The sequence below is a fragment of the Collinsella sp. An2 genome, from assembly GCF_002160065.1.
In the GTDB taxonomy this organism is placed as follows: Bacteria; Actinomycetota; Coriobacteriia; order Coriobacteriales; family Coriobacteriaceae; genus Limicola.
The window spans coordinates 114,699-172,369 of sequence record NZ_NFJW01000004.1; the positions used below are offsets into that span (position 1 = coordinate 114,699).

Below are 57,671 nucleotides of genomic sequence, written 5' to 3' on the forward strand. Positions count from 1 at the left end.
GGGCGCCAACGCGGGCGTGCTACGCGGTGCCCCGTCTCGGCGCAGCTTGTTGACGCGTCGGTCGTAGGTGAGGATGCCGTTGAGCTCGTCCTCCACGTCGGAGAGCTGGGTGTATACAGAGCCTGCCAGTCCTTCGCGCGCCAGGAGGTCCACCTGTGCCAGCTCGCGCTCCACTGCCTTGCGCCATGCTTCGATAGATGGGTAGTTGCCGTAGCCGTATCCAATAGGCGATGCGCTGTGGCCCGGAACCAGCTGGGTGAGTCCGCCGAATTCCGAGAGCACGAAGGCGCGGCCTTCGGTGTCGCGGACGGCGGTAAGCGGTCGGAAGTAGTTGTGGTGCGAGAGGTAGTCGCCGCACCGCTGGTCGTACCAGCCGCTTGTAGCGTCGATGGGTCGTGTGGGGTCAAGCTTGCGCACCATTGTGCACGCCCGCCGCGCATCAAATTGGCCCCAGCCCTCGTTGAAAAGCACCCAGGTCACGATCGAGGGGTGCCCGGCAAGCAGCCGAATCACCTCGCGGCAGCTCGCCGTCCACTCGTCGCAATAGGCCGCATCGTCGGACGAGAGGGCGGCGCGGTGGCGGGGCGTGTCGTCTCGGAAGCGGTTCCACGATGCCTGGAAGAGCGTCGGCTTGCGGCTGGTGTGCCAGGGGCTATAGGCACCGCCGCCCGAAACGGCGTCTTGCCATACCAGCATGCCCAGGCGATCGCAGTGGTAGTACCACCGTCGGTTCTCAATCTTGATGTGCTTGCGCAGCATGTTGAAGCCGGCTGCGCGCATCGAGGCGATGTCGTGCACGAGGGCCTCGTCGGCGGGCGCGGTCATGAGGCCGTCAGGCCAATAGCCCTGGTCAAGCACCCCTTTGATGGTCAGCGGCTCGCCGTTCAGGAAAAAACGAGGGATACCGTCGGCGTCCTTCTGGATGGCGATCGTCCGGAAAGCGCAGTAGCTGCGCGCCGTATCGATTGCGGCGGCGCCTGCGCGGGGCAGCAGCTCGGCGCGCACATCGTAGAGGCACGGGTCGTCGGGCGACCACAGGCGAGGGCTGTCGACGTGAAGCGTGCCAAAGACGTGATACCTGCGCGGCCGGGTGCTAGGCATGGTGCCACGGAGCGTGTCGAATGAATCCTCAATATGAAGGAAGTTTTCGGCGGGGGAGGATGCCTCGTCCGAGAGGGCTGCAAGCGGCAACGTGCCCTGCGCGATGGCGGTCCTGTCGGGCGTCTGCAGGGTGAGGCGCAGCGCAGCGTCCTGCTCGTCTAGGGCGTCGCGCGTCGCATCGATGACCGTCGCATCAACCGTAAGCGTGCCGTCGGCGGCACCTTGGAGCGTGAGCGCCGAGATGTGGGCGGCTGGGACGACCTCAAGCCAGACGCTTTGCCATATGCCGCTTTGCGCGGTGTACCAGATGCCGCCCGGATGGAGTCGCTGCTTGCCGCGGAGCTGCGTTCCGGCGTCTGAGGGGTCGTAGACGCAGACCGCAAGCGTAGCGATGCGGGCGGCGGCGTTGTACGTAGCCGAATCTGCGCCGGCAGGGGCGGCCGATACGCCGGCAGGGAACTCGGCAGCCTCGGTGATGTCGATGTCGAACGGCAGATAGCCGCCCTGGTGTGTGGCGACGAGCCGGTCGTTTACGTAGACGGCGCAGATCCAGTCGACAGCCTCCAGGTGGAGGATGAACCGTTCGCCTGGCGTGGTTTCTGGCAGCTCGACGTCGCGGCGATACCACAGAAGCTCGTTGGGTCTAAGTTGACGCTTCACACCGGAAAGCGGCGCCTCAGGCGAGAAGGGGACCAGAATGCGCCCGTCCCACGCATGCGGTTGCGCTGCTTGCGATACGGTCTTTATCGCTTCAGAGGCAGGTAGGGGCGCCGAGGTGTCGTCTGCCTCCGGGGTGTTTGAGCGTCTCGATATCGGAACGATGGCGTAGTCCCACCAGCCGTTGAGCATGGTGTAGTCTGCGCGCTGCAGCGTGGGGCATGGATGCTCGGGCAACACGCGCCCGGGGTCAAGGGCATCGCCCCAGGGGGTCGTGAGCGGAATGAGCTCATCGCGCTCATGTGCCTTTGCACTTTTTAATACTCGTATGAGATCGAGCATGTCGCACCGCCTTGCGTCGACGCCATTGCATTCCCATCATGCTAGGGCAAATGGGCCGGCTGCGACAGGGGATGGGCCGGGGCCGCGTTGCGCAAGGGTTCGCAACGCGGCCCACGTACTGCCTTGGGCCTGTGTTTTGGCCTAGCGCCTGCGAAGGCGGGCCGCTATGGCAGCGCCTGTGAAGGCGAGGACGGACCCGAGGACGGCGACGAATGCGGACAGGTGCGAGCCGTCTCCCGTCTGGGCGAGCGTGCCGCCGGCGGGATGCGCGGCGTTGCCGCCGCTTGCCGCCGCGTCGTCGACATCCGGAGTTGTGCCCGTGCCTTGGTTGTTGGTGCTGCCCGCGGGGTCGCCTGCGCCGTCGCCATTCGGGCCGTTGGTTGAGCTTCCGCTGCCGTCGCCGTCAGGCGTATCCGGCTGACCTTCGGACCCATCGCCGGGCTCACCGTCCGTGCTGCCGCCCGGTTTGCCGCCCTCGGGCTCGTTGCCCGTGTTGCCTCCCGGCTGTCCATCCTCGGGTTCGTCGTCGGAATCCTTACCGGGGTCGGTGGAGGGTTGGTCGCTGTCGCCTGGCACGCTCTCGTCTTCTGTGTCGTCAGGTGTGCCGTTTACGTCGCCATCTGGGCTGCCAGGGCCTTCATCCGAGCCGCTGCCAGCGCCCGTGTCGTCGTCGCCACCAGCGTCGTCGCCGGGCTCGCCGTCACTGCCGTTGTCGCCACTGCCAGAACCATCGCCATCTCCTGAGCCGTCGCTGTCGCCAGCATCCGAGCCGTCGTTGCCCCCGCCACTTACCGAGTCGTCATCCTCGTTGTCGGATCCAGGCTCTTCGCCAGCGCCCGCGTCGCCGTCGCCCGACCCGCTTCCGCCCGCGTCGCCGTCATCGTTATCGGAGCCATCTTCACCATCTCCCGTCTCCGGAGTCTCGGCGTCTTCGCCTTCATCCGGCAGCTCGCTGTCAACGCCGTCGATGCGTCCCAGATTGCTGGGATTTAGCTCCACGTCGTACGCAACGACGCGGTAGGACGTCAGGTCGTCGGCGCCTCCGTTTCCGTCGCGTTCACCGTCCTCAACCATCTCATCAACAGCCACCGAGAACGACCCCGTGCGCGAGAAGCCAACCAGTTTATTGCCTCGATAGAGCTCGTAGGCAGTCGTGGAGCGCCCGAGCTCGTCGGTCGCCATCTGCGCTGTGATGTGCACCGTTCCCGCTTCGACCTGTGCCGTCACCTGGGGTGTCACGGCCTCTGTATACGCGCCCGCCCCGTTGATGACGGCGGCGTCGGTATCCAGCGAGAAGTACTGCACTTTGCGGGGCATGGTGGGGTACTGCGCGCAATAGGCAAGCACCTCGGGCGCGAGGTCGCGCTGGCCCATGTCGTACAGGTATGCCGCGAAGTCGTAGCCCGTGCCCATGGTGAACGCCATGGCGATGCGATTGTAGCGGCGCACCGTATCGTCCGAAATGCCCGTGGTCGTCTGTTCGATGGCCCGCACGGCCTCGGCATCTCCTCTCAGCACGCGCATGCTTGCGCCATACGCGCCAAAACGCTGCACGTCGGAGGCCGTTGCGGGCGTATAGGGGCTTGCGTCGAAGTCATAGTCCGCGTAGTTCCAGGTATTAAAGAAGTGCAGGCCGTTCCACCAGGCCATAAGGTGCGTCCAAATGTAGGTCTCCCAGTCGCCTCCGTTGTACCAATCGGGCGTATAGGTAGGGTCTGCGGCCATGCGTGCGAGCTCGTTGTCCCAGCGGCGCGTCGCGGCAAGCGCGTTCACGTGGTAGTAGGCATCGGGCGAGAAGGCCACGCCGCGGGCGTTGGCGTCGGCGATGCCTCCGTGGCGCGACCCGGCGAGCGAATACAGGTTGTTGGTCTCCTCTGCGACCGAGATCACCGCGTTGTCCAAGCAGTGGCCGTACTCGTGCGACATGCCCCACCCATACATGGATTCACCGGAAAGAAACGAGGCCGCATCGCTTTCGGGCATGTGGAAGTAGCGCTCGAAGGCATACATGGTCGAGGGCGACCAAACGGTGCTCGTGAACGCTGTATGCACGCGCATGGGGGAGACGGCGTTGGGGCCGGATTGCTCGCGGGGGTCAAAGCCGTCGTATGCCCAGAAGAACTCCAGCCGCTGCTGGATAGCGTCGTTTGAGCGCTCGATATAGGCGATGGCGTCATCGCGCGAAGCAATGCCATCGTAGGCGGCGGCAAGCGCGGTCGCGCTGATGGAGAACTGCGCGTGGCCCTCGTCGCCCATCTGCAGAAGCGTCATGTCGGCGGCCTCGCCTGCATGTGCCTTGCTAGCGTAGTCGCGCAGCTCCTGGACAAAGCCCCAAAACGCCTCAGGTTTCGTGGGGTCGTGCTCGTAGAACGGATGGACGCCCAGGCTGTTTCCCACCACAGGTGCCGTTCCGGCCTCGATGACGTCGGCGCTTTCCAGCCGTGCGCGTGCCGGGTTGTCCTGAGCGTCGTTGCGCAGAAAGACCATGTAGCCGTAGCGGCTTTCGGTGAGGTCGACCGTGATGCGATTGAGGCCCGATGCAAGCTGAGACTTCTGGTGAAGGTTGAGCGACGTGTAGCTGTTTGAGTCGGTGCGCCCCGCCTGTCGCCAGGCAAGCGAGAGCTTGCTGGGGTCGGCGGCCTCCACGTACAGATTCAGGTCGTGCACCATGCCGGGCTTGAGGTAGTAGCCCGTGACATCGAGGTTGTCGAACGAGAAGACCTGCTGCGTGCGCTGTTTTTCCTCGGCGGGGGAGCCCAGCTGCGAGACGGACATCACCGAGTCCTCAATCGCGTCTCGGTTATCGGCAAGGTAGGTCGCATAGCGCTCCAACCGGTCAAGCTGTGCCAACCGCACCTCGTATTCGGGGGTGGGGGCGTTGGCGAAGTGCTCCTCAATGCGCTCGCGCATGGTCATAAAGACGCCGTCTACAAGCAGCTCGTCGCGCAGGGTGAGGCCCAGGTCGTCGGCAAAGGGCTCGTCAAGCCACGCAAAGACCTCGCTTGCAGCGTGGGCAAGCACGGCGATACGCTCGGGGTTATCCGGGTCGATGATGGCCGATACGGCCGCAACGGGGTCGGTGTCACTCAGCACCGAGAGACGCCCGATTGTGGCGCGCGCAACATCGCTGGAAGCGCACCGAGCAACCTCGCGCCCCTCTCCCCGGCGGTCCATGAGCACGATATTGAGAGGGTCTGTAATCGAGTGCCGTGCCAGGACGCTTTCGAAAACGAGTGTTGAGTTGTCGTGCAGGTATACGCGCTCGCCGTTCTCGAGGCGCGCCTGGTCGCCCAGGGTAAGCGTCGCCTGCGCATCGACCATGATGCCACAGGGGGTTTGCATGGAGTTCGCCCCAATGGCGCCTCCGGTGAATGCAAAGGAGCCGCCGGCAAGAACGTGCACCACGCCGTCGTTCGAGACGTTCGACGAGTTGCCCGATATGGTGCCACCAGTCATGCGGATGGTGCCTTTAGCCCAGACCATGGACTGCGAGTAGCTCGCGCGGTTGTTCTTAATGCTGCCTTCTCGCAGTTCAAAGGTGCTGCCTGCCTCAACGGCGACGGCGGTGTTGCGCATGGAGAACCCGTCGCGGATTTCGCCGCCGTCTAAAACAAAGGTGCCCGAGCGCACGTAGACGGCGCCCCAGGGCTTCCAGGAGCAATGGGCCCGCGCAATTGCTGTACCGGCGCGCATGGCGAAGGATGATTGGTCATACAGGGTCACGATTGCTTCGTCCGAGTCGGTATCGGTGCCGTCCAGCGTGAGCGCGCCGCCTGTCGACTCGAGTACAAGCGACGATCCTCCTCGGAGCCTGAACATGCCTGCGGCCTTGCCGTTTACCTGGGCAAAGGTGTCTGCTCGTGCGATGGTGCACTGGTCTGTTGCGCGCAGGGTGACCGCGCGTCCGCCATCGAGCTCGATTGGCTCGTTGATAAGCTGGTCGCTCGACACCTCGATGACTTCTCCGTTTTGCGCGGTGGCAAAGGCTTCAGCAAGGGTGGCGAAGCCCAGCTGCTCCCCATCGCGCACGATGGTGACCGTGTGGGTTATGACGGAATCCGCGCCTTCTTCAGAGGTGCCGGTGTTTGCGTTATCGGCGTTTTCAGTGGGATCGATGGTGTGCGCCTTTCCAGATGAGTGGGCGCCTTCTGGGATGTCGGCATCTGCTACCGGCTCTGATTCTGGGGCCATGGCGTCTACAAGCGCAGTATCGCTCTCGAAGATGGCGTTGGAGTCAGGTAACGTTTCCGTTGCCGATGCACTGTCGGTTGCAAGGGCGCTTTCGAGCGAGGCGTGTGCTGAAAGCCCGGCAGAGATTGATGGATGTTTGGCAGCGTCGATGCTCGCAGGGGCAAGGCTCACGGCGAGCAGGCCACCAAGGATGGCCGGTGCGATTCTGTTATGGGGCATGGTGTTTCCTTTCGCATCTCACGCTCCGTCGGGAACGTGGCCGCGCTGCGGATTTTGAGCGCGGGAGGCAGTAGCTGTCTAGGTGCGGTGTCGGTTATACCCCGCTGACAAATCGTCAATAGCGGATCATAGTCCGAATTCATACGTTCTGCAAAATCCTATCGAGCAGATAGGGAGAACTGCTGTTGCCGTAGATGCGTCAATGGGGTCCAGGCGAGCTGCCAAACGTGAGCGTGGGGCCGCGTCATGCACACTCGTTTCGGAAAAGGGCGTCCGATTCGGGAACCCTCGAGTAGCCGAGATATTTCTTCAAAGAAATCGCAGGTCAGAGCATCGCACTTTTTGGGTTACTCGGCGATTTCGGAAATGGACGCCCTTTTCCGAAACGACTGTTTTGAGACTGCTCGGATCGAGGACAAAATCCTGTAGGAAACGGCCTACATCGGTAAGGCTAAAGCTGCATACGAATATCAGGTCGCTCAAAACGCCGTCCTTAACACGCAAAGAGGCCTTTGAGCACCCCAGGACCCGGTCTGAGCTGACAGAGAATGGTTGCACATGGCTAACTAATATGTAATATATTTAGTAGCAATTATGGTTGAACTGCAGGCATGCGTTGACGCGGCCGCGCAGATGCGCAATCGGCGGTAGGGCGGGCCTGCGGCACAGCGATACCGATAGGAGAGGCCTCATGCCAGAGGTACGCATATGTAAGAAGTGCTCGGGCATCAAGCCGGGTGACCTGAAGGGCATCGTTAAGAAGAAAGATCGCCGCTGCGGATGTTTCGGGGCCTGTGCCAAGAAGCATCCCGAGCTCAAGGGGAAGTGCTACGTACGGGTGGGGAAGCGCCTGGTCGTTGCCGACTCAAAAAAGGAGTTGCTGGCCACCTTGGCAGAAGGGCTGTAGGCCGTAGCAGCGGCGCGCCGAGAATGCGGGTGCCGACTAGCCCCTCTGAGGGTGTGACGTAAGGTGCCATCCGCCACAGTAAGAGCACTTGTAGCAGCTGAGTCCGCGCCTGCCGTGAGCGGCGCAAGCATCTATAGCCGCCAGGGCATCCGCCCTGCTGTCGTAGCGCTTCTTCAATCCGCACGCCTTTTCATAGTGTGCTTCTTCCCGGCGGGCATCGAGTTCGTTTAGCCCACGGCGTCCGGCAGAGAAAAGCGCATCGAGGTCTCCCACATCGTGCATGAATTCGCTGCGCTGCCGTGCTCGTGCCTGGGGTTTTCTGCTGGTCACCGTGTCGCCGTCCCATTCGTGCGTCTATTACCGTCGTACTCTCAAGACTCATTATGCGGTGGAAGCACGCACGCTCGCAATCCCGCATCCGAGCCCTGCCCGCACGACGTGGCATACTGCACTGCAGGAGGTTACGTAATGAGGCAACTTCGCAAACGCATTTCGCTCGTGGCGGCGCTTGCTGCGGCGCTTATCCTGGCGGGCTGCTCGCAGCTGACGTCGGTCGTCGACCAGGTGACGGGCGGCCTTGTCCAACACGAGTATCCCGCCGAGGTATCCGAGGCGCTCGCGGTCCAGGGGGATGCCGTCCAAGACGTTGGGGACGGTTCCCCGTCGTTTACCGACGAAGAGATCGCCTATGCCTGGGAGCACCTGGACTATGAATCGTACAGTCCGCTCGACGCGCTGGGCCGCTGCGGCGCGGCGACGGCGTGCGCGGGGGCCGAGACCATGCCTGCCCCTGGGGAGGAGCGCGAATCCATCAGCGACATCCATCCGTCAGGCTGGCACAGCGTGAGCTACGACTGCGTGGAGGGCGGCAGCCTCTACAATCGCACGCACCTGATCGCCTGGATGCTCGCTGCCGAAAACGCCAACGAGCGCAACCTCGTCACGGGCACGCGCTTTATGAACGCCCAGCTTATGCTGCCGTTCGAGGAAGAGGTTGCGCGCTATATCGACGATACCGGCAACCATGTGCTGTATCGTGTGACGCCAGTGTTCGAGGGCTCAGAGCTTGTCTGCCGGGCCGTGCAGATCGAGGCTCGCTCGCTCGAGGACGACGGCGCCGGCGTCTCGTTCAACGTGTTGTGCCGCAACGTTCAGCCCGGTATCGAGCTCGACTATGCCACGGGCGATAGCTGGGAAGAAGGCACGTCATCTTGGACAGACAGCTGGGACGAGGACGCGTCGCACTGGTCCGACGACCTCGATTGGGAAGAGCTGCTCTCGGCGCTCTAGCGCGTTAGTAGCGTCCGCGCAGCGAGTACCAGCCGTGCGACTCGTCGACCTCAAGCGGCACGCCGAACAGCTCGCTCATGGTGTCGCTGCGCAGCAGTTCCTCCTTGGGGCCATCGGCAAAGATGGTCGCCTCCTTGATGAGGAGCACACGCTTGATGTCGGGGATGATGTCCTCGGGATAGTGGGTCACCAGCACCACCGAGCGGCCTTCGCTTGCAAGCATGCGCATGGTATCGCGCACGTGGTACATGCCCTCGGGATCAAGGCCCGTGCAGGGCTCGTCAAAGATCAGGACCGAGGGGTCGCTCATGAGTTCGCGGGCTACGAGCGCGCGGCGCACCTGCCCGGTCGAGAGGGTCATGACGTCGCGGTCGGCGATATCGGCGATGCCCAGCCGCTCGAGCGCATCCATGCCCTTCTCGCGCACCTCGGGCGTCATGTCGACATGGCGCGGCAAGCCCAGCGTGCCAAACATGCCGCCGCACACGATGTCGATGACAGGAAGATGCACGCGCACCTGGTCGTGCATGGTGGCGCTCACAATGCCCAGGCTGCGCTTGATATCCGAGAGCTCCGGGCGCGCGGACCCGCGAAAGCGCACGGGCGGCTCTTCGCGCCACAGCGGGAAGACCTCGCGTGTGAGCAGCTGGATGAAGGTCGACTTGCCGGCGCCGTTGGGGCCAAGCAGTGCCACATGCTCGCCCTCGGCAAGGTCGAAGCGGGGCACGTCGAGGATTGTCTTGCCGCCGCGCACCACGCGCGCATCGCGCAGCGAGAACAGCGGGGCCTGTTCGGCTCCTGTCGGCTCGTCTTCGCTTTGTCGCTCCTCGATTGCCATCGCGTTCAGCCTTCTCCCTGTATCGTCGGTTCGTGCGAATATGCTACGCTACTTTACTACACCAAAGCGGATAACGTGAGCAAAGGAAGTGTGCTATGCCCGAGATGCTAACGCTCGATGCGTTCGAACAGGCCTCAGAGAAGGTCAAGGAAGTCACCCAGAAGACCGAGCTCATCGAGAGCGCCCATTTTAGCCAGTCTACGGGCAATCGTGTGTTCTTCAAGCCCGAAAACATGCAGCGCACGGGCGCCTACAAGGTGCGTGGCGCCTACTACAAGATCTCGACGCTCACGCCCGAGGAGCTCTCGCACGGCCTTATCACGGCGAGCGCCGGCAACCACGCCCAGGGTGTGGCGTATGCGGCGACGCGCGCGGGCGCGAAGTCGGTCGTGGTCATGCCTACGACCACGCCGCTCATCAAGGTCGAGCGCACGAAGGGCTACGGCGCCGAGGTCGTGCTTTACGGCGACGTGTATGACGAGTCGTGCGACTACGCCATGAAGCTCGCCGAGGAACAGGGATACACGTTCATCCATCCCTTCAACGACCCGGTGGTCGCCACGGGCCAGGGCACAATCGCCATGGAGATTGTGCAGGAGCTGCCGCTTGTCGACACCATTCTCGTGCCGGTCGGCGGCGGCGGGCTCGCGTGCGGCGTGTCGACCTTCGCGAAGCTCTACAACCCCAAAATCAAGGTCATCGGCGTGGAGCCCGAGGGTGCGGCGTCGCTCACGCGGGCGCTCGAGGCGGGGCATCCGGTGAAGATCGATTCGGCAAACACCATCGCCGACGGCACCGCGGTGCTCGAGGTGGGCGACAAAGTCTTCCCGTACCTCCAGCAGAACCTTGACGACGTCATCACCGTGCCGGACGAGGAGCTCATCGTGTCGTTCCTCGACATGGTCGAGAACCATAAGATGATCGTCGAGAACTCGGGGCTGCTCACCGTCGCCGCGCTCAAGCATCTGCCTGCCAAGAACAAGCGCGTCGTGTCGATTCTCTCCGGCGGCAACATGGATGTCATCACCATGAGCTCCGTGGTGCAGCACGGCCTTATCGCGCGCGACCGCATCTTCACGGTGAGCGTTCTGTTACCCGACCGCCCGGGCATGCTCGTCAAGGTGGCCAGCGCCATCGCCGAGCAGAACGGCAACGTCATCAAGCTCGAGCACAACCAGTTTGTCTCCACCAACCGCAACGCTGCCGTGGAGCTTCGGGTGACGATCGAGGCCTATGGCACCGCGCACAAGGAGCAGATCATGGACGCCCTGCGCACGGCTGGTTTTGACCCGCAGCTGAGCCAGACGATGCTGTAGTCGGATCGTCCCAGCCGCCCGTCGGGTGAATCGGTGCTTTCGCCGAGAAAAGTGTTTCCTGCATATTTCGTCCTTGCTACCGATCGATGAACGGAGGATACTCCTGACTCAGCAAATGCGATGACAGGGCGAGTATCGGCCGGGCCATCCCACAGCGAGCAGGCGGCAGAGCTTCTTGGGCGCGAGTGCGCCCTCCAGGAGCAGTGAGAACCTGCGGTGGACGGTCGAGAACATACCCTCGAGCAGTGCGGCCGAACGCGTGCGTGGCCATGGGCGATCCCCATGCGACCGCGGGCGCCAACGTCGCGCCGGAGCCTCCGTGATAGGCATCGGGCAGCACGCCTGCCGTCTCGCATTTCATATCGAGGAAGCGCGAGAGGAAGCGAGGGCGTATATGCAGCTGCGAAGCGATGCCATCAAGAAGGGACTGGCGCGGGCGCCGCACCGAAGCCTGCTCAAGGCCGACGGGCTTACCGACGAGGAGCTCGACCGGCCGCTCGTGGCGGTCGTATCCGCCCAGAACGAGGTCATTCCCGGCCATATCCATCTTCAGCAGATCGCCGACGCCGTGAAGGCGGGCGTTCGCATGGCCGGCGGCACGCCGCTCCAGGTGAACACCATCGGCGTCTGCGACGGCATCGCCATGAATCACGAGGGCATGCGCTACAGCCTCACGAGCCGCGAGGTCATCGCCGACAGCGTCGAGTGCGTCATCCAGGGCCATCAGTTCGACGCCATGGTGCTCATTCCCTCCTGCGACAAGATCGTGCCCGGCATGCTTATCGCCGCCGCTCGCTTGAACATCCCCACCATGCTCGTTTCCGGCGGTCCCATGCTCGCCGGGCGCGATAAGTGCGGCAACCAGACCGACCTCAACAGCCTCTTTGACGCCGTGGGCCAGGTTACCGCCGGCACCATGACGACGGAGGAGTGCGCTTGGCTCGAGAACACCGCATGCCCCACCTGCGGCAGTTGCTCGGGCATGTTCACCGCCAACTCCATCTGCTGCCTGGCCGAGGCGCTCGGCCTCGCGCTTCCCGGCAACGGCACCGTGCCGGCCGTCTACTCCGAGCGCATTCGTCTGGCCAAGCAGACCGGTATGCAGGTGATGGACCTGGTCAAGAAGAACATCACGGCGCTGGACATCCTCACGCCCGCCGCCATCCACAACGGCATGGTGCTCGACATGGCCTTCGGTGGCTCCACCAACACCATGCTGCACCTCACGGCCATCGCGCACGCCGCCGGCTGCCCCATCACGATGGACGACTGGGACCGCGTCTCCGACGAGACCCCCAATATCGTGCGCATCGCGCCGGCGGGTCCGCTCCATATCGAGGACCTGAACGCCGTGGGCGGCATCCCCGCCATCATCGGCGTGCTGGGGCGTGCCGGCCTGCTGGACGAGACGGCCTGCACCTGCCACGGCTGCATGAAGGACTGGATTGCCCAGTGCCCGCCTGCCGACGGCGAGATCGTGCGTACGGTCGAAAACGCCTACTCGCCGGTGGGCGGACTCAAGGTCATGCACGGCAACCTGGCGCCCGACCGCGCGGTCGTGAAGCGCAGCGCCGTCGCTCCCGACATGATGCAGCATTCCGGCCCCGCCCGCGTCTTCGAGAGCGAGGAGGAGGCCTGCGAGGCCATCTTCGGCGGCAAGATCAACCCTGGCGACGTGGTAGTCATTCGCTATGAGGGCCCGGCCGGCGGTCCCGGCATGCGCGAGATGCTCACGCCCACGTCGGCTATCTGTGGCATGGGGCTCGACCACTCCGTCGCGCTCATCACCGACGGCCGCTTCTCCGGCGCGAGCAAGGGCCCCTGCATCGGGCACGTGAGTCCCGAGGCTGCGGCGGGCGGCCCCATCGCGCTTGTGCAGGAAGGCGACATCATCGATATCGACATCGAGGCGGGAACGCTTGACGTGCGCCTGACGGACGAGGAGCTCGAGCGCCGCCGTGCCGCCTGGCAGCCGCCGGCGCCCAAGTACACCACGGGTGTTCTTTCCCGCTATGCGAAGCTCGTTACCAGTGCCGATAAGGGGGCGTATCTCTCATGACCGATACCACTCAGGCCACAGGCCAGGCGTCGCCGCTCGCCGGCAGCCCACGCACGCCCGACATGCCCGACGACATCCGCCAGCACATCTGCTCGAGCGCGGTTTCTGCCGCGACGGGCTCGGGTACCACTCGCGCCGAGCGTCTGGCGCTGAAGGAGCTCGCCATTAGCGGCAAGCCCTTCGGCCCCGGCAGCAAGACCGAGCACGAGGGCGAGACCATGACGGGCGCACAGGCCATCATCGCGAGCCTCGAGGCCGAGGGGGTCGACGTCATCTTCGGCTACCCCGGCGGCCAGGCCATCAAGATCTACGACGCGCTCTATGACTCCAAGAGCATCCACCATGTGCTCGCGCGCCATGAGCAGGGCGCCGTGCACGAGGCCGACGGCTATGCCCGCGCCACCGGCAAGGTGGGCGTGGTGCTGGTGACGAGCGGCCCGGGCGCCACCAACACGGTGACGGGCATCGCCACGGCCTACATGGACTCGGTGCCTCTCGTGGTCATCACGGGCCAGGTCACGCGCGGCGTCATCGGCACCGACGCGTTCCAGGAGGCCGACATCGTGGGCATCACCATGCCCGTGGTGAAGCACAGCTTCCTGCTGCAGAGCAACGACGACCTCACGCGTACGTTCCGCGAGGCCTTCTACATCGCCTCGACCGGCCGCCCGGGCCCGGTGCTGATCGACGTGCCGTCCGACCTCGCCGGCGCCGAGATGGTCTTCCACTATCCTGACCAGGTGGACATTCCCAGCTATCGTCCCACCTACAAGGGCAACGCCAAGCAGGTGCGCCAGGCCGTCGAGCTCATTCGCACAAGCGAGCGCCCGGTGCTCATGGTGGGCGGTGGCGTTGTCTCCAGCCATGCGTGCGACGAGATCGTCGAGCTCTCCGAGAAGATGCAGATTCCCGTGGTCACGACGCTGCTCGGCAAGGCGGCCATGCCCTGCTCGAACCCGCTTAACCTGGGTCCCGTCGGCATGCACGGTTCCAAATACGCCAATATGGCCCTTACCGAGTGCGACCTCATCATCGCCGTGGGCGCGCGCTTCTCGGACCGCGTGACCGGCAAGCTCTCGGAGTTCGCTCCGCACGCGAAGGTCATCCACATCGACATCGACCCCGCCGAGATCGGAAAGGTCCGCGACCCGCAGGTGCCCATCGTGGGCGATGCGCGCAACGTCGTGGCGGCCATCAACGCGCGTCTCGACAAGGTGGAGGCACAGCCGGCGAGCCTGGCGTGGGTGCAGCAGTGCTTCGAATGGCGTGAGCGCTGGCCGTTCTACACTACCGATTTCGCTGACTATCCCGACCGCATCGCTCCCGAGGTGGTGCTCGAGCGTCTTTCCAACAGGCTCGACCCGCACAACAGCGTGGTCACGACCGAGGTCGGCCAGCATCAGATGTGGGCGCATCAGCATATTCATCGCGAGGAGTCGCGCACGTTCATCTCAAGCGGCGGCCTGGGCACCATGGGCTTCGGCTTCCCGGCAGCCATTGGCGCCAAGATCGGCCGGCCCGACGCGCAGGTGGTCTGCATCGCCGGCGATGGCTCGATTCAGATGAACATCCAGGAGATGGCCACGGCCATCGGCAACGGCGTGGCGGTGAAGGTCCTGCTCATCGATAACAACGCGCTGGGCATGGTGCACCAGTGGCAGCGCCTGTTCTATCACGAGCGCTACTCCTGCACCGAGTTCACGGCGAACCCCGATTTCGTGAAGCTCGCCGAGGCGTACGGCTGGGGCGCCGAGCGCATTACCCATCCCGACCAGATCGACGAGGCGCTCGACCGCATGCTTGCCTACGACGGCCCGTATCTCTTGGACGTCATCATCCCGACGGCGCAGACGGTCTATCCCATGGTTGCACCCGGCGCCGCCCTCGATGACATCATCGGCGCCATCGACGTGACGCTGGGCGGTGTGCGCGTGACGGAGAAGGGCATGAGCCCCGCCGGCTCCATGGGCGGTACCGTGGCCGAGCCGCTGCCGCTCAATGCGAAGACGGACGGAGCCTCGCGCGTGGCGGGTGCGACGAAGGTTTCCTCGGCAGACGCCGAGATGGGAGCCGAGGCCAAGCCTGCAGACGTGAGCGATGCGAAGGGAGGCGAGTGAGATGAAGTACATCCTCTCTGTGCTCGTCGAGAACAAGCCGGGCGTGCTCTCGCGCGTCACCGGACTCATCAGCCGCCGTGGTTTTAACATCGATTCCCTCACCGTGGCGCCCACCGAGGACGTCACCATGAGTCGCATGACCATCATCGTCAACGCCGACGAGATCGCCTATGAGCAGCTTACCAAGCAGCTGCATAAGCTGGTCTCGGTGTATAAGATCTCGGACCTCACCGAGGAGGACGCCATCGAGCGCGAGCTTGTGCTGTTCAAGGTGCTTGCCCAGCCCGATAAGCGCCACGAGATCATCGAGATCGCGAACATCTTCCGCGCGAACATCGTCGACGTGGGCAAGAACTCGCTGACTGTGGAGGCCACGGGCACGCAGAGCAAGCTCGACGCGCTCGAAGACCTCTTCCGCGGCTACGGCATCCGTCAGCTCACGCGCACGGGCAAGATCGCCATGTCGCGCGGGGCGCGGGATTCGTAGCTCCGTCGTTCTGACGAACGACGGAACGGGTCGACGCTGCGCGGGCACCTGGCGGCCGATTCGGCTCTCATTCGTCGGTCGCGTACCGAAGTACGCGTCGCTCCTCTTTCGGGGCAATCTGCTCCGTCTTCCCGCCGCTCGCTGACGTTGCTCAACCTTATAGGCCGTTCGTTGCTGCAACATTCGTTTCGATTCACTCGCAGCCGCATCCACTTGATACGGCTCGCCATCCAAGGTAACACCAGCCACGACGTAAAGGAGAAACAACATGGCTGTTACGATTTACTATGAGCAGGACTGCGATCCGAAAGTCATCCAGGGCAAGAAGATCGCCATCATCGGCTACGGTTCGCAGGGCCATGCCCATGCGCTGAACCTGCTCGATTCCGGCTGTGACGTGCGCGTCGGCCTGCGCGAGGGTTCGAGCTCCTGGGCCAAGGCCGAGGAAGCCGGCCTCAAGGTGACCACGATGGACCAGGCCGCCGAGGAAGCCGACGTCATCATGATCCTCACCCCCGACGAGACCCAGCCCAAGGTCTATGAGGAGCACATCAAGGACCACCTCAAGCCCGGCGACACCCTGGCCTTCGCCCATGGCTTCAACATTCACTTCGGCTACATCGTGCCGCCCGAGGACGTCAACGTCATCATGTGCGCGCCCAAGGGCCCGGGCCACATCGTCCGTCGTCAGTACACCGAGGGCTCCGGCGTGCCCGACCTGGCGTGCGTGCAGCAGGATGCCACCGGCGACGCTTGGGACATCGTCCTGTCGTACTGCTGGGGTGTTGGCGGAGCGCGCTCCGGCATCATCAAGGCCACCTTCAAGGAGGAGACCGAGGAGGATCTGTTCGGCGAGCAGGCTGTGCTCTGCGGCGGCCTCGTCGAGCTTGTCAAGGCTGGCTTCGAGACCCTGACCGAGGCCGGTTATCCGCCCGAGCTCGCCTACTTCGAGTGCTATCACGAGATGAAGATGATCGTCGACCTCATGTACGAGAGCGGCATCCACTTCATGAACTACTCCATCTCCAACACGGCTGAGTACGGCGAGTACTACGCCGGCCCGAAGGTCATCAACGAGCAGAGCCGCGAGGCCATGAAGCAGATCCTGGCCCGCATCCAGGACGGCAGCTTCGCCCAGGAGTTCGTCGACGACTGTAACAACGGCCACAAGTGGCTCTTCGAGCAGCGCGAGAAGATCAACGAGCACGAGATCGAGAAGGTCGGCGAGAAGATCCGCTCCATGTTCTCCTGGATCAAGAAATAGGTTGACTGATCCCTGCGGCCTCCCCAGGTATCGCACCTCGGCCTTCAGGACTTCGAGCGTAGCGCGAAAGCCTATGCTCCTTCGTTATTCTGGTCGACCTGCGGCATCTGGGAGGGCCGCACGAGCGTGCTGCAGCATGTCACCTTGTCGTTCATTCGTCGGTCGCCTTCGAAAGGCGGCTCCTCGTTTACGGCAATCTGGCATGCTACGGAAGGCCGTCTTCATGGTTGATTGAGTGGCAGCCTTGGATGCTTATGGCGGCATGACCAACACGGTCTATGCCGCTTTCCTTTGCGGCAATCTGGCGTGTTTGGGGCGTGTCGCCTCTATGCTGGCGTTGGCGAAGGGTGCGCTCGGATCGCTTGGTCAAAGGAGGGTCCTCCTGGGCAAGGCGGGTCTGCAAGGTGTGAGCCGATGGTCAAAGTTGCCGCCTGCTGGGCATGGAAAGTGCGTCGGGGGAGTCTCGGTGGTCAATTCGTGCGCGTGCTGGGCAACAACCTGCGTTTTTTTCGCATGTTGCTGCTCATCAAGCGGCGCGTGCATACCCAGGAGAGGACCATATCGACCGGTAGTGCGCCTTCAGCGAGAAACGCGTGCCCAGAGCGCGGAATTTATGACCAGCCGCATCCCCGTCCGGGGATGCTCGTGCCCAGAGCGCAGTCAAAGTGACCAGGTGTAGGTGCCCGGCGAAATACCCCTGCCCAGGGGAAGCTACATTTGACCAACAGCGAGGGCAGTCGTAGAGCAATCAGCAGCGGAGGGTCTGCGCTGTAGGTGTGTCCGGGATGGCATTCGATGCGACTGCACGTCATACTTGCTGGTGGGCAGACATTGGACGTAGCTGTACCTGCCGGGCCCGTGCCCTCTGGACAGGCATTGGACGTGGCCGTACCCGTCAGGCCCGTACCAACCCGGCCCGCACTCTCGCATTGTCCGCATGAACAGGATGGATGGAATAGTGAGCAAATTCTGGCTATCGATCCAGGCAAACGTGCGTGCCGTTCTTCGGCGGGCGTCGCGTTTGGGCATCGCGGCGGCTCTTGTCGCCTGCGCCGGCTTTGCCCTCGCCATACCTCTGACAGGATGCAACGACGGCCCGCACAACGGCCAGGGTCAGGACAACGCCGCGGGCACCGTCGTCTTTCAGGAGCGGACCTCGCCTAACGAGGCCTATGTGAGCAGCGAGGACGACGTTGTCTACTACGATATCGTCGTCTTGCAGGACGCCGACACGCATGTGGTGACGGTTTCGTGCACGTCGAACTCGGCGTTTTTCGATCCGCTGAGCTATACGGTGGACTGCGACCAGGCAATTACGCAGGACGACGTCACGGTAAGGTGGACCACCGCCATGGGAGGCTCAGAGCCCTCCGAGAAAGACCAACTTGTGGTGGCACACATCGCCATCGCGCAGGATGGCCAGGTAATCGACGAGCATGTGGTCAACTTCACAAGCGGCGTTGTCGACATCTTGGCCAATGCGCTCGGTTAATTCCCCAATAGCTAGCTCATAAGTAGTAGGGCGACTGCCTCCCACATGCCATCGCCCTTGTTGCTGTTCCCTATGCGGGTAGCTTGCAGACGTCGACCCAGATGCAGGGTTGGCAGAGCTCTTCCAGCTCGCTGGGCGTGAGTTCAATCGCGCTGTTGGAGCTTCCACAGGCGGGGAAGACCGTTTCAAAGCGCTTGAGTGACTCGTCCAGGTAGATGTCGCACCCGTCCTTTACGGCAAAGGGGCACACGCCGCCCACGGCGTGGCCGATGCGCTCTTCGGCGTCGGCGGCCGAGAGCATCTTGGCCTTCGTGTGGAACTGCGCCTTGTACTTGGGATTGTCGATGCGGGCATCGCCGGCTGCAACAATAAGCGCCACGCGGTCGCCCACATAGAACGAGAGCGTCTTGGCGATGCGCGCCGGGTCTGTGCCCACCGCCTGGGCGGCGAGCTCGACGGTGGCGCTCGACGTCTCAAATTCCATCACGCGGTCCTCCATGCCGCGCGCACGGAAGAACTCCCTTACCTTTTCAATCGCCATGGGCGGCATCCCCTGTTCTGTTGCGCCGCGCCCGTGTCGCACGCGCAGGCGAACACGGGCGCGGTCGGCGTCAATGCGGTTTTACCTCATGGGTGACAGCTTATCGCCGCTGCCGGGCCTCGGCAAGCGAATGGCACGGAGCGTGCGGGAACAGCCGCGGCGCTATGGCGCTTGGCGCTACGCAATGCGGTAGACGTAGTTCTCTTTGCGCGGCTTGGGTTCGGGTGCCTCGCCGGCGGGGTATCCCAGGATGCAGTGGCCAATGCCCTCATAGGCATCCGCGTCGAGTCCCAGGCTTTCCAGCAGCTCCTTGCCCTCGGGCAGCTCGAACTCCTCTTTGGCTCGATGGATCCAGCAGCTGCCCAGGCCCAGCTCATGTGCGGCGAGCATGAGGTTACCCATCACGAGGCTGCCGTCGTATACGTGTGTCGGCACGTCTTTCCGGGCAAGGACCACAAGCACGACCGGCGCTCCGTAAAACGGGTCGGATTCGGTGCCCATAATACGGGCGTTTAAGGCCGAAAGCTTGTCGCGTACCTCGCGGTTGGTGATGGCGATGATGATGGGCGATTGCGCGCCTCGCCCCGTAGCGGCGTAGGTGCCGGCTTCAAGCACTTTGTTGAGCAGGTCGTCGGGCACAGGGTCGGGCAGGTAGGAGCGAATGCTGCGGCGTGTGAGCATGGCTTCGGTGGCGTTCATCGGTTCCTCCTCGGTGGCAGGACCGCATCGGCGGCGTGTGGCGGAGGTGCGCGAGGCCCGTGCGGCCTGCGCTCTGCGCGGCGCCTGCTGCGGTTCACGTTGCGGTGACACAGCATGTTGTATCCAAAACGGAACGGTCTCAATCCCCGGAGCGTCCGGGGCCTTGCGATATGGAATGCAAGCGCGATGCTCAAGACGTACGTCGCACTTCATGACGCAAGGGTTGCCCGCCTCGCGGCCACGCAGGGCGGCGGCCGCATCGTGTCCGGGCGCCGCGCTATACTACCTTCCATCATCAAGGGAGGTATCGCATGGCTAGGCAGGAAGAGAGCGTCTACGTTCCCGGCATAGCATTGCCGCAGGTGCCCGCCGGAGCGCCAACGGTCGGCGTGGTGCTCGAGGGCGGCGGCTTTCGTGGCATGTACACGGCGGGCATCATCGACGTGTGGATGGAGCGCGGCTTTACCGCGACGGCTACCGTGGGCGTCTCTGCTGGCGCCACGTTTGGCTGCAACTTCAAATCGCTGCAGGTAGGTCGCACGCTGCGCTACAACAAGCGCTTCTGCGGAGACCCTCGCTATGCGAGCGTCCGCAGCCTCATCACCACAGGTGACCTGTTCAACGAGAAATTCGCCTATGGACGCCTGCCCTGGGAGCTCGATGTCTTTGACGTGGACACCTTCCAGGCAAATCCCATGCGCTTTACGGTGGTTGCGACCGATATCGAGACGGGCGAGCCGGTCTACCACGACCTTAAGCTGGGCGGCAAGGAGGATATCGAGTGGATTCGCGCCTCGGCATCCATTCCCGCGCTCTCCCGGCCGGTCCACCTGGACGGTAAGCTGCTGCTTGACGGCGGCACGGCCGATTCCATTCCCTTTGACTGGATGTTCTCGCAGGGCTACGACCGCTGCGTGGTGGTGTGCACGCAGCATGCCGCCTATCGCAAGGAGCCAAACAGCCTCATGCCCTTCTTGCGCGTTCGCCTGCACCGGTATCCCAAGCTGGTCGAGCTGCTGGCAAACCGCCATCTGCGCTACAACGCCCAGCGAGATCGCTTGGCAGCGCTCGAGCGCGAGGGCAAGGTGTTCGTCATTCGGCCGAGCGAGCCTATAGAGCTGCCCACGATGGTCAAAGATCCGGCGTTGCTGGAGAAGGTCTACCAGCTTGGCCGTCACGACGCCGAAGCGACCTTCGATGCCATGACAAGCTTTACGCGATAGGGAGTGCACATGAGCGAGATCAAGTGTCCCAACTGCGGAACCGTCTTTACTGTCGACGAGTCGGGCTATGCCGACATCTTGCGCCAGGTGCGCACCGAAGAGTTCGAGCGCGAACTTGGCGAACGCGAGCAACTGATGCGACAGGAGCGCGACCAGGCCGTGAAGCTTGCCAAGCAGGAGGCCGAGGTGCGCTTGCAGCAGGGCGTGTCGGATCGCGATGCAAAGATCGCCGAGCTCACGGCCCGGCTTGATGCCGCCTCCGCCGAGCAGCAGCATGCGCGTGAGCAGGCGGCCGCCGAGGCCCGGGCGGAGGGCGAGCGGACCGCCTCCGAGCTCCAGCGCGAGGTGGACCGTCTTTCGGCCGAGCTCAAAGCGGCCGAAGAGCGGCAGGAGCTGGCGCTTCAGAAGGCCCAGGCCGAAGCTGCCCAGCATCTGCAGGAGGAGCTTGGCCGTGCCGAGGCGCAGGCCGAGCAGCTGCGCTCCCAGCTGCGCGAGCAACAAAACGCCTCGGCGCTCGAGCAGGAACGCGCCGTGGCTAAGGTCGCTTCCGAGCGCGACGAGGCGCGCGCCCAGCTGGAAAGCGAACGTGCCGTGCGAGCATCCGAGCGCGAGCAGCTCAAGGCCGCCCATGCCCTCGAGCTTGAACAGGCCTCGAAGACCAGCGAGGCCCTCATCCGCTACAAGGACGAGGAAATCGAGCGTCTGCGCGACATGAAGGCGCGCCTCTCCACCAAGATGGTGGGGGAGTCCCTCGAGCAGCATTGCGAGACCGAGTTCAATCGCATTCGCATGACGGCCTTCCCGCACGCCTACTTCGAAAAGGACAACGATGCGAGCGAGGGCAGCAAGGGCGACTACATCTTCCGCGAGCAGGACGAGAGCGGCAACGAGATCATCTCGATTATGTTCGAGATGAAAAACGAGAACGACACGACGGCAACCAAGCACAAGAACGAGGACTTCTTCAAAAAGCTCGATCATGACCGCACGACCAAGGGCTGCGAGTACGCCATTCTGGTCTCGCTTCTGGAGCCCGACAGCGAGCTCTATAACGCCGGCATCGTGGATGTGAGCTATCGCTATCCCAAGATGTACGTGATTCGTCCGCAGTTCTTCATTCCCATCATCACGCTGCTGCGCAACGCCGCGCTCAATTCGCTTTCCTATAAGCAGGAGCTGGCACTTGTGCGGCAACAAAACGTTGATGTGACGGGCTTTGAGGACAAGCTCCTCAAGTTCCAGGAAGGGTTCTCCCGCAACTACGAGCTGGCGAGCCGCAAGTTCCAGACGGCGATCGACGAGATCGACAAGACCATAGCCCATCTGCAGAAGACCAAAGAGGCCTTGCTTTCGAGCGACCGCAACCTCCGGCTTGCCAACGACAAGGCGCAGGATCTGACCATCAAGAAGCTGACGCGTGGCAACAAGACCATGAAGGAGGCGTTCGAGGCCGTCCGTCAAAGCGGGCCCGAGGAGTAGGGGGCACGGACGGCGCGGCGTGGGCCAAGGCGCCGGGGTGCTCGTACGGCTAACTCGCAGCGCCCGGTAAAGGGCTCTCTGGGAGCCGGTGGGGCGAAGCGCCCGCACCGCTCACGTATAATGGCGGCATCGGTGTCCGTACAGGAAGGGGAGCAATGGGCGGATTCTTTGGCGCGGCATCTAAGCGCGATGTGGTGCTGGACGTATTCTTTGGCGTCGATTATCACTCGCACCTGGGAACCAGGCGCGCCGGCATGGTGTTCTGCGAAGGCACGGGCGGGTTTCAAAAAGAGATTCATTCAATCGAGAACGCGCCGTTTCGTTCGCGCTTCGACAAAGACCTTGAGCGGTTCCACGGCACGAGCGGCATCGGCTGCATCAGCGATACCGACCCGCAGCCGCTCCTGGTGCGCGGTCGCCACGGAACCTTCGCCATTACGACGGTCGGCATCATCAACAACGCCGACAAACTCATCGAGCGCTACTTTGAAGAGGGCGGCGCCCAATTCATGGCTATGAGCTCCGGCGCGGTGAATGGGACCGAGCTCGTCGCGGCGCTCATCAACCAGAAAGATGACCTGGTCGAGGGCATCAAGTTTGCGCAGGAGCAGGTCGAGGGCTCGCTTACGCTGCTCGTGATGACCGAGGACGGTGTGATTTTCGCCGCGCGCGACCGTATGGGCCGCTTGCCGGTCATCATCGGCCGGGATACCCAGGGCGAGGGCTACTGCATCTCGTTTGAGTCGTTCGTCTACCACAAGCTGGGTTACGAAGACGCCTACGAACTCGGTTCGGGAGAGATCGTGCGTGTGACGTCCGACGGGTTCGAGACGGTTGCGCCGGCCGGCCCAGACATGAAGATCTGCGCGTTTCTGTGGGTGTACTACGGCTACCCCAACTCCAACTACGAGGGCGTGAACGTCGAGGTCATGCGCTACCGCAATGGCCAGATTATGGCGCGCGACGAGGCACGGGCCGGCACGCTTCCCGAGGTCGACTACGTGGCCGGCGTGCCCGATTCCGGTCTGCCGCACGCCATCGGCTTTGCCAACGAGTGCGGTGCCACCTTCGCCCGCCCCTTCATCAAATACACCCCCACCTGGTCGCGTTCGTTCATGCCTACCAACCAGGCGGTCCGCGACCGCATTGCCGAGATGAAGCAGATCCCGGTGCCCGAGCTTATCGACGGCAAGCGCCTGTTGCTGGTAGACGACTCCATCGTGCGCGGTACGCAGCTCGGCAAGACGGTTGACTTCCTGTATAGCGCCGGCGCAGCCGAGGTGCACATGCGAAGCGCCTGTCCTCCCATCATGTTCAGCTGCAAGTACCTGTCGTTCTCGCGCGGCAAGTCCGACCAGGACCTCATCGCGCGCCGCGTGGTGCGTGAGCTCGAGGGCCCCGAGGGCGACAAGCATCTGGACGAATACGCCGACAGCTCGACCGAGCGCGGCGCATGCATGCTGCGCCGCATCTGCGAGCAGTTGGGGTTCGACTCGCTCAGCTATCAGAGCCTGCCGGGCATGCTTGAGGCGATCGGCATCGATCCCACCAAGGTGTGCACCTATTGCTGGAATGGCAAGGAATAGCGATTTGCAAAGAAGGCCCTGTTCGCTCCGGTGGACAGGGCCTTGTTGGTCGCTGCCTGGCGTCGGACAACGAGAGGTGGGAAGACCTGCCTGGGGAGGTATATCGTGCGCGCATTTGTTGCCCTTGAGCTGCCAGGAGATGTCGTTGAGGACCTTGTTGTGCTGGCGCGCCAGCTGCAGGGATACGTCCGCGGACGGTTCATGCGCCGAGAGACCTACCATGTGACGCTGGCGTTTTTAGGCGAGGTGGATGAGTCGGCGGCGCGTCGTGCGATGGATGCTCTGGATGCGGCGTGCGCGGGGTGCGACGCCCCGTTGCTTGTGGCGGAGGGGCTGGGGACCTTCGGCCGTCCCCACGACGCGACCCTGTGGCTGGGGCTGCGCGAGGTCCCCGAGCTCATGGATATTGCCGCTGCTGTTCGCCATGCGCTCGACAAGGCGGGCGTTGTCTTCGACCGCAAGGCGTTTCGTCCGCACATCACCCTCGCACGTCGGGCGCGCCTTCCGCGCGAGCCGCTGGAGGGCCTGGTGTTTCCGCGCCAGAGCGTGGCTACCTGCGTCACGCTCTTCAAAAGTACGCTCACCCCGGACGGTGCAATCTACAAGCCGCTCCACCGCGTGCAGCTTGCTCGGTAGGGGACTGCGTGAAGCCGGCTCTGTGAAGCGGACCGCGTGAAGTCGTCCGCATGAAGTCAGGATGCCGGAGCAAAATTGAACCTAGACGGGATGGGCCGTCGTGCTATACTGCCGACTAAATTGAACGTTCAATTCTGAACAGGCTTGAAAGTTCAATTTACGGTAGAAATTGAACCATCTGGCGGGACGGGCGCGTCTAACGGTAACAACGCCGCGCTCCAGATGGCATCGTTTGGGCAGGGGGCACCATGGCACCAACGTTTTCTCAGCGTCTTAAGCAGGCCATGGCCGATGCCGGGTTCAAGCAGGCAGACCTCATCCGTGCAGCCACGCAGCGCGGCGAGCGGCTGGGAAAAAGCCAGGTGAGTCAGTATGTAAGCGGCAAAACCGTTCCACGGCGCGACGTGATGCGGCTTCTTGCCGACATTCTTTCGGTCGATGCGGCATGGCTTTCGGGAGAAGGCCCAGAGGCCCCGCGGCATGGGCGCGCCGAGACGGCGCCGCCGTCAGCGGCCGGCGGGCGAGCTTCCGCGCGGCGTGAGGCCGCCTTGTCCGTTTCCACGGGCTCGAATCCTGCTTCAACCACCACGCCGGGCACGCAGTCTGCCCCGCAACCTTCCATACAAAGGAGCACTCCCATGCGCGAGTTCACCAAATCCTCCAAGCTCGACAACGTCCTCTACGATGTGCGCGGCCCCGTTGCCGACGAAGCCGCCCGCATGGAGTCGGAGGGCATGCGCATCTTGAAGCTCAACATCGGCAATCCCGCGCCGTTTGGATTCCGCACCCCCGACGAGGTCGTGCAGGATATGCGTCAGCAGCTGCCCGATTGCGAGGGCTACTCTGATTCGCGCGGCCTCTTTTCTGCGCGCAAGGCCATCATGCAGTACGCCCAGCTCAAGGGGCTGCCCAACGTGGGCATGGAGGACATCTACACCGGCAACGGCGTCTCCGAGCTCATTCAGCTGTGCATGAACGCGCTGCTCGACACCGGTGACGAGATTTTGATTCCCAGCCCCGACTATCCGCTGTGGACCGCCTGTGCCACCCTTGCCGGCGGCACGCCCGTGCACTACATCTGCGACGAAGAGGCCGAGTGGAACCCCGACCTCGCCGACCTTGAGTCCAAGGTGACCTCGGCCACCAAGGCCATCGTCATCATCAACCCCAACAACCCCACGGGCGCCGTGTACCCGCGCGAGGTGCTCGAGCAGATCGTCGAGATCGCCCGCAAGCATCAGCTCATGATCTTCTCCGACGAGATCTACGACCGTCTGTGCATGGACGGCATCGAGCACATCTCGATCGCATCGCTTGCGCCCGACCTGCCGTGTGTGACGTTCTCCGGTCTGTCGAAGAGCCATATGATTGCCGGCTATCGCATTGGCTGGATGATCCTTTCGGGCAACAAGCGTTGCATGAAGGACTTCATCTACGGCATCAACATGCTCTCCAACATGCGCCTGTGCTCCAACGTGCCTGCGCAGTCCATCGTGCAGACCGCGCTCGGCGGGCATCAGAGCGTAAAGGGCTACGTCGTTCCCGGCGGCCGCGTCTACGAGCAGCGCAACTTCGTCTACGAGGCGCTCAATGCCATTCCGGGCATCACGGCGGTGAAGCCCAAGGCGGCGTTCTACATCTTCCCGAAGATGGATGTCGAGCGCTTCAACATCACCGACGACGAGCAGTTCGCCCTTGACCTGCTGCATCAGAAGCGCATCCTCATCACCCGCGGCGGCGGCTTCAACTGGGGCAAGCCCGACCACTTCCGCATCGTCTACCTGCCGCGCATGGAGGTCCTGCGCGAGGCGCTCGACGACCTGGCCGACTTCTTCGAGCACTATCGCCAGAACTAGCGGGCAATGGAGACCATAACGCTCGGCCTGTTTGTGGCGGCACTTGTAGGATGCATCGCGACCGGCGTGCCCACTGCGTGTGCGCTGGTCGTAGGGCTGGTGCTGTTCTGCGTATACGCGTGGCGCGCGGGCAACTCTGCGCGCGCGGTGGCGGCCATGTGCTGGCACGGCGTGCGCCCCATCTGCCGCATTCTTGGCATGCTTGTGCTCGTGGGCGTGCTCACGGGCCTTTGGCGCGCGGCGGGCGTCATTCCGGCAATCGTGTACTACGCGGTGCCGCTGATCACCCCGCCGCTCTTTCTGCTCATGGTGTTTCTGCTTACCTGTTTGGTATCGGTTGCGACCGGCACCTCCTTTGGGTCTGCGGCGACCATGGGAACCATCTGCGTCTCGCTTGCCGCGGCGATGGGCGTGCCGATCGTCGCTGCGGGCGGGGCGGCGCTCTCCGGGGCGTTTTTCGGCGATCGCTGGTCCCCGCTTTCCACAAGCGCCCTGCTTGTGGCCGATGTGACCGGCACCGATTTCTACGGCAACCTCAGGCGTATGGTGCGCACCGCGCTGGTGCCCTTCGCGGCGACCTGTGCGGCCTACCTTGTGGCGGGCGCGGTGTTGCCCGCAGCCGCCGGCTCGCTGGATACGGTCGGCCCTCTTGGGTCGGCGTTTGGCCTTTCGCCTGTCGTGCTCCTGCCGCCCGTCCTCGTGTTCGCGCTCGCCATCTTTCGCGTGGACATCCTGGCCGTCATCGCTGCGGGAATCATCTCGTCCGTGCCGCTGTGCCTTGCGCTGCAGGATATGACGATGCTCGATGTCGCACGCACGGCGCTTCTGGGCTTTACGTCCGCCGCCCCGGGGCTAGAAGCTCTGTCTGGGGGCGGTATCGCGTCGATGCTCTCTGCCGTCGGCATCGTGTGCATCACCTCTGCCTATGCGGGCGTGTTCGAGGAAACCCGGCTGCTACATGGCATCGATGGCATGGTCGCCGCCTTTGCCGGCCGGGTGACACCTTTTGCCGCAACCCTTGGCATCTCGGTGGCCACCTCTATGGTGTCGTGCAACCAGACGCTGGCCATCATGCTCACCCACCAGCTGAGCCGCGACATCGTGCCGAACGCCGAACAGCACGCGCTCGATCTGGAGGATTCCGTGGTGCTTGTGGCGGGGCTTGTCCCCTGGTCCATTGCGGGCGGCGTGCCGCTTGCGTCTATGGGCGCACCGGTCGAGAGCATGGCGCTCGCGGTCTTCCTCTACGCGGTTCCGCTCTGGCGGCTGGCGTGTTCGTATGTGCGTTCCGCACGGCGGCGGGCTGTGTGACGACGTGCCGAGCCGCGCGTGGGCACCGCGCGCAGTCACCGCGCGTAGGGGCGCCGCGCCCGCTGCCGGCAACGAGGCTTTGGCGGCAGCGGGCATCGCTGCCGCCGGCTTTGCCCGAATGTCCGGGCGAGCCTGCGCACGGGCAGTCCTTGTGTGCGCCGGTCCGCTGTGCGTCGTGTGCGCTGCATCCTCAAGCTTTGCCCTCTGCGGGCTTACCGAACCTTAACGATTCCGTGACGTACCGTTGCCGTGTGCGGGGTAGGTTGAGCATGTCAAGCGGGTCGGCCTGCCGGCTCGCAGCAAGATTGCGGAAGGGTGGTGCCACATGGACGTGAAGCTGGTGCGCGAGAGCGAGTTCACGGGAACCAAGGGTAAGGTCCTTAAATATGTGGGCTGCACCTACGCGATGATTATCCTCAGCCAGTTTATCAAGGCGTTTGGCATGAGCGCGGACATGGGTGGCGGGCCGCTCATCGAGCTCTCGTCGTTTGTATTCGTGCTCGCCTTCGTGACCTATCCGCTGGGCATCCAGGCGGCGCGCCTTGTCCGCTCGCTTATGGTAGAACAGCCTTCGCGCCAAGTCGCAGGCGTGTAGCGGATTGCTCGCGATGAACGAGGCTTGAGGCGGGAAAGCGGCCGTGCTCGCCTATGCGAGGTGCCCGACGTAGCGCATCGATGCGCTTGCAAGCCACTGGGCTCCGTTGCACCGCGAGGCCCAACACGTCGCAAGGTCGCTCACAGCAGCTCAATCGTGTCGCCTCGGCGTACATGCCGGGGCGATTTTGTGTGCACACAGATTCTTCTCAGTGTATGAGCCGCTTTCCGCGTACACTTCCACCGAGCCGAAAGGCTAGTTAGGTATTGGGTTGGAAGACCCGGAGTTTTGGCGCGGAGGTTCGCGCCCACGACAAGCGCTGGAAAGCGCAGGAGGAAATTGCATGACTGAGTTCGGCAAGGTTGAAGAGATGGACAACGAGATGGACGAGACGATGGCCGAGGCTGCTGCGATCGCAGGTGCAGCCGAGCTTGACGACGAGCAGGTCGCCGCGGAGGATGCGGACGACGCGGTCGTCGAGGATGAGAAGGCCGACGACGTCGAGGAGACCGCTGAGGTCGCTTCCGACGAGGAGAAGGCTGACGAGAAGGACGAGGAGAAGGCCGTTGCGCCCGAGGACCTGGATGACCAGCTCTTCGACAAGCTGAACCGTGCTGCCCGCCTCATGCGCGCCCGTCGCGACGTGCTCGCCGAGCAGGCCGCTGAGGAGGCAGAGCGCCTGAACACCCTGAAGCGCGCCCTCAAGCTGCTCGAGCTCAAGCCCAAGATGGAGGAGAAGGAGATGGCTGACCTCATGGGCATGCGTCTCCGTGAGCTCAACGAGATCCTCATCAAGGCCGAGAAGGAAGATATCGTCGCTCGTGTCGAGCCCGAGGACAACGACATGCGTCACGTGGTGGTCTTTGCCAGCGAGGACGCTATGGAGCTGGCCGAGGCTCAGGGCAAGAAGCGCAAGAAGTACATTCCGCAGCTCTCTGCTGAGTCCGCTGAGCAGCTGCTCTCCCTGCTTGATCAGGTGATCGACCCGCTGACCGCTATGGGCCTGGATCGTCCGACCGAGAAGCGCGACGAGCGTGGTGGCCGTGGCGATCGTGGTGGCTTCGGCGGACGCGGCGGCGACCGCGGTGGCCGTGGCGGCTTCGGCGATCGTGACCGCGGCGGTCGTGGCGGTTTCGGTGGCCACGGCGATCGTGGCGGCCGCGGCGGCTTTGGTGGCCGCGGTGGTGACCGTGGTGGCCGTGGCGATCGTGGTGGCTTCGGCGGACGCGGCGGCGACCGCGGTGGCCGTGGCGGCTTCGGCGATCGTGACCGCGGTGGTCGCGGTGGCTTTGGCGACCGTGGCGGACGCGGTGGTTACGGCGGTCACAACGACCGCGGTGGCCGTGGCGGCTTTGGTGACCGCGGTGGCCGTGGTGGTCGCTACTAAGAGCCTCATCCCCTAGGGGCACACCGGTTGCAGATGGTGTCCCGCGTGGTGATAACGCTTATTGATACGGGCGCGTCGCTCAAGGAGGGCGGCGCGCCTGTTTGTGTTCCGGGGACGCGTGAGGGGAGTGGAGCCTGTCGGGTAAAAATCGTGCCCGCATTGCCTGCGGCGCGGGGCATGCTCCGATGCGCCCATGCGCAACAAACTCGTTTCGGTTTTATGCAGTTTGTTTTAAAAATGGCAAGTACACTTTACTACACTAAAGCGCTCAACTGGGTTTTTGATGCCGTTTTGAGCGCTAAAACCGGGGTCTACTTGGCTTGTTGCGAAGTAACTGCATAAAACCGGCATGTGCCGATGTTCCGCCAACGCCGGCATCGTCGACGCTCGGCTCCTCCTTGTTTCAACGACAGGCATAACAAAAGGCGCCCCCAGGAATTCCTGAGGGCGCCTTGCATACGCTTGTGAGTAAGCGCGTGAGCGTGTTCGGTTTAGCCGAAGTAACGCTTGAGCAGGCCGGCGAACGCCTTGCCGTGACGGGCCTCGTCGCGAGCCATCTCATGCACGGTGTCGTGGATGGCATCAAGACCAGCGGCCTTGGCACGCTTGGCCAGGTCGGTCTTGCCAGCGGTGGCGCCGTTCTCGGCCTCGACGCGCATCTCGAGGTTCTTCTTGGTGGAGTCGGTCACGACCTCGCCGAGGAGCTCGGCGAACTTAGCGGCGTGCTCGGCCTCCTCGTGAGCGGCCTTCTCCCAGTACAGGCCGATCTCGGGATAGCCCTCGCGATGAGCGACGCGGGCCATGGCCAGGTACATACCAACCTCGGAGCACTCGCCCTCGAAGTTAGCGCGCAGGTCGGCGACGATGTCCTCGGGAACCTCAGGAAGCTTGCCGACGCCCACGACGTGCTCGGCGGCCCAGGTCATCTCGGTGTCGGACTGCTTGATGAAGCGGTCACCGGAGACGCCGCACTGGGGGCACTTGAAATCGGCGGGCAGCTCCTCGCCGTCGAACTCCTCGACATAACCGCAGACGGGGCAAACGAACTTCATGCTGTTCTCCTTAGAACGCAGGCGATTGCGCGGGCACCCGGTCCCTTCGGTCCCTCTGCGGGTGCCGCGCACGAACAAGGCTATTATGCCCAAAATGCTCCTGAATTGGTAGCTATTAGGACAGATTCTTAAAAAAGATTCCACCTTCACAAAGTTGGGCCCCTCCCGTGTGTTCGAAACGGGAGGGGCCCAACTGCCAGTGCTACTAGTCGCGCGGCCTGCGGACGACGAGCAGTGGGTCGCCCACCTTAACAAGCGGGCGGCCGCCCAGCAGCGTGCCCGAGCTGCCGATGTGGTTCACGCGCACCTTGTCACCCACATTCGAGATGATGAGCGTCACGACGTCCTCGTAGCCCGCGCTCTTGATGGCCTCGGGGTCGAAGGTGAGCAGCGGGGTGCCGGCAGTCACGAGGTCGCCCTGCTTCACATAGCAGGTGAAGCCCTTGCCGTTCATGTTCACCGTGCCCAGACCGATGTGCATGATGAGCTCTTCGCCGTCGTCGGTGAGCATGCCGATGGAGTGGTTGGTGACGGTCGTCGCAGCGATGCGGCCGTTGGCCGGGGCGAACAGCGTATGGCCGGTGGGCAGGATGCCGTAGCCCTCGCCAAACAGGTGTGCCGAGAGGACCTCGTCGTTGATCTCCTCAAGGCGCATGAGGATGCCGGAGACGGGGGCGTAGATGGTGTCGGGGCGGGTCGCGAACGAGGCAGCCTGGGGCGTCTCGGCGTTGCCGGACGTGACGGAGCCCTTGATCTTATCCCAGAGTTTCATATGCATCCTCCTATAGGTATGCAGCCTATGCGGCATGGCCGCTTGTCTTCACGAGACATGATACCGAAAAGGTGGGTCGGTGGAATGCTCTGCGCCACCGGCGGTCGGTTTCTGCACGTCTGCGTATGACGCCCTGCTCTTGCTATCGCGGCAGGCTATCGATGTAGGACGCCAGCGCCTCGACGTCGCCGGTAAAGTGATACGACCGCATGCCCGCCACCTCGGCGCCGCGGCAGTTGTCCAGGTTGTCATCCACAAACAGGCACCCGGCGGGATCGAGTCCGTAGCGGTCGCAAAGCAGCGTGTAGATGGCCGGGTCGGGTTTCATGATGCGCTCGAAGCCCGACACCACGCGTCCGTCCATGACCTGGTAGGCAGGGCAATGATCGAGCTGCTTGTCGATCTCGGTCGAGGCGTTGGACAGCAGGTAGACGCCCAGACCCTCGTCCTTCAGCCGAATGGCGAGCTTGTTGGTGGGCTCGATGGGCTGAGAGTAGCGCTGCCACTCGGCGGCGCAGACATGCAGGTTGGGATGCAGGCGCTCCGGTAGGTGCGCCTGCGCGATGCGCTCCATCGTGGGAATGCTGATTACGCCCGCGTCGAGCAGTGACCACTCGCGGCGGCCGAAATAGGCGTCGGCGAGAAGGCGTGCGTCCTCGTCGTTGTCGGTGTATTGCTGCGCAAAGTAGAAGCCGTCGAAGGTCATGAGCACGCCGCCCATGTCGAAGACGACGGTGCGAAGCGCGGGCTCGTTTTGGAGATCTGCCATAGGTGCTCCTTGCTGCTTGGTATTTCTTGTCTGCTTCAGTATGAGCGTCTCGCAGGAGGAGGGGGAGGAAAAGCTGGGTTCCAGCCGAAAGTTAGCTAAGTCTAACGCGTTGTGCATCCGATGCTAATAGGCGACCAGGCTTTTGTTGGCGCATGGGATACCTAAAATAGCTACGGTTAACATCTAGGTGAGGTGGGTTATGGATAACACACGTCAGCCGGGGGAGGCCAAGCAGACCACCCTCGAGCAACTTGAGATAGGCAAGGACGCCATCATCGCATCGGTCGATTGCAGCGATGCGGGCCTGCGTCAACACATCCTGGACATGGGCCTGACGCCGGGCACCGAGGTCACCATGATGAAGTTTGCCCCCATGGGCGACCCCATGGAGATTCGCCTGCGCGGTTACGAGCTCACGCTACGCCGTGACGATGCGGCGCATATCGCGCTCACGGATGTTCACGATGCGCACAACAACCCGCGTTGCACCACCAAGGGCTCCGCCGTGGCTCACCCTGCCTTGGGCGAAGACGCGGCCAAGCCCCGGCGTGCGGGCGCGGCCCTTGCCGAGTCGGCGCCGCTCAGCTTCGCGCTCGCCGGCAATCAGAACTGCGGCAAGACGACGCTCTTCAACCAGCTGACCGGCTCGAACCAGCACGTGGGCAATTTTCCCGGCGTGACGGTCGACCGCAAAGATGGCCAGATCAAGGGACATCCCAACGCGCGAATCACCGACCTGCCGGGCATCTACTCGCTCTCGCCGTATACGAGCGAAGAGGTGGTGAGCCGCCGGTTCATTCTGGACGAGCATCCCGATGCGATCGTCGACATCGTCGATGCCACCAACATCGAACGAAACCTCTACCTTACTCTGCAGCTCATGGAGCTCGACCTGCCCATGGTGCTTGCCCTCAACATGATGGACGAGCTCTCGGCAAACGGCGGCTCTGTGGACGTGAACGCACTCGAGGCCGCGCTCGGAATTCCTGTGGTGCCCATCTCGGCCGCAAAGAACGAGGGCATCGGCGAGTTGGTGGAGCACGCGCTGCACGTGGCGCGGTATCGCGAGCGCCCGGGCCGCATCGACTTCTGCGCTCCCGACGGCCCCGACCACGGTGCGCTGCACCGCTGCATTCACGGCCTGATCGAGCTGGTGGGAGATCACGCCCAGGCCGCAGGCATCCCGCCGCGCTTCGCCGCAACGAAGATCATCGAGGGCGACCATCTGGTCATCGATTCGCTGGCCCTCGACGATAACGAGCTCGATGCAATCGAGCACATCATTCACCAGATGGAGGAGGAGTCCGGCACCGACCGCATGGCCGCCCTCGCCGACATGCGCTTCGCGTTCATCGAGGACGTTTGCGCGCGCAGCGTGGTAAAGCCCCACGAGAGCCGCGAGCACCTGCGCAGCGTTGCCGCGGACCGCATTCTCACCGGCAAATACACGGCGATTCCGGTGTTCATCCTCATCATGGCACTCGTGTTCTGGCTGACGTTCGATGTGGTGGGGCAGCGCCTCTCCGACCTGCTGGAGCTTGGCATTCAGGCGCTCACGGGCGTGGTCGACCAAGCGCTTACCAACTTCGGCGTAAATCCGGTGGTGCATTCACTGGTAATCGACGGCATCTTTGCGGGCGTGGGTAGCGTGCTATCCTTCCTGCCCATCATCGTGGTATTGTTCTTGCTGCTTTCCATGCTCGAGGACTCGGGCTATATGGCGCGCGTGGCCTTTGTGATGGATAAGATTCTGCGCAAGCTGGGGCTTTCCGGACGCAGCTTCGTGCCCATGCTCATCGGTTTCGGCTGCAGCGTGCCCGCTATCATGGCGACGCGCACCCTGCCCTCGGAGCACGATCGCAAGATGACGGTCATGCTCACGCCGTTCATGAGCTGCTCGGCAAAGCTGCCGGTCTATGCGCTGTTCTCGGCGGCGTTTTTCCCCGACTGCGCCCCGCTCGTGATGATTGCGATGTACCTCATGGGCATCGTTGTGGGCATTCTCGTGGCGCTGGTGCTCAAGCATACGGCGTTCCGGGGCGACCCGGTGCCGTTTGTAATGGAGCTTCCTAACTACCGCCTGCCCAGTCTGAAGACCACGGTGCATCTGGCGTGGGACAAGGCGAAGGGCTTCGTGACCAAGGCGTTCACGATCATCTTTGCAGCAAGCGTCATCATTTGGTTCTTGCAGACGTTTGACATTCGCTTCAACGTTGTAAGCGACCAGAGTCAGAGCATGCTCGCCGCATTGGGCACGTTCGTTTCCCCGATTTTCCGTCCGCTTGGATTTGGCAGCTGGATCGCATCCGCGGCGATCGTGGCGGGCTTCGGCGCCAAGGAGAACGTCGCTGCGACGCTCACGGTGCTGCTTGGGGGTTCTACGGCGGCGCTCGCAACGCTCTTTACACCGCTTACGGCCTTTACGTTCCTTACGTTTGTGCTGCTGTACACGCCGTGCGTCGCGGCGATCTCGGCCGTCCGCAACGAGCTGGGTTCGCGCTATGCCACAGGAGTGGTGCTCATGCAGTGCGGCGTCGCGTGGGTCGTCGCGCTGGTGGTGCACCTTATCGGCATGGCGTTGGGGTTGGCATAAGGATTGGCGTAAAGGACTGGCATACCGGCTGGCATTACGGACTGGCACAAAGGACCTGCATAACGGCTCGTTTCGGCGCGCCGCCATGGCCTGACGGCCAGGTGGCGCGCCGGGCGAGACCGCGCCGAATTGCAGCAGGATGCTCTGAAGATCCTCGGCAGCGTGCCTGCCCCCCGGCCTTCCAAGAGAATTGCGTGCCCCGCTCTCGAGTTACGTGCGCCCGGCTGAAGTTACGTGCACCCGACTGAAGTTGCGCGCGCCCTGCTGAAGTTGCGTGCGCTCGATTGAAGTTGCGTGCGCGATTCGGCCATAATCACCCCCTTTTGAGGGTGATTATGGCCGAAACCCTCTATCAACTTTAGAATCGCGCACGCAACTCGGACACGGGGCACCCGCTCTTATACCGCCATGATTGTGGCTTCGTCCGTCGCGCTACGTCGCGGCGACAGGCCGCAGGTGCGCCTTCATAGCCAACGTTCCGTTCGATCATCGTCGGGGCACAAAACAGCCCTGATCGTGTGTCAAAATCGCCGTTTTGTACGACTTGATTTCGTTATACATTTTTGGCAGGTTTTATGCATTCATTTATCTGGCCTTTTGTTATCGAAAATGGCCTCATCAGATGAAGCTGGAATTCTAGTCGTACAAAACGCCGAGTTTTGCACACATCGGGACCAGATTTGTACCTCACCGGTCCCGCAGGCTTTCTGCTCGATGCATAAACCGAGTGCATGACATGTGTGGCGCTCGCTCCGGGGAAGCGCCGGCCGTCGCGGCGGCACGGCGACGCGAATCCGCATGTCAGCGGTGCGTATTGCCGCCGGCGAAAGCCGCCGCCTTAAGAATCCCGCCCCAGGATGTGCACCTGGCAGCTCGCCATAGTTGCCAAGGCAGCTTCGTGGGCGGCGGGCGTGACGCCAGCGCAAAGCGACGCGTCCACGGATAAGGGGACTTCCGGCAGCGCGGCTTTGACCAGCAGCGCATTTGAGACCACACAGATATCGGTGCATACCCCTATGAACTCAATGGACTCAATGGGAGATGCGGCGTTTTGAGCCACGAGCCATGCCGCGAGATCGGTCGAGCCGAACGTGGGCTTTTCAAAGGTTTGAGCGTGGCGTTCTTCGCGGACGGCTTCGAGCGCGGGGATGAGCTGCCAGCCTTCGGTTCCGCGAATGCAATGCGGCACCGGCAGGTTGCTTCCCTCCTGCGTCGAAAGGTAGTCTTCGTCATGCGTGTCGAGCGTGAAGACCACTTCGCCATCGAAATCGCGCGCGGCTGCGACCACGGCGGCCGCGATCGCCTGGGCCTCGAGCGTGCCAAGCGCGCCGTCTACGAAGTCGTTTTGCATGTCGATGACAACGAGGTAACGTGTACCCATAATGACCTCCCTGCAATGAATGCGTGCGGGTGCTAAGGCCACATTGTATCCCGCCTTCCGCCTCCGCGGCCCGCACGGCTGCCTCGGGTGTCGGGCCAACACGTGAGAAGGGACAGCGCATGGCCGACTATCAGCACATCTCACACGGTTTTGCCCCGGTGTTCGACGCGGATTCGCGTGTGCTTGTGCTGGGGTCGTTCCCCTCGGTTCTCTCTCGCGCTCATTCGTTTTACTACGGCAATCCCCAAAACCGGTTCTGGCGCGTTATGGCATCGTGCCTGGGCGAGAGCGTTCCTCCCAACGCGGGCGATGCCCTTTCGGGCACGTCAGAGCCTGCCACCGAGGAGGAATCCATTTGCTCAAAGCGGTCGCTGCTTTTGCGTCACGGTATTGCGCTATGGGACGTGATTGAAAGCTGCGATATCAAGGGTTCAAGCGATGCGAGCATTCGAAACGTCGTGCCCGCGCGCATCGAGCGCATCACCGACGCCGCGCCCATCGAGGCGGTGCTGTGCAACGGGGGAACTGCCGGGAGGCTCTATCATCGCTACCTCGAGAAGCGAGTGGGAATCGAAGCCCAGGTAATGCCCTCTACGAGTCCGGCCAACGCGTCGTGGTCGCTCGATCGCCTGACAGAACGTTGGATGGAAACGTTGCGTGCGCTCAATGTAAGTTAGGTGCCGGCTTCGTCCAAAAGACGGACCCTGGAGGCGTCACAATGGCCAAAAAGCTCTATCAACGTGAGCGGGCGACGTAAGAGTGATGCCGCTACCGGTCCCACACCTTGTCATAGATCCATCGGGGGGGAGGGCTGCGAACGGTGATGATGTCTTGCCCGGGTGCGAGACGGCACTGACCCTCTGTGGGCACATGCATGTCTCCGTAGGACATGGTGCGGCTGTCGAGCTCATCGAGTGGACAATCCATGCGCAGGGCGGCGATCAGCCGGTCGATGGCCTCCGAAAGAGGGCGGCGCCACATGCCGAGCCGCGGGCTTCGCATGAGGCGGGGAAGCGCCTTGCCGCAGCCCATGGCGACACCGCCGCCCCAGGCAAGCTTTTGCTGTACGCAGATGTGTCGCAGCCGCTCTATGGAGTCGATGGCGGGCTCAGGGCTCCAGCTACAGGAGATGATGACGGTATAGACCGGCGTGCCGGCCGCAAGCGCTCCGCTGTCGAGGACGCTCGCCAGCAGCTGTTCGGGACCCATGCGGTCGATACTTGGCGATGGAGAGACAACCTCGGCGTTCCGGGGTGCGGTGGTTTGGAAGGTCTCGTTCATCGGGAGAGGATGATGCTGGGCGCGGTCGTATGCGCCCCGGCGGCCTGCCCTGGCGCGCGTGGCCTCTGTAACCTTGGCTTGTGCCTCGCGCGCACCCGCCGGCTCAAGGGCAACAATTACCAAGGCGTCGCCAGTGCCGAGCGGGGTGTCAAGCCGAATGTCGGCCGGTCTGGCTGTCGATATATGCACGTCGACCAGGCGCGCGCCGCCCTCTTGCACGCCCAGTCGCAGAGCGGAGATGTGTTCATAGGCGCGATACGCGTCCAAAAGGTCGTCAGCGATCAGGCGCGCTCCTGCAGCATACGGGGACGAAGCGTCGTTGCGGTCGCCAGACGGTTCGTCGGTGTTGCAGGCATCTGCGCCCACATGGGAAAGCGTGTCGTCGCGCCACGTGATGACGGCGACCCGTCGCTCGCGCGCTCGCGTCGGCTTGTCATGCGGTATGTCGGTGTTGAGCTCGCGCACGAGTGTCACGTTCTCCTTTCGTCATATCCGATGCCGGCCGTGCGTGGCGAACGACGGCCTTTCGCGCCGAATGCCTTGCCAGCGCCGAGTGCCTTGCCCACGCCACAGTCCCGGCCGCATGGCCCGTCGCGCCGCCGGCCTAACCGCACGGTTCGTCGCGTCGCCGGCCCGGCCGCACGCCCACTGCGCCACGTCGACGCCTCCGACCAACGTCGCGCGCCGCGCCCAGCCCACACACCCGGCTCCGCGCTGCTACTCCGTGCCCAAAAACGCCCCCGACTGGCGGTTCCACAGCTGTGCGTACTCGCCGCCGGCGCGTACAAGCTCTTCGTGGCGGCCGTCTTCGACGATCGCTCCGTCGCGGATCACCACGATCCGGTCAAGGGCCGCCACGGTCGAGAGGCGATGTGCAATGACAAGCGACGTGCGTCCGCGCATGAGGTTCGCCAGCGCGTCTTGGATCAGTCGTTCGCTCTCGGAGTCCAGAGCGCTCGTTGCCTCGTCCAGCACAAGGATCGGCGCGTCAATGAGGATGGCGCGCGCGATGGCGATGCGCTGACGCTGCCCGCCAGAGAGCTTCACGCCGCGTTCACCCACCTGCGTATCAAAGCCGTGGGGCAGCCGCTCGATAAACTCCAGCGCATTTGCCTCGGCGGCAGCCTGGCGAATCTCCTCGTCCGTGGCACCGGGGCGGCCATAGGCGATGTTTTCACGCACGGTGCGATGGAACAGCAGCGGCTCCTGGGGCACGTACGCAATGTGCTGGCGCAGGCTCACCTGGCTTACATGTGCGATGTCCTGACCGTCGATGAGAATCTGTCCTCCCGAGAGGTCGGCAAGGCGCAGCAGCAGGGTCGTGAGCGTGGTCTTGCCGCTGCCGGACCGCCCGACAAGGCCCACGCGCTGGCCAGCGGGGATGCTCAGGCTAAAGTCGTGGAACACCGCGTCGTGCTCGCCAGCGTCGGCGTAGCTGAAATTCACGTGGCTAAAGTCGATGGCACCTGCTGGCACGACCAGATCGGGCGCGTGCGGGTCGTCCGCAACCAGACGGGGCTCGTCGAGGGCGACGGTCAGGTCGTGCGCCTCGCCGAACACGCGGTTGATCTGCTGGAACATCTGGGACAGCATGTTGAAGCGGTTGCAGAGGGTGTTCGTATACGTGAACATCATGACGAGCGTGCCGGCCGAGATGCCAAACCAGGCGCCGCCGCCCGCGATGAAGACCGCCGTGATGCCCATCATGAGCACGATGAGCGAGCTCGTGACGGCGCCGGTCTTGACCGTGCGGCGCATGCGCTGGCTGTCGGCGGCGCGTACCTCCTGGTTTGCCTGTTCAAAGAGGTCCTGCTCGTAGGCCTCGCGGCCGGCGGTCTTTACGGCCAAAATGTTGGTGATAGAGTCCGAAAGCTCGCCCGACAGGCGGTTTTGGGCGGCCGAGGCCGCGGCGTTGATGGGCAAGATCTTGCGGTAGAGCTTGAAGACGATCGCCACATAGACGGCAAGCACGAGCGCGAGGATACCCACGTAGGCTGGCACAAGCGGCGCGAGCATGCACAGCGTCAGGATCGCCGTCGTTGCGGTGGGCAGCACCGAGTAGGTGAAGTTGTCCATGAGCAGGCTGTACGCCGAGATGAATTTCTGGGTGGAGCTTACCAGCGAGCCTCCGAATCGGTTGGTGTGAAAGGTCATGGACTGGTTGGAAAGCGTGTCGAAGGCCTGACGCCCCAGCTCGTATCCGGCACGGATTTCCAGGCAGGCGCAGGTGTAGTCCTGCAGTTTGCTGCAGACCTGGCCGGCCACGTTTACCGCCACAAGCGCCACGATGTACGGGCCAAAGGTGGGGAGGACCTCCGAGGCGGTGACGTTGCCCGAGCCGACGAGGTCGACGATGGTGCCCACGATGAGCGGGTTCGCAAAGGTGAGGAAGAACACGTAGCCCAGGGTGACCGCCACATCGGCAACGAACATGGGCAGCTGGACACGGGTCACGGCCCAGTAGTAATGCAGCGTGCGCAGGGTCACGGATCGCGTACGTTTGGCCATGGAAGTCCTTTCGACGTCGTGTGGCCCGTATGGTACCGTACTCTTTATACTCCTCGCGGTTCATTGCAGCAGGATATGTGGAGACATGGCGGTTGTCCGGCGGTCCTTGCTTGACGTCGCTGCCTGCAGCCGGCATACTATCCCGTGGTTCACGCACGAACCCGCTGCCAGAGACAGCCGGTGCCGAGGGCTCGCCCAAGGCTCAAAGGGGGTACCCGCCAGCCGAGGTGGTCGAGTAGATTTGCCTTCTCGCCCCCGTCGCTCATGCAGCGCGGGGGTTTCTCTTTTTCGAGGCATCCCCGCCACTCTGCGGAGGGTCGTGCCCGGAAAGATTTAGAGGAGGTGTACACGAATGCCCCAGCAGTACAAGATCGACAAGGTCGCCGAGATCGAGTCCCGTATCGCCGAGAACAACGGCGTCTTCGTGGTTGGCTACAACGGCCTCACCGTGAAGCAGGCTCAGGAGCTGCGTCACCAGCTTCGTGAGGTCGGTGCCGAGATGAAGGTGTATAAGAACAACCTCGTCCGCCTGGCCCTCAAGAACCAGGAGCAGCCCGAGATCGACGAGATTCTCGCCGGCCCGCTCGCCTACGTCTTCTATGCAAACGAGCCCGTTGAGCCCGCCAAGGCGCTCAAGGAGTTCGCTACGAAGTCGAAGGGCGTGCTCGAGATCAAGGGTGGTATCTCCGAGGGGAAGGCTGTGACCGCCGAGGAGGTCAACGCCATCGCCGACCTGCCCACCAAGGATCAGCTGCTTGGCCAGATCGCCGGCCTTATCAACGGCTTCGCTCGCGACATCGCGGTTTGCGTCAACGGTGTGTCCAGCGGTCTCGCCCGTCAGATCCAGCAGATCTCCGAGCAGAAGGCTGCCTAGTGTGGCCGTGCGGCAATATCGCCGCGCACCGACGCGCCCAGCGCGTCGCCTGACATGTTTTTCAGCTCCGCGTCCCTGTGGCGCGGGAACCGAAAGGATTAGTTAAAATGGCTAAGCTTACCACCGATGAGATCATCGAGGCTCTGAAGGAAATGACCCTGCTCGAGGCTTCCGAGCTGGTCAAGGCTATCGAGGACACCTTCGGCGTGTCCGCCGCTGCTCCGGCTGCCGTCATGGCTGCCCCGGCTGCTGGCGCTGGCGCTGCCGAGGAGGAGAAGACCGAGTTTGACGTCGTGCTCGAGGGCTTCGGCGACAACAAGATTCAGGTCATCAAGGTCGTCCGTGAGCTCACCTCCCTTGGCCTCAAGGAGGCCAAGGAGGTCGTCGAGGGCGCTCCCAAGGCCGTTCTCGAGGGTGTCAAGAAGGAGGACGCCGAGGCCGCCAAGGAGAAGCTCGAGGCCGCTGGCGCTGCTGTCTCCCTCAAGTAAGTGCTCGCAGACGTATCGTCTGCCGCTTCAGGGGCTCCACAGAAATGTGGGGCCCCTTTTTTCATATGAGTTGAATTTGGCGACCGAGAGGCGAGGGACTTTGGCGACCGAGAGGCGAGGGACCTTAGCGGCCGAGAGCTTTTGGTGACCGAGAGGCATTGCGAGCGACCAATCCGCCCGTAAGGCGCTGAAACGGTCGTATCGCATACCAAGGGGATGGGGCAGGGCAGACCGGAACTGAGCGTCGGCGGCCGCATATTTCGCCGAGGCTCGCTTTTGCCGCAGAATCGGGGAAGATTCCGGGGAATTACTGAGCGTCGACGGATCTCGTTGGCACGTGAACATGGCGGAGATGGATTGGACACGCATATCGTTCTATAACCCGACTTTGGCCGCCGAGGGGTTAGGTGCCCAGTAGCCCTGCGGGCAATCAGAGAAGCTGCTTCGCGGGCGGCGCGTGGCGGGGGAGCTCCCCTCCGGCGGATGGTCAAGAACGTTGCCCGCTGGGCAGGATACTCGCGCTACCAGCGTGTCGCTGGTCAATCTTCTCCTCCGCTGGGTACGGCATGTGCGCGACGGTGCCGTCGTTGGTCAAAAGCCTCGTCCGCTGGGCATCAAGCCGTCGGGTGAAGAGATCCTGTTGGTCAATTTGAGTGACCCCTGGGCAAAAGAGGCTCGTTATAGGCGAGCGAGGCGCGCGCTTACGTCTTGTAGTTGCCCAGGCGAGCATGCAATTGACCACCTAGGGGCTGTGGCGGCGCAATCGTTGCCCAGCGCTCACCATAATTGACCAACGAGGGGACGCGTCGCTTAGGGGCGCGTCGCCTCGGTCACCTGCTCGCATATGGCTATCTGTTCGTATGTAGCCACCGGCTTGCATATGGCCACCGGCTTGCATGCATCCATCCGCTCGCCTGCAAAAACAAGCCGGCCACAGACGCTAGGGCTGCAGCACCTTGTGATTTGCTTGAGATTTTTTCCTATTGGTGTGTATCGCGGTACTATTGCTTGCGTATTGCGTACCTATGTCTTCCGACACGCGAACGTCGGGGGGCACACATTTGCGCCGTTTTCCTTGGCGCCCGAAAGGAACCTCAATGAAGGCCATCATCCCCGCCGCAGGCCTCGGGACCCGCTTCCTGCCGTCGACGAAGTGCACGCCCAAAGAGATGCTGCCGGTGCTCGACAAGCCGGTCATTCAGTACGTGGTGGAGGAGGCGCTCGAACCCGAAGAGGTCGATGACGTCATTATCGTCACGTCGCCGGGTAAGCCCGAGCTCCTCAATTACTTCCAGCCCGACCGCTCGCTTGAGAGCCTGCTGCGCGACCGCGGCAAGGGTGCCTACGCCGATGCCGTGGCTGCCGTAGGGTCGCTTCCGGTGGACTTCCGTTATCAGTATGAGCCCAAGGGCCTTGGACATGCGATTCGCTCGGCAGCCGATGCGTGCGCCGGCGAGAGCTTCCTGGTGCTTCTGGGCGACTACGTGGTTCCGGCGCGCGACATCTGCACGAAGATGCTCGAGGTCTCGCGTGCGCACGGCGGCGCCTCGGTAATCGCCGTTGCTCCGTGCGCTCCCGACGAGGTCAGCCGTTACGGCGTCGTCGCGGGCGAGCGTGCAGGTTCGCTTCCCGGCTCCGAGGACGTGGCCGATGACGAGCCCGGTGCCGTGTGGCGCGTTTCGGGCCTCGTGGAGAAGCCTGCGCCCGAGGAGGCTCCGTCCAACCTGTACATCGTGGGCCGCTACCTGCTGTCGGCACACGTCATGGAGCTCCTTGAGGACCAGGAGCCCGGCGCGGGCGGCGAGATCCAGCTCACCGACGCCATGGCTCGCTCGCTCGACCGCGAGAACATGTATGCCGTGGTCATCGACCCGCTTTCCGGCTACGATACGGGCACCCCGTCCGGTTGGATGGCGACGAACGCCCTCATGGCTTCCGAGGACCCGCGTTTCCGCGACGCCTTCTGGGAGGCCATCGACGAACGCGGTGGCCTTAAGCGCTAGGCGTTTCGCACGCAGAGCTGGCCACGGCGGGCGCTCGTCCTGCACGGGGCAGAGGCGTCGTCCCGCATGGGGCAGACGCTCCCGTGCCTCGCAGGTTACAACCGCATAACGCATTCGCCTCGACGCCCCGCCGCCCGGTGGGGCGTCGCTTGTTTAGCTCCATCTAAAACCCATGAACATATGTTCGTAACAAGGGTAAATACCTGCGGAAATACTCGAAAAAAAAGTTTGCTACCCCAAGAGCGCTCACGAGTCAAGCATTTTCTTGCTTAACGGTAGGTCATTGGTAAACTTATAGGTTGCGATAACTGGCTAGAGGCATCGCCATGCCCATGGGCTCCCGGCGACCTCGGCCATACACCCGCCTTTTTCTTGAAGGAGGAAACACCTGGTGGCAACGATTATCCCGCAAGCAACACCAACCGAGCGTGCGCGCGTCAACTTCGGGAAGATCCCGCAGGCGATGCCGCTGCCCAACCTCATCTCCGTGCAGAAGGAGTCCTTCCAGCGGTTCATGGGAGAGGGGCTCCGCGAGGCCTTCAAAGAGTCCAGCCCCATCCAGAGCCAGAACCACGTGCTGGAGGTCACCTTCGGCGAGCACCAGTTCGGCGACCCGTCTCACACGGTCGACGAGTGCCGCGAGAAGGACATGACCTATCAGGCTCCGCTGCTCACCGACGTCCGTCTTACCAACAAGGAGACCGGCGAGATCAAGGAGCAGCTGGTGTTCATGGGAGACTTCCCCATGATGACCGAGCAGGGCACCTTCATCATCAACGGTACCGAGCGTATCGTGGTCTCGCAGCTCGTGCGTTCGCCGGGTGTGTACTACTCCACCGAGATGGACGGCGGCAAGCAGGTCTACAAGGCGCAGATCATCCCTGCGCGCGGTGCCTGGCTTGAGTTCGAGGTCGACAAGCGCGACCAGCTCGTCGTGTCCATCGACCGCAAGCGCAAGCAGTCCGCCACCATGTTCCTGCGCGCCCTGGGCATCGCCGTCACCAACGACGAGATCTTCCAGCTCCTGGGCGACTCCGACGTGGTGAAGCGCACCATCGAGCGCGACACCGCCCTTACGCGTGAGGACGCCCTCATCGAGATCTATCGCCGTCTGCGCCCGGGCGAGCCGCCCACCGTGGACGCCTCCCGCAGCCTCCTCGAGGGCCTGCTGTTCAACTCGCAGCGCTATGACCTGGCGCGCGTGGGCCGTTACAAGGTGAACAAGAAGCTGGGCCTCACCACCGGCGAGGACGTGCAGATCCTCACCGACGAGGACATCATCGCCACCCTGCGCTACCTGCTGAGCCTTGCCGCCGGCGAGCCGGGCTTCAAGACCGACGACATCGACCACTTCGGCAACCGCCGCGTGCGCACCGTGGGCGAGCTCGTCGCCAACCAGTTCCGCATCGGCATGAGCCGTATGGAGCGCGTCGTCCGTGAGCGCATGAGCTCGCAGGACATCGACGAGATCACCCCGCAGTCGCTCATCAACATCCGCCCGATCGTGGCGGCCATCAAGGAGTTCTTCGGCTCCTCGCAGCTCTCGCAGTTCATGGATCAGGCGAACCCGCTGACGGGCCTTACCCACAAGCGCCGCCTCTCCGCGCTCGGCCCCGGCGGCCTGGCTGGTCACAAGTCCGGCTCCTCCCGCCGCACCAACGTGCCGACGGCCGTCCGCGACGTCCACAACTCGCACTACAGCCGCATGTGCCCGATCGAGACCCCCGAAGGTCCCAACATCGGCCTGATCGGCTCGCTCGCCCTCTATGCGCGCGTGAACGAGTACGGCTTCATCGAGGCTCCGTATCGCCGCGTTGAGAACGGCCACGTCACCGACCAGATCGACTGGATGACGGCCGACGAGGAAGAGGACCACATCATCGCGCCGGCGAACACCCCGATCGACTCCAAGACGGGCGAGTTCGTCACCCTTGACGCCGACGGCAACCTGGTGCGCCCGCACACGATCGTCGCCCGTACGCGCGACTTCGACGGCTCCTTCGGCGCCCCGGCCGACGTGCCCGTGGACGACGTCGACTACATGGACGTCTCGCCGCGCCAGATGATCTCGGTCGCCGCCTGCCTCATTCCGTTCCTCGAGCACGATGACGCCAAGCGTACCCTCATGGGTGCGAACATGCAGCGTCAGGCTGTGCCGCTCGTGCATCCGGCCGCCCCGTACGTGGGCACCGGCATGGAGCGTCGCGCTGCGCTCGACTCCGGCGAGGTCACGCTGGCCAAGCACGCCGGCGAGGTCATCTTTGCCGACGCCTCCAAGATCACCATCAAGAGCGCCGAGGGCCTGGACGAGTACAAGCTGCCCAAGTACCAGCGCTCCAACCAGTCGACCTGCATCAACCACCGCCCGCTCGTGCGCGTGGGCGACGAGGTCACCGAGGGTCAGCCCATCGCTGACGGCCCGTCCACGGACCACGGCGAGCTCGCGCTTGGCCAGAACCTGACCGTGGCCTACATGAGCTGGGAAGGCTACAACTACGAGGACGCTATCGTGGTGTCCGAGCGTGTGGTGGCCGAGGACCTGCTCACGACCATCAACATCACCCGTCACGAGATCGACGCCCGCGACACGAAGCTCGGCCCCGAGGAGATCACCCGCGAGATTCCGAACCTCTCTGAGGACATGCTCGCGAACCTCGACGAGGACGGCATCATCCGCATCGGCGCCGAGGTCGGCCCGGGCGACATCCTGGTGGGCAAGGTCACCCCGAAGGGCGAGAGCACCCAGACCGCCGAGGAGCGCCTGCTCAAGGCCATCTTCGGTGCCAAGGCCCATGACGTGCGCGACACCTCGCTCAAGATGCCGCACGGCGCCTACGGCCGCGTTATCGATGTCGTGCGCTTCAGCCGCGATGCCGGCGACGACCTGGCGCCCGGCGTGAACGAGCAGGTGCGTGTCTACGTCGCGCAGCGCCGTAAGATCCAGCAGGGCGACAAGATCGCCGGCCGCCACGGCAACAAGGGCGTCATCTCCGAGATCCTGCCTGTCGAGGACATGCCCTACATGGCCGACGGCACCCCGGTCGACATCATCCTGAACCCGCTCGGCGTGCCTTCGCGTATGAACGTGGGCCAGCTGCTCGAGTGCCACCTGGGTTGGGCCGCTGCCTGCGGTTGGGATCCCGACAACGCCGAGTCCGACACCTACGTGCCCGGCCCGTTCTTCGTCTCGACGCCGGTTTTCGACGGCGCCTCCGAGGACGAGATCGCCGAGGTCATCCGCCGTGCGAACCGCAACATGATCAACCTGGCGCGCGAGCGCTATGGCGAGAAGATGCGCCCCGAGTTCGTCACGCAGCTCGACGAGCGCGGCAAGACCACGCTGTATGACGGCCGCTCCGGCGAGGAGTTCCGCGAGCCGATTACCGTGGGCACCTCCTACATGCTCAAGCTCGGCCACATGGTAGACGACAAGATTCACGCGCGTTCGACCGGCCCGTACAGCCTCGTGACCCAGCAGCCGCTGGGCGGCAAGGCGCAGTTCGGTGGCCAGCGCTTCGGAGAGATGGAGGTGTGGGCCCTGTACGCATACGGCGCCGCCAACGTGCTGCAGGAGATCCTCACCGTCAAGTCCGACGACACCGTGGGCCGCGTCAAGACCTACGAGGCCATCGTCAAGGGCGAGAACATCCCCACGGCCGGCGTGCCCGAGTCCTTCAAGGTTCTCGTGAAGGAGATCCGCTCGCTCGCGCTCGACATCGAGCCGCTCCACGACGCCGAGCCTGCGGCCGCCGCGGCTGAGGCCGAGGATGACGCCGACGAGCTCGATCCGTTCGCCGACCTGCCTGCCCTCGACGACGAGGCTGCCGCCGAGCCCGCCGAGGACACCGCCGAAGAGCTCACCGCCACCACCACAGAGAAGGAGTAGTTGACTGTGGCAGAATTCGAAGCTACTGATTTTGATGCGGTAAAGATCTCGCTTGCCAGCGCCGACCAGATCCGCTCGTGGTCCTACGGCGAGGTCAAGAAGCCCGAGACGATCAACTACCGCACCCTGAAGCCCGAGAAGGACGGCCTGTTCTGCGAGAAGATCTTCGGTCCTGCCAAGGACTGGGAGTGCTCCTGCGGCAAGTACAAGGGCATCCGCTTCAAGGGCATCGTCTGCGAGCGCTGCGGCGTGGAGGTCACCACGTCCAAGGTGCGCCGCGAGCGCATGGGCCACATCGAGCTCGCCGCTCCCGTGAGCCACATCTGGTACTTCAAGAGCCCCACGACCTTCCCCATGAGCCGTCTTCTGGACATCAAGTCCAAGGACCTCGAGAAGGTGCTCTACTTTGCCAGCTATATCATCACGCACGTGGACTACGAGGCCCGCGAGGCGGACGCCGAGGACCTTCGTGAGGAGCTCGCGGCCGACCTCGAGGAGCTCGACGCCGAGTGCGCGCGCCAGATTGAGAGCCTCAAAGAGCAGGGCAACCCCGAGAACTTCGACGAGTTCTCCGACGAGGAGCCCCTCACCCAGGAGGAGATCGCTGCCGGCATCGTGGACATCCAGGAGGAGACCCGCGACGAGAAGCAGCTGCGCTCCGACGCCTTCCAGGCGTTCATGAAGCTCCAGGAGCGCGACCTCATCTCCGATGAACCGCTGTTCCGCGAGATGAAGCGCTACTACAGCATGTACTTCTCCGGCGACATGGGCGCCGAGGCCATCCGCGACCTGCTCTCGGCCATCGACCTGGAGCAGGAGGCCGAGAAGCTCAAGGCCATCATCGCCGACGAGGATGGCCAGAAGCAGAAGCGCGAGAAGGCCGTGAAGCGCCTTGAGGTCGTCGACGCGTTCCTCAAGGGCCACAACGACCCGGCCAACATGATTCTCGACGTCATCCCGGTCATTCCGCCCGACCTGCGCCCGATGGTGCAGCTCGACGGCGGCCGCTTCGCCGCGTCCGACCTGAACGACCTGTATCGCCGCGTGATCAACCGCAACAACCGTCTGAAGCGCCTGCTCGACCTGGACGCCCCTGCGATCATCGTGAACAACGAGAAGCGCATGCTCCAGGAGGCCGTGGACGCCCTGTTCGACAACGGCCGTCGTGGACGCCCGGTGTCCGGCCGCGGCGGCCGCCCGCTGAAGTCGCTCGCCGAGTCCCTCAAGGGTAAGCAGGGCCGCTTCCGCCAGAACCTGCTGGGCAAGCGTGTCGACTACTCCGGCCGTTCGGTTATCGTTACCGACCCGAAGCTCAAGCTGCATCAGTGCGGCCTGCCCAAGACCATGGCCCTCGAGCTCTTCAAGCCCTTCGTCATGAAGCGCCTCGTGGAGCTTGGCAAGGTCGAGAACATCAAGGGCGCCAAGCGCGCCATCGACCGCGGCGCCAGCTTCGTGTGGGACATCCTCGAAGAGGTCATCGACGGCCGTCTGGTGCTCCTCAACCGTGCACCGACCCTGCACCGCCTGTCCATCCAGGCCTTCGAGCCCGTGCTGGTCGAGGGTAAGGCCATCCACCTGCACCCGTTGGTCTGCGAGCCCTTCAACGCCGACTTCGACGGCGACCAGATGTCGGTCCACGTGCCGCTGTCCCAGCAGGCACAGGCCGAGGCCCGCGTGCTCATGCTTTCGAGCAACAACCTGCGTTCGCCGGCATCCGGCAAGCCCGTCAACACCCCGCGTCAGGACATGATCATCGGCGTGTACTACCTCACCCAGATGCGTGAGGGCATGCAGGGCGAGGGCCATGTGTTCGCGAGCTTCGACGATGCGCTTAACGCCTACGACGCCCGCACCGAGATCGACCTTCAGGCGAAGGTCCTGGTGCGCGTCTCGGCCGCCGAGGCCAACGTGATTAACGAGGACGGCACCCGCCTGTTCCGCGTGAACAACGGTGGCGGCGACGTGGTGGACTACGATGTGACGGGTTCCAAGACCTGCCGCTTCGAGACCACCATCGGACGCATCGTCTTCAACCGTCAGTGCCTGCCCGACGACTATGAGTTCATCAACTACAAGATGGGCTCCGGCGACGTGAAGCGTCTCGTGGCCGAGTGCTGCGACCGCTACCCGGCCTCCGAGGTCGCGCCGATCCTCGACAACATCAAGTTCACCGGCTTCCACTACGCTACGCGCGCAGGCCTTACGATCTCGCTGTGGGACGCCCTCATCCCTGAGGAGAAGCCCGAGATCCTGGCCAAGACGCAGGCCGACGTGGACCAGATCAACGAGTACTTCGAGGATGGCTTCATCAACGAGCAGGAGCGTCACACCGAGGTCGTTAACGCCTGGACCGCCGCGACCGATAAGGTTGCAGCCCTCATGCTCGACATGTTCGACGAGGAGAACCCGCTCTACATGATGGCCGACTCCGGCGCCCGTGGTTCTAAGACCCAGCTGCGTCAGCTCGGCGGCATGCGCGGCCTTATGGCGGACATGTCTGGTGAGACGATCGACCTGCCCATTAAGGCTAACTTCCGCGAGGGCCTGCTGCCGCTCGAGTACTTCATCTCGACCTACGGCGCTCGTAAGGGCCTCGTCGACACCGCGTCGCACACCTCTGACTCCGGTTACCTTACCCGTCGTCTGGTCGACGTGGCGCAGGACGTCATCGTGCGCGAGGAGGACTGCGGCACGACCGAAGGCGTGACCTACAAGCTCACCCTGCCCGAGACCGGCGAGATCAACGCCGACCTCGTGGGCCGCTGCTTCATCGAGGACGTCGTGGCTGCCGACGGCACCACGCTCTTCCACGCGGATGACTACATCGAGAGCACCGACGACATCAAGAAGATGCTCGACGCCGGCCTCACCAAGGTGAAGCTGAGGGCGCTCCTCACCTGCCGTTCCAAGTACGGCGTGTGCCAGAAGTGCTACGGCTGGGACCTCTCCACGCGTCGTCCGGTTGCCATCGGCACCGCGGTGGGCATCATCGCCGCCCAGTCGATCGGCGAGCCCGGTACGCAGCTTACAATGCGTACCATTCACTCCGGCGGCGTCGCGGGCGTCGACGACATTACGCAGGGTCTGCCTACGGTCGGCCGTATGTTTGACGTCGTCGGCAACGTGAACGAGAAGATCCTGGGCCGCGAGGCAGACCTTGCCCCGCACTCCGGCATGCTCTCGATCAAGCCTGAGAAGTCCGAGTACGTGCTCACCATCACCGACCGCGACAACCCCGGCCGCATCATCGACGAGATCCGCGTCCCGGCGTCCGTGCGCTTCATGCCCGGCATCGAGGACGGCGCCGAGATCCGCGCCGGCGACCAGCTCACCAAGGGCTTCGTGAACTTCCGCAACCTGCGTAAGCTCACCGACATCGAGTCGACGATGCACACCTTCGTGCAGTCGGTCAAGGAGGTCTACACCTCGCAGGGCGTCGACCTGAACGACAAGCACATCGAGGTCATTGCACGTCAGATGCTGCGTCGCGTTCAGATCACCAACCCCGGCGACTCCAAGTACCTGCTGGGCCAGTACGTCGACCGCTATGAGTTCGCCGACGAGGTCGAGCGCGTCGCCCGCATCGGTGGCACCGCTCCTTCTGCCGAGCCGGCCATTCTGGGTACGCTCAAGGTTGCCTCGAGTATCGACTCCTGGCTGTCCTCCGCCTCGTTCATCCGTACGGCGGGCGTCCTCACCGAGGCCGCCATCGAGGGCAAGGTCGACCACCTGCTGGACCTCAAGTCCAACGTCATCGTGGGCAAGAAGATCCCCGCAGGTACCGGCCTCAAGCCGTATGCCAACGCGACGCTTACCTATCGCACCGCGGACGGCTACCAGGCCATCGACGGCCCGACGTCGCCCAACGCCAAGACCCTGCCCGACTGGGCGCCCGAGGAGCTCAAGGAGCTCGACGAGCAGCTGCCGCAGCAGGTCGACTGGGCGAGCTTCGATGAGTACGGCAGCCCGGACGGGTCCTTTACCCGCAACGGCCGCACGATCTCTGCCGAGGACGCGCGTCTGTACCTGTTCGACGACCTGGGCGTGTCGCAGCGCTGGACCAACAAGTTCAGCGAGGTCGGCATCGAGACCGTCGGTGATCTCGTGGGCAAGTCCGAGGAGGACCTGCTTCGCATCGACGGCATCGGCGCGAAGGCCATCGAGGAGCTCCGCGACGGCCTTGAGGCCCATAACCTGCTCTTCATCCTCGACAACAACGACGATGTCGCGGATGAGGAGGACCTCTCCCAGCTGCTGCAGATGGTGTTCTCGCCGGACGGCCCGGACGACATCCTGCTGGGCACCTCGGCGCCGCGCCACTACGACGACGAGGAGATGATCGGCGCCCCTGCCGAGAGCTCTTCGAAGAGCAACAGCTCCGGCGTCATCAACGAGGACATGGCCTCGCTCGACGAGCTGCTGAACCAGTTGGTCGACACCGACGATAACGACGACTCCGACGAGGAGACGATCGGCTAGAAGCCTCGGCGATAGTGTGCATGTGCGGCGGCCCGCTTCCTCAGGGAGGCGGGCCGCTTTTCTATGGAAACGCTGAATATGGGCCTTCGCGACGACCCTCAGCACGTTCGATTCGGAAAAGGGCGTCCCTTTCCGGAATCGCCGAGTAGACTCTTAAGCTCCGATCCATCTACCAGGTGTTTTGTCAGTCCAACATACTTGTCTACTCGGCCAATCGCGTTTCGGACGCCCTTTTCCGAAGCGAGTGAGCATGAGGAGGCGCGGGGGCGATGATGATGTCCACGTCGCATCTCACCGTGCAGCGCGGTTCGGCCCTGGTGCGCCTGCCGCTCGCAAGCATTATCTATCTGGAGTCACAGCATCACTACCTGGTGATTCACACGCCAAGCGGGGCGTTTCGCCTACGCGAGAAGATCTCGGCCTATGCCGCGCGTCTCGCCGGGGAGGGTTTTACACGCATCCACCGCTACTACGTGGTCAACGATGCGTGGGTGAGTCGGCGATCAGCCGCGGCAGTGGAACTTACCACCGGCGATCAGCTTCCCGTCGGCCGCCGTTATCGCCTGTAGGACCGCGACCTGTTGGGAACATGGGGACCGGTGTGCTATTCCCACGTTTGGGAGTAACGCACCCGTCTCCGCATGCTCAGCTACCTCGCATGTGAAGATTTTCCGCAATTGACGGCAAATACAGAGACGCCCGGACGCGTGGTCTGTTGACACCGCAGGCCCGGGCGCGTATGCTTGCGAACTGCGTGTTTCGAAGGTGGATGCTGACGCCTCGATTCAAGCCGTTGCACCAAGTAAAGCTGGAATCATCTGAAGAAGGAGTACGCTTTGCCTACTATTAACCAGCTGGTCCTCAAGGGCCGCAAGTCCAAGCCTGCGAAGTCCAAGAACGCGGCTCTCCAGCACAACCCGCAGAAGCGCGGCGTGTGCACCCGTGTGTTCACCACCTCTCCCAAGAAGCCGAACTCGGCCCTTCGTAAGGTCGCCCGTGTTCGTCTGGTCAACGGCATCGAGGTCACCGCTTACATCCCCGGTGAGGGCCACAACCTCCAGGAGCACTCCATCGTCGCCATCCGTGGCGGCCGTGTGCGTGACCTGCCTGGTGTTCGTTACAAGATTATCCGCGGCGCCTATGACTGCGCTCCGGTCAACAACCGCAAGCAGTCCCGCTCCCGCTACGGCGCGAAGCGTCCGAAGAACTAACACGAGACACCCACGTAACGCCGGGTAGGGCCTCGCGCCCGCATAACAGCTAGAGCAACCCGGCAGATACCGAAGGAGATTTTTCATGCCGCGTCGTGCATCCAAGACTCATCGTCGCGAGGTTCAGCCTGATGCTGTCTACAACAACCGCCTCGTGACTCAGCTCATCAACAAGGTCCTTCTCGACGGCAAGAAGTCCGTCGCCGAGCGCATCGTCTACGATGCCTTCGACATCGTTGCCAAGAAGTCCGAGCAGGACGCCCTGGCCGTCTTCAAGAAGGCTATGGAGAACGTCAAGCCCACGCTCGAGTGCAAGCCCAAGCGCGTCGGTGGCGCCACCTATCAGGTGCCTATGGAGGTCAACTCCCGTCGTTCCACCCAGCTGGGCATCCGCTGGATCGTGAACTTCTCCCGCGCTCGCAAGGAGAAGACCATGGCCGAGCGTCTGGCCAACGAGATCCTCGACGCCTCCAACGGCGTTGGCGCTTCCGTGAAGCGTCGTGAGGACGTCTTCAAGATGGCCGAGGCCAACCGCGCGTTCTCTCACTATCGCTGGTAATCCAGGAAGGGTAGATACTCATGGCTAAGGCTAAGTACAAGCTTTCCGACACCCGCAACATCGGCATCATGGCTCACATCGACGCCGGTAAGACCACCACGACCGAGCGCATCCTGTACTACACGGGCAAGACCCACAAGATCGGCGAGGTCCACGAGGGCGCTGCCACCATGGACTGGATGGTCCAGGAGCAGGAGCGCGGCGTGACCATTACCTCTGCTGCCACCACGTGCTTCTGGCACAAGGGAGGCAAGGCCGGCGAGGGTCCTGCTTACCGTATTCAGATCATCGACACCCCGGGCCACGTGGACTTCACGGCCGAGGTCGAGCGTTCGCTGCGCGTCCTCGACGGCGCTGTGGCTGTGTTCGACGCCGTTGCCGGCGTTCAGCCCCAGTCCGAGACCGTGTGGCGCCAGGCCCGCAACTTCAACGTCCCCCGCATCGCGTTCATCAACAAGTATGACCGCGTGGGCGCCGACTTCTGGCACGCCATCGACACCATGAAGGAGCGCCTGAACGCCAACGCAGTGGCCATTCAGGTCCCGATGGGCGCCGAGGATCAGTTCTGGGGCGTCATCGACCTCGTCACCATGACCGCATGGGACTTCAAGGCCGACGACAAGGGCATGACCTACCCCGAGCCGATGGACGAGATCCCTGCCGAGTTCGCCGAGATTGCCGCTGAGAAGCGCGCCGAGCTGCTCGACGCTGCCGCCGAGTACGACGACGAGCTCATGATGATGGTTCTCGAGGACGAGGAAGTCCCCGTGGACATGCTCAAGGCTGCCATCCGCAAGGGCGTGCTTGCCAACGAGCTCAACCCGGTTCTCGTGGGCTCCGCCTACAAGAACAAGGGCGTCCAGGAGCTGCTCGACGCTGTCGTCGACTACCTCCCGAGCCCGCTCGACGTTCCGCCGGTCGAGGGCACCGATCCCGAGACGGGCGAGACCGCCACGCGCGCTGCCAGCGAGGACGAGCCGTTCTCCGCGCTCGCCTTCAAGATCGCTACCGACCCCTACGTCGGTAAGCTCACGTTCTTCCGTGTCTACTCCGGTCACGTTGACGCCGGCTCCTACGTGGTGAACGCCACCAACGGCCAGCGCGAGCGCTTCGGCCGCATCCTCGAGATGAACGCCAACGACCGTATCGACGTCGACGGCGCTCACACGGGCGACATCCTGGCAGCCGTGGGTCTCAAGAACACCACCACCGGTGACACCCTGTGCGAGGAGGGCCACGAGATCATCCTCGAGTCCATGGAGTTCCCCGACCCGGTTATCGACGTCGCCGTCGAGCCCAAGACCAAGGCCGAGCAGGACAAGATGTCCATGGCTCTTGCCAAGCTCGCCGAGGAGGACCCGACCTTCCAGGTGCGCACCGACCACGAGACCGGCCAGACCATCATCGCCGGCATGGGCGAGCTGCACCTCGAGATCATCATCGACCGTCTGCTCCGCGAGTTCAAGGTCGAGGCTAACGTTGGTAAGCCCCAGGTTGCCTACCGCGAGGCTCCGGGTCACGACGTCGATCGTGCCGAGGGCAAGTTCGTCCGTCAGTCCGGTGGTCGTGGTCAGTACGGTCACGCCGTCATCAAGCTGGAGAAGATGGAGGAGGGCTTCGGCTACGAGTTCGTCAACGCCATCGTCGGCGGTGTCGTGCCGAAGGAGTACATCCCGTCCATCGACAAGGGTATCCAGGAGGCCCTGGAGACCGGTGTCATCGCCGGCTACCCGGTGGTCGACGTCAAGGTGACCCTGTTCGACGGTTCTTACCACGAGGTCGACTCCTCTGAGGCTGCGTTCAAGATCGCCGGTTCCATGGCTATCAAGGACGCCCTCAAGAAGTCCGACCCGATCCTGCTCGAGCCGATGATGGCCGTTGAGGTCGAGACCCCCGAGCAGTACATGGGCGACGTCATGGGCAACCTCTCTGGTCGTCGTGGCAAGATCGAGGGCATGGACGACCGCTCCGGCAACAAGGTCATTCGCGCCAAGGTGCCGCTGGGCGAGATGTTCGGTTACGCTACCGACCTTCGTTCGCAGACCCAGGGCCGTGCGTCCTACACCATGCAGTTCGACTCCTACGAGCCGGCGCCCAAGTCGGTCACCGATGAGGTCGTCAGCAAGGCTGGCGGCAACGCGTAGGCTCTCGCGATCAATTGTGTAAGGTACTCATCGCGAGGAAGCCCTCGCACTTCTATTGGAGGTAACGTTGTCTAGCCAGAAGATCAGGATTCGCCTCAAGGGCTATGATCACGAGGTTGTGGATCAGTCCGCGAAGCTCATCGTCGACACCGCTCAGAAGACCGGTGCCCGCGTGTCCGGCCCCATCCCGCTGCCGACTGAGCGCAACCTGTACACGGTCATCCGCTCACCGCACGTCGACAAGGACAGCCGTGAGCAGTTCGAGATGCGCACCCACAAGCGCCTCATCGACATCCTTGACCCCACCAGCGGCACCGTCGATTCGCTGATGCGTCTCGACCTCCCCGCGGGTGTGGACATCGAGATTAAGCTCTAGGTTTAGCTACTAGAGTCTAGGCTCTTTACAAGAACCCCCAAGGTACGTTGGAGTATCCACGTGCTTTGGGGGTTCTTTTTTTGCTGGTATGTGCGGCTGATTAAGCTCGTTGGTGGTGCCCACCGTTGAGCATATCGTCTTTTGAGCTGAGGATCCTTCCTGGGCTTACGGGTGGGGATCTCACCTGACGTGCCAGCTATCGAGTTACGTGCGGAGTTCTCCAGTTGCGTGCGGCGAATTCACGTTGCATGCCTGCTATTAAAATTGATAGAGGTTTTCGGCCATAATTGCCTCCAAATGAGGGTGATTATGGCTGAATCGCGCACGCAACTCTCATTGGGCGTACGCAACTCGCAAACGCCGTACGCAACTTCCGTTGGACGCACGTTACTCGAAAACACGTCGCAACACACCACGACACGCCAAGCGATGCCACAACACGTCACACGCCCTGCTCAGGCTAGCAATTCCTTTGTGAGCAATACATGGAGACGCCCGTGCGCGTGTATACTAAGCAGCTGTGTCAAACGGGGAGGATTCTGTCTCGACGACTTGCCGCATTATGGGTTGCGCGGCGCCAGAAGGACGGAATGCAAGCCGCGAAGCACAAGTTGGTAGTGGTCCTCTAGGGGCATCCGCAAGGGGCGGATGCAATGTCCCAAGACCACCGAGAGTTAGGATCATTGAATGATCAGCATGATTCTCGGCCGCAAGATCGGTATGACCCAGGTGTGGGACGAGAACGATAACGTCGTCCCCGTCACGGTCATCCAGGCTGGCCCCTGCGCCGTCTCGCAGGTTAAAACTAAGGCGACCGACGGTTACGATGCCGTCCAGATTGGTTTTGGCGCCATCAAGGCCAAGAACGTCAACAAGCCCATGGCGGGTCACTTTGCCAAGGCTGGCGTCGAGCCCGTCCGCTACCTCCGCGAGGTCCGCGTCGAGAACGGCGAGGATCACAAGGTGGGCGAGGTCGTCACCGTCGCCGACTTCGCCGACGTCGCCAAGGTTGATGTCATTGGCACCTCCAAGGGTAAGGGCTTCCAGGGTCGCATCAAGCGTTGGGGACAGCGCCGCGGTCCTATGACCCACGGTTCCCACTTCAAGCGTCACCCCGGCTCCATCGGCCAGTGCGCCTACCCGGCGCGCGTCCTCAAGGGCGTCAAGATGGCTGGTCACATGGGTAACGAGCGCGTGACCGTGAAGAACCTGTCCGTTGTCCGCATCGATGCCGAGCAGAACCTCATTCTCGTCAAGGGTGCCGTCCCTGGCGCGAAGAACGGTCTGGTCGCCATCCGTATGGCTTAAGGGCCAGTCCCTATAACGCCCAGCGTCATACCAAGGAGAACACAGAATGTCTAAGTTTGAAGTCAAGAACAGCGAGGGTGCAAAGGTCGCCGAGACCGAGCTCTCCGCTGCGGTGTACGGCATCGAGCCGAACACCCACGTCATGCATCACATCGTCAAGTGCCAGATGGCCTGCTGGCGTCAGGGCACCCAGTCCACCAAGGGTCGCAGCGACGTCTCCGGTGGCGGTGCCAAGCCGTGGCGTCAGAAGGGCACCGGTCGTGCTCGCCAGGGTTCGACCCGCGCCGGCCAGTGGCGTCATGGTGGCGTCATTCACGGCCCGAAGCCGCGTCTGTACACCAAGCGCATGAACAACAAAGAGGTCAAGCTCGCTATGCGTTCCGCGCTTTCCGCT

Annotated in this window: 42 protein-coding genes (2 of these 42 cut by a window edge); 31 read left to right on the plus strand and 11 right to left on the minus strand. The window is 63.3% G+C overall.

Features of this window, described 5'->3' with window-relative positions; genetic code table 11:
* Together B5F33_RS04270 and B5F33_RS04275 are read right to left on the minus strand one after the other, a co-directional pair.
* Positions 1-2,100, minus strand: the 5' portion of a protein-coding gene (locus B5F33_RS04270; protein ID WP_087410557.1) for a glycoside hydrolase family 2 TIM barrel-domain containing protein. It extends 156 nt beyond the left edge of the window; only the first 2,100 of its 2,256 coding nucleotides appear in the window; it begins with the start codon at positions 2,098-2,100; the stop codon falls past the left edge of the window.
* A gap of 141 nt (positions 2,101-2,241) precedes the next feature.
* The gene (locus tag B5F33_RS04275; protein ID WP_087410558.1) at positions 2,242-6,510 is read right to left on the minus strand and encodes a M60 family metallopeptidase; all 4,269 of its coding nucleotides are present in this window, start codon (positions 6,508-6,510) and stop codon (positions 2,242-2,244) included.
* 691 nt (positions 6,511-7,201) lie between these two features.
* Between B5F33_RS04275 and B5F33_RS04280 the strand changes: the two genes are divergently transcribed.
* Complete coding sequence (locus B5F33_RS04280; protein ID WP_087410559.1) at positions 7,202-7,417, plus strand: hypothetical protein; 216 nt, start codon at positions 7,202-7,204, stop codon at positions 7,415-7,417.
* 468 nt (positions 7,418-7,885) lie between these two features.
* Positions 7,886-8,707, plus strand: a complete 822-nt coding sequence (locus B5F33_RS04290; protein WP_087410561.1) for a DNA/RNA non-specific endonuclease — start codon at positions 7,886-7,888, stop codon at positions 8,705-8,707.
* 4 nt (positions 8,708-8,711) lie between these two features.
* Here B5F33_RS04290 and B5F33_RS04295 read toward each other — a convergent pair whose 3' ends face one another.
* Positions 8,712-9,545 (minus strand): ATP-binding cassette domain-containing protein, encoded by an 834-nt coding sequence (locus B5F33_RS04295; RefSeq protein ID WP_087410562.1) that lies wholly within the window; start codon positions 9,543-9,545, stop codon positions 8,712-8,714.
* Positions 9,546-9,640: 95 nt separating this feature from the next.
* Between B5F33_RS04295 and ilvA the strand changes: the two genes are divergently transcribed.
* The 6 genes from ilvA (at position 9,641) to B5F33_RS04325 (ending at position 18,280) form a co-directional block, all read left to right on the plus strand.
* The gene (ilvA, locus tag B5F33_RS04300) at positions 9,641-10,861 is read left to right on the plus strand and encodes a threonine ammonia-lyase (protein ID WP_087410563.1); all 1,221 of its coding nucleotides are present in this window, start codon (positions 9,641-9,643) and stop codon (positions 10,859-10,861) included.
* 394 nt (positions 10,862-11,255) lie between these two features.
* The gene (gene ilvD, locus B5F33_RS04305; RefSeq protein ID WP_087410564.1) at positions 11,256-12,920 is read left to right on the plus strand and encodes a dihydroxy-acid dehydratase; all 1,665 of its coding nucleotides are present in this window, start codon (positions 11,256-11,258) and stop codon (positions 12,918-12,920) included.
* Positions 12,917-15,037: a biosynthetic-type acetolactate synthase large subunit gene (gene ilvB, locus B5F33_RS04310; protein WP_343215921.1), complete on the plus strand. Its 2,121-nt coding sequence runs from the start codon at positions 12,917-12,919 to the stop codon at positions 15,035-15,037. Before ilvD ends, ilvB begins: the two co-directional genes overlap by 4 nt.
* A gap of 1 nt (position 15,038) precedes the next feature.
* On the plus strand, positions 15,039-15,524 hold the full coding sequence (gene ilvN, locus B5F33_RS04315) for an acetolactate synthase small subunit (RefSeq protein ID WP_087410565.1): 486 nt from the start codon (positions 15,039-15,041) through the stop codon (positions 15,522-15,524).
* 268 nt (positions 15,525-15,792) lie between these two features.
* Positions 15,793-16,788, plus strand: a complete 996-nt coding sequence (gene ilvC / locus B5F33_RS04320) for a ketol-acid reductoisomerase (protein WP_087410566.1) — start codon at positions 15,793-15,795, stop codon at positions 16,786-16,788.
* A gap of 958 nt (positions 16,789-17,746) precedes the next feature.
* A complete protein-coding gene (locus tag B5F33_RS04325; RefSeq protein ID WP_087410567.1) occupies positions 17,747-18,280 on the plus strand; it encodes a hypothetical protein in 534 nt (177 codons plus the stop codon).
* A gap of 70 nt (positions 18,281-18,350) precedes the next feature.
* On the opposite strand, the gene B5F33_RS04330 is transcribed toward B5F33_RS04325, so the two are convergent.
* The gene (locus B5F33_RS04330) at positions 18,351-18,821 is read right to left on the minus strand and encodes a YbaK/EbsC family protein (protein ID WP_087410568.1); all 471 of its coding nucleotides are present in this window, start codon (positions 18,819-18,821) and stop codon (positions 18,351-18,353) included.
* Positions 18,822-18,998: 177 nt separating this feature from the next.
* Complete coding sequence (locus B5F33_RS04335; protein ID WP_087410569.1) at positions 18,999-19,520, minus strand: nitroreductase; 522 nt, start codon at positions 19,518-19,520, stop codon at positions 18,999-19,001.
* A gap of 311 nt (positions 19,521-19,831) precedes the next feature.
* Here B5F33_RS04335 and B5F33_RS04340 point away from each other — a divergent pair, with 311 nt between their 5' ends.
* The 9 genes from B5F33_RS04340 to B5F33_RS10795 all read left to right on the plus strand — a co-directional run bounded on the left by B5F33_RS04340 (position 19,832) and on the right by B5F33_RS10795 (position 29,935).
* Positions 19,832-20,743 carry a patatin family protein gene (locus B5F33_RS04340; protein ID WP_204214398.1) on the plus strand — a complete coding sequence of 304 codons (912 nt, stop codon included), beginning with the start codon at positions 19,832-19,834 and terminating at the stop codon, positions 20,741-20,743.
* Positions 20,744-20,752: 9 nt separating this feature from the next.
* On the plus strand, positions 20,753-22,222 hold the full coding sequence (locus B5F33_RS04345) for a DUF2130 domain-containing protein (protein WP_087410570.1): 1,470 nt from the start codon (positions 20,753-20,755) through the stop codon (positions 22,220-22,222).
* A gap of 155 nt (positions 22,223-22,377) precedes the next feature.
* Entirely contained in the window at positions 22,378-23,808 is a 1,431-nt protein-coding gene (locus tag B5F33_RS04350; RefSeq protein ID WP_087410571.1) for an amidophosphoribosyltransferase, read from the plus strand.
* A gap of 105 nt (positions 23,809-23,913) precedes the next feature.
* Entirely contained in the window at positions 23,914-24,444 is a 531-nt protein-coding gene (gene thpR, locus B5F33_RS04355) for an RNA 2',3'-cyclic phosphodiesterase (protein ID WP_087410572.1), read from the plus strand.
* 248 nt (positions 24,445-24,692) lie between these two features.
* A complete protein-coding gene (locus B5F33_RS04360; protein ID WP_087410573.1) occupies positions 24,693-26,300 on the plus strand; it encodes an aminotransferase class I/II-fold pyridoxal phosphate-dependent enzyme in 1,608 nt (535 codons plus the stop codon).
* A gap of 6 nt (positions 26,301-26,306) precedes the next feature.
* On the plus strand, positions 26,307-27,611 hold the full coding sequence (locus B5F33_RS04365) for a Na+/H+ antiporter NhaC family protein (protein ID WP_087410574.1): 1,305 nt from the start codon (positions 26,307-26,309) through the stop codon (positions 27,609-27,611).
* Positions 27,612-27,936: 325 nt separating this feature from the next.
* On the plus strand, positions 27,937-28,206 hold the full coding sequence (locus tag B5F33_RS04370) for a hypothetical protein (protein ID WP_087410575.1): 270 nt from the start codon (positions 27,937-27,939) through the stop codon (positions 28,204-28,206).
* Positions 28,207-28,549: 343 nt separating this feature from the next.
* Entirely contained in the window at positions 28,550-29,593 is a 1,044-nt protein-coding gene (locus B5F33_RS04375) for a hypothetical protein (protein ID WP_239284782.1), read from the plus strand.
* A gap of 45 nt (positions 29,594-29,638) precedes the next feature.
* The gene (locus tag B5F33_RS10795) at positions 29,639-29,935 is read left to right on the plus strand and encodes a hypothetical protein (RefSeq protein ID WP_143757943.1); all 297 of its coding nucleotides are present in this window, start codon (positions 29,639-29,641) and stop codon (positions 29,933-29,935) included.
* A 149-nt stretch (positions 29,936-30,084) separates the two neighbouring features.
* Here B5F33_RS10795 and B5F33_RS04380 read toward each other — a convergent pair whose 3' ends face one another.
* The 3 genes from B5F33_RS04380 to B5F33_RS04390 all read right to left on the minus strand — a co-directional run bounded on the left by B5F33_RS04380 (position 30,085) and on the right by B5F33_RS04390 (position 32,186).
* Entirely contained in the window at positions 30,085-30,645 is a 561-nt protein-coding gene (locus tag B5F33_RS04380; RefSeq protein ID WP_087410576.1) for a ferritin family protein, read from the minus strand.
* Between the two features lie 205 nt (positions 30,646-30,850).
* Positions 30,851-31,417, minus strand: coding sequence for a PTS glucose transporter subunit IIA (locus B5F33_RS04385; protein WP_087410577.1), 567 nt, complete (start codon positions 31,415-31,417; stop codon positions 30,851-30,853).
* Positions 31,418-31,559: 142 nt separating this feature from the next.
* Positions 31,560-32,186, minus strand: a complete 627-nt coding sequence (locus B5F33_RS04390; protein WP_087410578.1) for an HAD family phosphatase — start codon at positions 32,184-32,186, stop codon at positions 31,560-31,562.
* 199 nt (positions 32,187-32,385) lie between these two features.
* Between B5F33_RS04390 and feoB the strand changes: the two genes are divergently transcribed.
* Positions 32,386-34,779 (plus strand): ferrous iron transport protein B, encoded by a 2,394-nt coding sequence (gene feoB, locus B5F33_RS04395; protein ID WP_087410579.1) that lies wholly within the window; start codon positions 32,386-32,388, stop codon positions 34,777-34,779.
* An 838-nt stretch (positions 34,780-35,617) separates the two neighbouring features.
* Here the strand turns inward: feoB and B5F33_RS04400 are convergent.
* Positions 35,618-36,160, minus strand: a complete 543-nt coding sequence (locus B5F33_RS04400) for an isochorismatase family cysteine hydrolase (protein WP_087410580.1) — start codon at positions 36,158-36,160, stop codon at positions 35,618-35,620.
* Positions 36,161-36,279: 119 nt separating this feature from the next.
* Here B5F33_RS04400 and B5F33_RS04405 point away from each other — a divergent pair, with 119 nt between their 5' ends.
* Positions 36,280-36,837 (plus strand): DNA-deoxyinosine glycosylase, encoded by a 558-nt coding sequence (locus B5F33_RS04405; protein WP_087410581.1) that lies wholly within the window; start codon positions 36,280-36,282, stop codon positions 36,835-36,837.
* A 91-nt stretch (positions 36,838-36,928) separates the two neighbouring features.
* Here the strand turns inward: B5F33_RS04405 and B5F33_RS04410 are convergent, their stop codons facing one another.
* Positions 36,929-37,915, minus strand: coding sequence for a hypothetical protein (locus tag B5F33_RS04410; RefSeq protein ID WP_087410582.1), 987 nt, complete (start codon positions 37,913-37,915; stop codon positions 36,929-36,931).
* A 243-nt stretch (positions 37,916-38,158) separates the two neighbouring features.
* Entirely contained in the window at positions 38,159-39,949 is a 1,791-nt protein-coding gene (locus B5F33_RS04415) for an ABC transporter ATP-binding protein (protein ID WP_087410583.1), read from the minus strand.
* A gap of 352 nt (positions 39,950-40,301) precedes the next feature.
* On the opposite strand from B5F33_RS04415, the gene rplJ reads away from it, so the two are divergent.
* The 12 genes from rplJ to rplD all read left to right on the plus strand — a co-directional run.
* Positions 40,302-40,823 (plus strand): 50S ribosomal protein L10, encoded by a 522-nt coding sequence (rplJ, locus tag B5F33_RS04420; RefSeq protein ID WP_087410584.1) that lies wholly within the window; start codon positions 40,302-40,304, stop codon positions 40,821-40,823.
* Between the two features lie 107 nt (positions 40,824-40,930).
* Complete coding sequence (gene rplL, locus B5F33_RS04425) at positions 40,931-41,311, plus strand: 50S ribosomal protein L7/L12 (RefSeq protein WP_087410585.1); 381 nt, start codon at positions 40,931-40,933, stop codon at positions 41,309-41,311.
* Between the two features lie 1,097 nt (positions 41,312-42,408).
* Positions 42,409-43,314 carry a UTP--glucose-1-phosphate uridylyltransferase gene (locus B5F33_RS04430; protein ID WP_087410586.1) on the plus strand — a complete coding sequence of 302 codons (906 nt, stop codon included), beginning with the start codon at positions 42,409-42,411 and terminating at the stop codon, positions 43,312-43,314.
* A 391-nt stretch (positions 43,315-43,705) separates the two neighbouring features.
* Positions 43,706-47,200, plus strand: coding sequence for a DNA-directed RNA polymerase subunit beta (locus tag B5F33_RS04435; RefSeq protein ID WP_255376247.1), 3,495 nt, complete (start codon positions 43,706-43,708; stop codon positions 47,198-47,200).
* A 6-nt stretch (positions 47,201-47,206) separates the two neighbouring features.
* The gene (locus tag B5F33_RS04440; protein WP_204214400.1) at positions 47,207-51,679 is read left to right on the plus strand and encodes a DNA-directed RNA polymerase subunit beta'; all 4,473 of its coding nucleotides are present in this window, start codon (positions 47,207-47,209) and stop codon (positions 51,677-51,679) included.
* A gap of 269 nt (positions 51,680-51,948) precedes the next feature.
* Entirely contained in the window at positions 51,949-52,248 is a 300-nt protein-coding gene (locus B5F33_RS04445; protein ID WP_087410589.1) for a LytTR family DNA-binding domain-containing protein, read from the plus strand.
* A gap of 267 nt (positions 52,249-52,515) precedes the next feature.
* Positions 52,516-52,890: a 30S ribosomal protein S12 gene (rpsL, locus tag B5F33_RS04450; protein WP_087205201.1), complete on the plus strand. Its 375-nt coding sequence runs from the start codon at positions 52,516-52,518 to the stop codon at positions 52,888-52,890.
* A gap of 85 nt (positions 52,891-52,975) precedes the next feature.
* Positions 52,976-53,449 (plus strand): 30S ribosomal protein S7, encoded by a 474-nt coding sequence (gene rpsG / locus B5F33_RS04455; protein ID WP_087410590.1) that lies wholly within the window; start codon positions 52,976-52,978, stop codon positions 53,447-53,449.
* A 20-nt stretch (positions 53,450-53,469) separates the two neighbouring features.
* The gene (gene fusA, locus B5F33_RS04460; protein ID WP_087410591.1) at positions 53,470-55,593 is read left to right on the plus strand and encodes an elongation factor G; all 2,124 of its coding nucleotides are present in this window, start codon (positions 53,470-53,472) and stop codon (positions 55,591-55,593) included.
* A gap of 67 nt (positions 55,594-55,660) precedes the next feature.
* Positions 55,661-55,969, plus strand: coding sequence for a 30S ribosomal protein S10 (rpsJ, locus tag B5F33_RS04465; protein ID WP_022386569.1), 309 nt, complete (start codon positions 55,661-55,663; stop codon positions 55,967-55,969).
* Between the two features lie 687 nt (positions 55,970-56,656).
* Positions 56,657-57,277 carry a 50S ribosomal protein L3 gene (gene rplC / locus B5F33_RS04470; protein ID WP_087410592.1) on the plus strand — a complete coding sequence of 207 codons (621 nt, stop codon included), beginning with the start codon at positions 56,657-56,659 and terminating at the stop codon, positions 57,275-57,277.
* Between the two features lie 46 nt (positions 57,278-57,323).
* A protein-coding gene (gene rplD / locus B5F33_RS04475) for a 50S ribosomal protein L4 (RefSeq protein ID WP_087410593.1) crosses the window boundary here: on the plus strand, positions 57,324-57,671 show its 5' portion. 279 nt of this gene lie beyond the right edge of the window; only the first 348 of its 627 coding nucleotides appear in the window; its start codon is at positions 57,324-57,326; the stop codon falls past the right edge of the window.

What these genes read in the sequence shown, in the direction of transcription:
- B5F33_RS04275 (WP_087410558.1), bottom strand. Translation starts at nt 6,510, where the DNA reads ATGCCCCATAACAGAATCGCACCGGCCATCCTTGGTGGCCTGCTCGCC.
- B5F33_RS04280 (WP_087410559.1), top strand. Translation starts at nt 7,202, where the DNA reads ATGCCAGAGGTACGCATATGTAAGAAGTGCTCGGGCATCAAGCCGGGT.
- B5F33_RS04290 (WP_087410561.1), top strand. Translation starts at nt 7,886, where the DNA reads ATGAGGCAACTTCGCAAACGCATTTCGCTCGTGGCGGCGCTTGCTGCG.
- B5F33_RS04295 (WP_087410562.1), bottom strand. Translation starts at nt 9,545, where the DNA reads ATGGCAATCGAGGAGCGACAAAGCGAAGACGAGCCGACAGGAGCCGAA.
- ilvA (WP_087410563.1), top strand. Translation starts at nt 9,641, where the DNA reads ATGCCCGAGATGCTAACGCTCGATGCGTTCGAACAGGCCTCAGAGAAG.
- ilvD (WP_087410564.1), top strand. Translation starts at nt 11,256, where the DNA reads ATGCAGCTGCGAAGCGATGCCATCAAGAAGGGACTGGCGCGGGCGCCG.
- ilvB (WP_343215921.1), top strand. Translation starts at nt 12,917, where the DNA reads ATGACCGATACCACTCAGGCCACAGGCCAGGCGTCGCCGCTCGCCGGC.
- ilvN (WP_087410565.1), top strand. Translation starts at nt 15,039, where the DNA reads ATGAAGTACATCCTCTCTGTGCTCGTCGAGAACAAGCCGGGCGTGCTC.
- ilvC (WP_087410566.1), top strand. Translation starts at nt 15,793, where the DNA reads ATGGCTGTTACGATTTACTATGAGCAGGACTGCGATCCGAAAGTCATC.
- B5F33_RS04330 (WP_087410568.1), bottom strand. Translation starts at nt 18,821, where the DNA reads ATGGCGATTGAAAAGGTAAGGGAGTTCTTCCGTGCGCGCGGCATGGAG.
- B5F33_RS04335 (WP_087410569.1), bottom strand. Translation starts at nt 19,520, where the DNA reads ATGAACGCCACCGAAGCCATGCTCACACGCCGCAGCATTCGCTCCTAC.
- B5F33_RS04340 (WP_204214398.1), top strand. Translation starts at nt 19,832, where the DNA reads ATGGCTAGGCAGGAAGAGAGCGTCTACGTTCCCGGCATAGCATTGCCG.
- B5F33_RS04345 (WP_087410570.1), top strand. Translation starts at nt 20,753, where the DNA reads ATGAGCGAGATCAAGTGTCCCAACTGCGGAACCGTCTTTACTGTCGAC.
- B5F33_RS04350 (WP_087410571.1), top strand. Translation starts at nt 22,378, where the DNA reads ATGGGCGGATTCTTTGGCGCGGCATCTAAGCGCGATGTGGTGCTGGAC.
- B5F33_RS04360 (WP_087410573.1), top strand. Translation starts at nt 24,693, where the DNA reads ATGGCACCAACGTTTTCTCAGCGTCTTAAGCAGGCCATGGCCGATGCC.
- B5F33_RS04365 (WP_087410574.1), top strand. Translation starts at nt 26,307, where the DNA reads ATGGAGACCATAACGCTCGGCCTGTTTGTGGCGGCACTTGTAGGATGC.
- B5F33_RS04370 (WP_087410575.1), top strand. Translation starts at nt 27,937, where the DNA reads ATGGACGTGAAGCTGGTGCGCGAGAGCGAGTTCACGGGAACCAAGGGT.
- B5F33_RS04375 (WP_239284782.1), top strand. Translation starts at nt 28,550, where the DNA reads ATGACTGAGTTCGGCAAGGTTGAAGAGATGGACAACGAGATGGACGAG.
- B5F33_RS04380 (WP_087410576.1), bottom strand. Translation starts at nt 30,645, where the DNA reads ATGAAGTTCGTTTGCCCCGTCTGCGGTTATGTCGAGGAGTTCGACGGC.
- B5F33_RS04385 (WP_087410577.1), bottom strand. Translation starts at nt 31,417, where the DNA reads ATGAAACTCTGGGATAAGATCAAGGGCTCCGTCACGTCCGGCAACGCC.
- B5F33_RS04390 (WP_087410578.1), bottom strand. Translation starts at nt 32,186, where the DNA reads ATGGCAGATCTCCAAAACGAGCCCGCGCTTCGCACCGTCGTCTTCGAC.
- feoB (WP_087410579.1), top strand. Translation starts at nt 32,386, where the DNA reads ATGGATAACACACGTCAGCCGGGGGAGGCCAAGCAGACCACCCTCGAG.
- B5F33_RS04400 (WP_087410580.1), bottom strand. Translation starts at nt 36,160, where the DNA reads ATGGGTACACGTTACCTCGTTGTCATCGACATGCAAAACGACTTCGTA.
- B5F33_RS04405 (WP_087410581.1), top strand. Translation starts at nt 36,280, where the DNA reads ATGGCCGACTATCAGCACATCTCACACGGTTTTGCCCCGGTGTTCGAC.
- B5F33_RS04415 (WP_087410583.1), bottom strand. Translation starts at nt 39,949, where the DNA reads ATGGCCAAACGTACGCGATCCGTGACCCTGCGCACGCTGCATTACTAC.
- rplJ (WP_087410584.1), top strand. Translation starts at nt 40,302, where the DNA reads ATGCCCCAGCAGTACAAGATCGACAAGGTCGCCGAGATCGAGTCCCGT.
- rplL (WP_087410585.1), top strand. Translation starts at nt 40,931, where the DNA reads ATGGCTAAGCTTACCACCGATGAGATCATCGAGGCTCTGAAGGAAATG.
- B5F33_RS04430 (WP_087410586.1), top strand. Translation starts at nt 42,409, where the DNA reads ATGAAGGCCATCATCCCCGCCGCAGGCCTCGGGACCCGCTTCCTGCCG.
- B5F33_RS04445 (WP_087410589.1), top strand. Translation starts at nt 51,949, where the DNA reads ATGATGATGTCCACGTCGCATCTCACCGTGCAGCGCGGTTCGGCCCTG.
- rpsG (WP_087410590.1), top strand. Translation starts at nt 52,976, where the DNA reads ATGCCGCGTCGTGCATCCAAGACTCATCGTCGCGAGGTTCAGCCTGAT.
- fusA (WP_087410591.1), top strand. Translation starts at nt 53,470, where the DNA reads ATGGCTAAGGCTAAGTACAAGCTTTCCGACACCCGCAACATCGGCATC.
- rplC (WP_087410592.1), top strand. Translation starts at nt 56,657, where the DNA reads ATGATCAGCATGATTCTCGGCCGCAAGATCGGTATGACCCAGGTGTGG.